We start from the raw sequence: 57,671 nt of genomic DNA, 5'->3' as shown, positions 1-57,671 counted from the left end.
CCGTCAGCCAGTACCAGTTTTCGGTACCCCGTTTGCGAAATCTTAATACTCCCCCGAAAACATTCTTATTCTCTTTGAACGACTGTTGGGCTATCACAGCCAGATCAAAGTCATCCGGATGCATGATATCTCTGAAGAAATCCAATCCCATGCTATTCATCTCCGCTATAGTATATCCTGTTACATCTTCCATATAGCGGTTACACCAGTTGATCGTCTTTGTACTATTCTGGTGTGTATAAAGCAAGGCTGGTACGTTGTTCAGAAGACTTTCCAGCGATTGGATCCGTGTCTTTAATAGTTCATTTTCTTTCTGCAAGGCGTTGAGGGAATAGTTCTGGCCCATGTCCGAATCTGTCAACATACATTAAGTTTTATACAAACAATAGCTGAAACCAATAGGTCAAGAATGGCGCAATAATCCCCACCTCCCAAACATCAGCGTAGGATTTGTATAGTATTGTAACTTTAACGTTTATACGAACAGGAATGTAATACGAAATTTGTTACAACGCTTAACGTAAATATAAAATAAAAAAGCATATATCCAACACAATTGGTATGCGAATTGGGCGGAACCACCTAGTTCGTTCCGGAACAATGATAGCAGGCAGGACCTGTTTTGATATTTATGAGATTAGGCAGTAAATTTGGAAACTCTTTTTGAGACACATATTCATTAACGTATTCATTAACGCAATAAAACATTAAGTTATGGCATTCACACTTCCGAGCTTACCGTACGCACACGACGCACTGGAACCGCATATCGACAAACTGACAATGGAAATTCACCACGGTAAGCACCATCAGGCTTATGTAGACAACCTGAATAAAGCAATTGCCGGTACTGAAAATGAAAATAAATCCCTGGAAGAGCTGGTAGCAAACGCTGGCAAAATCAGCCCTGCTGTTAGAAACAATGGTGGTGGCCACTGGAACCACAGCTTCTTCTGGAAAGTGATCGGCCCTAATGCTGGTGGTGAGCCTACAGGTAAACTGGCTGATGCTATTAAGAGCACTTTCGGTTCTTTCGCTGAATTCCAGGAGAAATTCGCGAATGCAGGTGCTACCCGTTTCGGTTCAGGCTGGGCCTGGCTGCTGGTAAAAGATGGTAAACTGGAAATCTCTTCCACTCCTAACCAGGACAATCCACTGATGGATGTTGCTGAAGTAAAAGGTACACCAGTACTGGGTATCGACGTATGGGAACATGCTTACTACCTGAAGTATCAGAACCGTCGTCCTGAATACCTGAAAGCTTTCTGGAACGTTGTAAACTGGGATGCAGTTGCTAAGAACTACGAAGCTGCTATCTAATTCATAACACATTGCTGTAAAGCCAGAGGCCGTATCATGCGTATGATACGGCCTCTTTCATATAGACTACTTATGTAAGTAAATGCAATCTGCTTACAACTGTTTGATCTTTACGTTTTTGAACCATACTTCACTGCCATGGTCCTGCAGGTCGATGTGGCCTTTCTTTGTTTCTCCATACTTCTTCGCATCCTTCCATTTTCCTTCTGCTTTCGCTTTTTTCCACTTAGGAGAACCGATCTGGTAGTCTGCCGTTTTCTGGCCATTCAGCCAATGCTCTACATGTCCTTTGTTCACTACAATACGTGTATGATTCCATTCACCTACTGGTTTTGCAGCCTTTACCAACGGTGCGCCCATTGCATAGTTAGCACCTGTTTTCTGCCACTCTTCCAGTTTCTCAGGAAAATTCTCATCATCTATTAACTGATACTCCGGACCACTCAGGTAAGCTGCATCTTCATCTTCAGAAGCCAGATAAATGATACCGCTATTACCCTTAGGCGCTATTTTCCAGTCTGTCCTGAACTCAAAGTTCTCATATGTATCATTGCTTGTCAGGTCAGCACGTTTATCACTCTTGTCTTTCTCGCTACCCAGGCAATGTAATGTTCCATTTTCGGCTGTCCAGCTGTTAGACGTTTTGCCTTTGTAGATATGCCATCCGTCCAGGTTCTGGCCATTGAAGAGCAGTGCCCAACCTTCTGATTTTTCTGTGTCTGACAATACATTCTGCGCAGTATCTGTTACAGGTGCTGCTTGTGCAGTTGTATCTTCTTTTACAGTAGCAGAATCTTTACTGGTGGAACCGGTGCCGCCACCACATGACATTACACTGATTGCCATTACTGACATTACGGGAACAAATAATTTCTTCATCATGATTGCTTTTTTATTTGTTTATCAATTTGAGGGCCTTAGGATCCCACTGAATAATACGGTTTTGAAAATAACTATCGTTGCACAACAATGCAGGCGCAGCGGCGCGATAACCAAACAGTGCATCTTCACTTACTTTACCGCCTGTACGCATAGCATTGAACAGGTTGTAAAAATGATCGAAGTGCGCCCCTTTATATCCTTCTTCCGCCATGTATTCCTGTTTCTCAGGTGGCAGCATATCCTTACGGTGATAGACATATTGCTTGCCCGGATCCGCATCCTTTTTCCCCTGTGTTAAAGGATCAGAGGCATCTGCATTGTTTTTGTTTTTGTACAATGTCACCTTATCCCATTCCACGGTCATAGAGCCTTCGCTGCCTACCATACGCAGATAGTTAGTGCCACCGGTACCATCTACAAAGTTTACACGCAGTGAGAGATTGAATGCAGGATGTATTTCTGTTTCGGGATAGTCAAACATACCCAGCATAATATCGGGTACTTCACGTCCGTCTTTCCAGTAACGCAATCCACCAGTCGCCATTACTTTCTCCGGACCGATAGCGCCCGTTACAAAGTGAAGGCTGGAGAACAGGTGTACAAACAGATCGCCGGATACGCCTGTTCCATAGTCTCTGTAATTACGCCAGCGGAAAAAACGTAAAGGGTCAAAATCCCGCTTCGGCGCATGTTCCAGGTACGTAGTCCAGTCAACCGTTTTCGGAGATGCATCAGCCGGAATAGGGTATTGCCAGGCGCCAAACGGAGACATACGGGCCCAGAAACCCTCTGCATAGTTGAGCTTACCAATGGCGCCTTCCTTTAATAATTGTTTTGCCTTTTCATTCCCCAAGGAACTCATACCCTGACTACCCACCTGGTATACCACCTTGCCGTTCCGCTGTTGTGCTTCTACAACCGCAGGACCTTCCGTGATATCATGTACCATGGGTTTCTCACAATACACAGATTTGCCTTTATTCATAGCTGCTACGGAGATGTCCTTGTGCCAGAAGTCGGGCGTAGCAATAATGACAGCATCCACATCCTTCCGCTCCAGGATCTCCCGGTAATCGCGTGTAGTGGCAATATCATTACCCCATTTCTTCTTTGCATCTGCCAGGCGGCCGTCATACAGATCGCAGGCGGCAATCAGTTTAACGCCCGGTACTGTAATCGCCGTGTTGGTATCTGCTGTACCCATACCGCCTGCACCGATCAGCGCAATCTGTATCTGATCATTGGCGCTATACTTTTCGTTGACGCGATAAAGTGACTGCATATTTCGCTGCCTGTCAGCAGCCGTGATGATGTTGGGCAACAAAGATGCGCCTACGACACTCTTAGCCAGTTTGGTAATAAAGCCCCGGCGTGAGTTGTTGTTAGAATTTTCAGGCATGTGTTTTCATTTAGTTTTACAATAACGTGTGTTGGAGCATAAGAGAAGTATAATTTATAATTAAAAAGCGGGAAATCATAATTTTCCGCAGGAATAATGGCGTACCTATAAATGAGAATAGTCCATAGACGAGCGCCTGTAGCGGCTGTCCATGGACTATTCAAATATTATTTACAGATTGATCTTGTTACTTCAATAACTGCTGATAACGCTCTGGTTTATGTAATACAGCAATAGCTTCATTCACTTCATTGTCGCTGGACAATGATTTTTCTATACGTCCGCGCTGCATATAATAGCGGTTCACGATCTCTTCTTCCAGCAGGCGTTTGATTTCCTGTTTATTTTTAAGCAGGTCCTGTTTCTTATCATGTTTCATTTTTACCTGCAATGCCTCAAACTCTTTCGCTACTGCATCATAGTACTTTTCTTTTTTTGCGGTAGACTGGAAACTTTCCAACGCCTCTTCACTACGTGTTTTGTAGCTATAATTCCGGCCATCGAGGTATTTCAGAAAATCTGCAAAGTCATCTTCGCTGAGCGTAAAGGTACTGGCCTGTGGTGCCTTCGGATGGCTGTAATAATACTGGGTAGCGTAGTCAAAAATGTATTGTTTGCGCAACAGGGTGATAGCCACCTGGCTGAGCAGGGTAGGCTCTACGGCATCATCCGGCTCAACACCACCTCCGTCTCTTACTTTACGACCCGCCAGGGTATTGAATGAACGGCGGAGCGAATCCGGCATGGATTCCACTTCCCCATCACTGTTGCGATGGGAATAGTCGATAGCCTGTATACAACGACCGCTGGGGGTATAGTATTTGGCAGTGGTTACCTTTAGTTTCGCATTATAAGGCAGCGGACGGGTAGTTTGCACCAATCCCTTACCAAAAGAACGCTGGCCGATAATAACCCCTCTATCGAGGTCCTGGATAGCACCTGCCACAATCTCGGAAGCTGATGCAGAAGAGCGGTTGGTCAGTACTACCAGCGGAATATGTGCATCTACGGCAGGTTCTTCTGTTTTGTACTCCCTGTCCCAGCTTTTCACCTTTCCTTTGGTGCTGACGATCAGTTTATTTTTGTCTACAAAGATATTGGCCACAGATACCGCTTCATCCAGCAAACCACCGGGATTACCTCTCAGGTCGAGGATTAAACCCTTCATAGTCGGATACTGTTTTTTCAGTTCTTCAAAAGCACTCTGTACCAGCTGTCCGCTGTTCTCTGTGAACTGGGTCATCCGGATGTATCCAACATCGCTGCCTGTAATACCGGAGAAGCTCACTGCTCTTACATTTATTTCTTCCCTGATGATCTTTTTATTGCTTTCAGCGCCTGTTACAGGATGTTTGGTCACCATTGCCAGGGCGGAGCCGGGCGCGCCTTTCAGCATACGGCTGATCTCTTCCTGTTCCATGCCTTTGGTAGATTTACCATCCAGGGACAGAATAATGTCTCCTGGCTTTACGCCCGCTTTATCCATCGGGCTGCCTTCGTATACGTCCGTAATGACGGTGCGGTCACTATCAGTGTTAACAGATACCCCTACCCCTCCGTATCTGCCGGTGGCCATAAATTTCAGCTCATCCAGGTTCTCTTCAGGCACAAAGTCCGTATAAGGGTCTGTTTCTTCCAGCATGGCGTCAATGCCCTTATACATGAGTTTTTCGGGTGGCAGATCATCCACGTAATAGGTATTTAGCTCCCGGTAAAAGGCGGCGAATATGTCGAGGTTCTTGGCTATTTCAAAGTATTTGTCCTTATCATTATAATAGCCCATGATACTCATACCGCCACCTATCAGCAGCACCAATACCAGCACAATATTTCTTTTTCTGCGAAAAAATGCACGCATAGGTCATTCAGTTAGAGTGAGAATAATCTTCCGGTGTGAAATTTACTTAATCTATTACACATAAACTGTTAAACATTGGGATCTGTTCTGATATATGACAATCTTCCAACCGGTATCCGGTGTGCAGCCTCCTTTTGGGAAGGACCTGTTCAGGGTACGGGATCATGTCCATGTCCGCCCCAGGGGTGGCAGGACAATATGCGTTTAATGGTCAGGTAGCCGCCTTTCATGAGCCCATACTTCCGCAGGGCTTCCACACCATATTGCGAGCAGGTGGGGGTATAACGGCATTTAGCACCCAGTAAAGGGGATATTCCCCATTGGTAGATCCTGATCAGCCATATAAACGGGTAACTTAAATATTGGAAGACTTTCATTGCGCCACAACCTCTTTTTCCAGTTTCTTTAAAATTACCGAAATTTTGTGGTGCAGGGTGGCGTAGGGCGCTATTTTCTTGTCTGTATAAATGAAGAAGAGGGCCAGTTGCTTGGACTGGCCGGAGAGTGCGTCATATAATTCCTGCTTTTGCAGGCGCCAGCATTCGCGTGTAAGACGTTTTACACGGTTCCGGTCCACTGCATGGGGGAACTTCCTGGTGGATGCGCTAAAACCAACCTGGACGGGATATTTATTCGCAGGTTGATCTACCGGCATATAAATTACCCGGTAGGGAAAAACAGAAAACGCTTTTCCTTCCCGAAAAAGCGTTTCAATGAGTTTTCTGCTTTTTAACCTTTCTTCCTTGTTAAAAGAATAAGTTTTTATGGCAAGTCTGATTTATCATCCCAATAGCGATACATTCTGTTCTATCAAGAACCAGCCTTAAAACCTGCAAGCACTGGGCTATGCAGTTACGCAGCGGCTCTCTCTTATTTCAGCTTCCGCTCGTCAGAAACAGTTAATTTCTTACGGCCTTTGGCTCTGCGGGAAGCTAATACTTTACGGCCGTTAGCAGTTTCCATTCTCTTTCTGAAGCCATGAACGCTCTTTCTGCGTCTGTTATGCGGTTGAAAAGTACGTTTCATTTTAATATTTTGTTTTTACCTGTACTATACTAAACACTATCCCGGATTGCGGAATCCTGTTTTTAAAACGGAAGGCAAAGGTAGGGAAAAATATCAAATAGTAAAGTGTTTTCTAAAAAAATCTGCCCCGGATACCGGGGCAGACATATTTTTAAGTAATAACCTGATATATCGGATTACTTGATACCCAGTTTGGTTTTCACCATTGGAGCCAGGTCATCGCTTGCAGGAGATACCAGCAGGATACCAGCTGAGCTATCCAGTACATAAGCGTAACCTTTTTCTTTAGCCACATCTTCGATTGCCTTACGTGCTTTATCGTAGATTGGTTTCAGGATTTCGGAACGTTTTGCTTCAATCTTCTGCTGTGCGCTTTCCTGATAGTCCTGGATATTTTTCTGTGCAGTCTGGATCTCTTTAGTTTTGATCTCCTTGATGTTATCAGTCATTGTTGCTGCACTTTTATCGAATTCGGTCAGTTTCTTCTGGTATTCTTCAATCAGCCCTTTACCATCTTTATCCAGTTCCTCAGCATACTGCTGCAGTGTTTTCTGTGCAGTCTGCGCTTCTGGCATAGCCTCAATCAGCGCTTGTGCATTAATATGTCCAACTTTGGACTGAGCCATTGCATTTACGCTGAACAATCCTGAAACTGCCACGAAAGCAATAATTACATACTTCTTCATGATGTTGTCTGTGTTTAAAAAACTTTTAATACTAAAACTAAGGTTATAAAATGGTTTAAAAGATTTACTCGCCTGTTGTGCCCTTCTTTATACCCAGAGAACGTAAAATGTCATCACTCTTATCCAGTTTAGGATCAGAGAAAATTACCGTAATACCTCCCGATTTATCCAGCACGAAATCATACATTCTTGATGCAGCCAGTTTTTGTACTGCATTGTAGACTTTATCCTGAATGGGTTTCACCAGTTCCTCTCTTTTCTTGAAAAGATCTCCTTCATATCCGAACCGCTTTTTCTGCAGATCTTTTGCTTCTTTCTCCTTCGCTACTATTTCGTCTTCACGTTTGTGCTTCAGTTCTTCTGTCAGCATCACCTGTTCCGCCTGGTAAGACTTGTACATCTTATCCACTTCCAGGAACTTGGCATCTATTTCTTTCTGCCATTGTTCTGCTACTGCATCCAGTTTAGTCTGGGCGTCCTTGTAGTCAGGCACATTGTCCAGAATGTATTTCGTATCGATCACACAGTAACGCTGTGCAAAAGCCGTAATTGTACTACAGAACAGAACGACGGCTATGAGGGATATTTTTTTCATATGTCTCTTTTTCAAATTACCTGCCAATTTGGAACCAATGTTCGAAATTGCAATATATAATTTAAAATTTATTCAAACACTATTCCCGTCTACTACTTTATGTCCATATCTCTGCATCTATCTTCCTTCTCTTATATACTGATATTCAACATACAGCAGTAACCCGGCCTATCAGGCATCTATTATTCCGGTTCGAAGCCCAGCATGAAGGTGAACTTAGCTGCATCTTTCAGACCACTGCCATTCTTGATACGGTCGAAACCGATACCGTAGTCAAATCCAAGCAGACCAAACATCGGCAGGTAGAAACGCATACCCAGACCGGCAGAACGACGTAACCTGAACGGATTGTAGTCTTTCACATCCCTGTAACCGTTTGCCGCTTCCAGGAACGCCAGACCGAAGATCGTAGAGCTTGGGTTCAGACTGAACGGATAACGTAACTCCATCACATACTTGTTGAAAACGGTGAAACCTTCATAACCACTTGGCTGACCGTTTTCCTGGTTCTGCTTAGGATCGGATGTATAATATACCGGGTAACCTCTCTGGGAGATGATATCACGGTCATAGATAGCAAAGTTACTCAGACCATCGCCACCCAACTCGAAGCGGCCGAACGGTGATAAGGTGGTACGGTTGTCGTAGCGGCCGATATAACCGAATTTAGCTGCCACCTTCATTACAAATACCTTGTTGTCTGATCCTTTCGGTCTGCTCAATGGCACATACCATTCTGCATTGAAGCGGTATTTCTGGTATTCGATGAAATTGAACTGGTTGCTGATAGCTTCCAGTTTGTAATCCCTTGAAGGATTGAATATGGAGTAAGGAGGTGTGAACTGTCCGGACACCATAAAGTTGGAACCACTGCTCGGATAGATCTGCTGGTTTACAGATGAACGGGCCAGTGTCAACTTCACGTTGATGTTGTTGGAAGTACCGTTGTTGAAACCAGGAATATTGAAGTAGTTATAGTTCTTCAGCTTATACTGCTGATAGTTCAAAGAGTAGATCAGGGTGAAATAGTCATCCGGCCATTTCAGCTGTTTACCCAGTGATACGGATCCACCCAATACTTTAAAGTAAGCACTGTTGGAAAGGGTGCTACCATATATATATGCTGAATAAGCGTTCGGGTTCTGATAGCTGCTATAGAAGCTAACGGAGAACTGGTTACGCTTTTTACCACCCAGCCATGGTTCCGTGAAAGAGAAGTTGTAAGAGCGGTATGCTTTACCATTGGAAGACACACGCACAGATAATTTCTGACCATCACCACTTGGTAACGGATCCCATGTTTCCTTCCTGAAAATGTTACGCAGGGAGAAGTTGTTAAAGGTTACACCCAGTGTACCAGTCAGACCGATATAACCACCCCAGCCAGCAGACAGTTCCAGCTGGTCGTTTGCTTTTTCTTCTACGGTATAGTTAATGTCCACAGTACCATCCTGAATGTTAGGCACCGGGTCCATACCAATTTTTTCCGGGTTAAAGAAACCGAGGTTCGCGATCTCCCTGTTGGAACGGATCAGGTCTGTACGACTGAACTTCTCACCAGGCAGGGTACGCAGCTCACGACGAATTACGTGCTCGTTGGTTTTTTCGTTACCTGCAATGCGTACTTCCTTGATAGTCGCCTGCGGACCTTCAGAGATCCTGATCTCGTAGTCGATGGTATCACCATGAATACCGATCTCCACAGGGTCAGCACGGAAGAACAGGTAACCGAAGTCCATATACATACCACCGATGTCGCCACCTTCGGAAGATAATAAACGTTTTGACAGCATCTCCTGGTTGTACACATCCCCTTTCTTGATACCCAGTACGCGGGTCAGCAGGGAGTCGTTATAACGGGAGTTACCTTTCCAGGTAATGTTACCGAAGTAGTATTTTTTACCTTCATTGATCTCCATGCTCACGTTCACACCACCATTATGGGAAGTATAGGTAGTATCACGTACCATCACGGCATCACGATAACCTTGTGTATTATAGTAAGCAATTACTTTCTCTTTGTCTTCTGTATACTTTCCTTCATTGAATTTCGCAGAAGAGAACAGTTTGAAACGGAAATAAGGATCTAACTGATCCAGCGTACGGGAAGGATACAGGAAGCCGAAGGTTTTCCAGTAATTCTCCTGTACTTCGTTTGAATCACTCCATACCGGTTCAGAATCAGGGTAAAGGGTAAAGCGGGTACGTTCCTTTGTACCTTTCATCTTTTTCTTCACTCTGGAATCATCAATATTATTATTACCGATGATGAAGATATCGTTCACTTTTGCCTTACCGCCTTTCACCACGGTTATTACCAGGTCAGCAGCGTTTACCTGTGAAGTATCCACTCTTTCGGTAATGGTCACTACAGCAGTGCGGAAACCTTTATCAGCATAATGTTTGGAGATGATGCCGATCGCATTCTGCTTCATGCTTTCAGTTACAACGGAACCTTTACGCAGGGAAGCTTTTTTGATCAGCTCTTCTGTTTCGGATTTCTTAACACCTCTGAAGACGAAGTTATTCAGACGGGGACGTTCCTGCAGGTCTATTTCCAGCCAGATCTTTCCGTCTTCTATTTTAGTAACATAAATGGCTACGTTAGCAAACAAACGCTGGCCCCAGAGCGCCTGGATGGCCTTTGCAAACTGGTCACCACCGGGATAGACGATCTTGTCACCTACGTTCAGGCCAGACAGAGACACCAGTAGCGATTTATCCAGGTATTGGGTACCGGTGATGGTGATGTCAGCTATTTCATATGGCTGTGGTTGCGAATTTCCCAATGGTAAACTTAATCCCGCCGCCGGTTGCTGGTCAGGAGCAGGAGCAATGGTGTCCTTATTTTGAGCGGACACACGAATGCCGGCACTGCAACATAATACTATGGCCAGTAGGCTCTTAGGAAATAATTTCTTCATTCTGCTGTATTTGTTCGCTTGTTTTGCCAAAGCGCCTTTCTCTGTTCTGATAATTTAGGATGGCTTCGTAAAGATGTTCTTTGCGGAAATCCGGCCAACGGGTGTCCGTAAAATAGAGCTCCGCATATGCCAGCTGGTATAATAAGAAGTTGCTGATCCTGCATTCTCCGCTGGTCCTGATCATTAATTCCGGGTCAGGCAGTGCGGCAGTACACAGATATTGCTGCCACATTTCAGGGGTAACTGCCTCCGGTGCAAGTTTTCCGTCTTTTACATCCTGCGCAATATTCTTTGCGGCATTCACTATCTCCCAGCGGGCACTGTAACTAAGCGCCATGACAAGATTCAACCCTGTATTCTGGGCTGTCATGGTCATTGCCTCCTCCATTTCTGTCTTACAGTTACCCGGCAGCATGTTCATGTCCCCGATCACATGCAGCCTGATATTATTCTTCATGAGGGTAGCTACCTCATTGCGAATGGTATTTACGAGTAATTCCATGATCCCGTTCACTTCGTAAACAGGTCTATCCCAGTTCTCTGTAGAAAAAGCATACAAGGTAAGATACCCAATACCTAATTCAGCACAGGCCTCGGTAATATTACGGACACTTTCGACGCCCTCATGGTGTCCGAAAAGTCTGTCCTGGCCACGCTCTTTCGCCCACCGGCCATTTCCATCCATAATGATGGCAATATGTCGTGGTAACCGTTGCAAGTCTAATTTATCCTTCAAACTCATGAGTATCTCCGGCGGATTATATATCGATACAGATTTTTAGTAAAGTTTGCAAAGATACAAAAATAGAATTATGCCTTTCCCGGCCAAGGGGGATGGGGGGTTTTAACGTAGTTTTAACAGCGAAATCCTTTACTGATCGCAGTTTGACGCCAAAAACCTGTTATAGAAAATTCACAAAATAGGCAAATTGCCTTTATTAAACTGCAAACAGGCTGTCCATGACTGCGAAACTAGAATTTACATCTGTAAGAGGTAAATAAAATAGCGATAGTTAACTCTGCGGTAACAAACTGGTCTTTATCACGGCTGTTTCCCCGCTGACGTCCCGCCACCCCGATACGGTCGCCGGTAGCATAAGAACGGTCCTGTAAGAGGTAGGCCACCGTATTATGTCCCTGAGCATCAGGCGGAAAGACCGCGGTACCAGCATAAGTGGTACTCACGTCGTCCAGGTAGTCCGTCTGTGTAAACCGGTACAGCACTTCCAGGCCAAGGTTCACCTTGCGGGACAGATTGTACTTAAAACCACCTCCCAGCATAAAGGCAAAAGAAGTCAGGCTGTAAGGCTTCCTGTCCGGATACATGGCACTCCCCTGTCCTTCTGTACGAAGCGGTTGTAAACGGTATTTGTGGCCGTTCAGATAAGCGTAAGGGTTAAAGTAGAAGAGAGACCCTCCGCCCGTGAAGTAAGGTGTAAAACGATAATATTGAGAGCCCGGTTCAAACCGGAAGAAGTTGAAATCCCCCTGTACTCCCAGCTCAAACAGGTTGGTATTAAAACTCAGGTTCCTTCTGTGCTGAAAGTCGTTTTTATTGTAAATATCAGAATACCCCAGTTGCATGAAACGGCCATGGACCCTCATGCCCACATAATCGTTCATGTACTTCCGGTAATAGACGCCAATTGAAGGCTTCGGAGCATTCAGAGCGCCCCTCGTATTGAGATCGCCGAAATAATGAGCTGCGCCTACTGAAAAACCCAGTTCCCCGGTATATGTCAGCTCATTCTGTGCAAAGGCGGGCGTCAGGAACAGGGATATCACTGCTACGAGGCCGGACTTTAAGAAACACTTGAAAAAAAAGTAAGGTTTGCCCATAGATCGGTACTGCTTAACGCGACGATAATTCCTTAAACGCGATTATCCCTGCTTTTGGTATTAAATAAATCAAACAAATGTAATGAAAAAACTTAATGTGCTAATTAACAATCATCTGAGTATGATTATTTTGATCTATTCCTCGTATCGATACCCCAGAGTAACTTGTTCCGCAAGGTATGTAGAAAATTGTTATCATCAAGACGTAAGAGGCTGATTTTGAAATCTTCTTTCTTGATTGCCAGCTGCACCGTATTATCAATTGTTTCCATCCTGGAGTCGAGGGTACACAGGAACTGGTCACTGCGGCCTTCCACTTCGAACGAGATCACATGATTGTCGGGCACGATGATAGGCCTTACATTGAGGTTATGAGGTGCTACAGGGGTGATCACAAAACTACCTGCATCCGGGAATACGACTGGTCCGCCACAGCTGAGGGAATACCCCGTAGAGCCGGTGGGTGTAGCTACTATCAGGCCATCTGCCCAGTAAGTATTCAGGAATTCCCCGTTCAGGTAAGTATGGATCTTCACCATGTTGGAAGTATCCTTTTTGTGGATGGTAAAGTCATTGAGCGCATAAGGCACTTCTCCGAAAAGCCCAACATTGGAGTCCAGGTGCAGCAAAGTACGTTTATCCACCACATAGGTGCGTTGTTTTAACGTCTGCACCACAGCATTGATCGCGTCCTTCCCGATGCTGGCCAGGAATCCCAGCCTTCCGAAATTGATGCCCAGTACTGGTACATTCGTATCCCGCACATAACATACGGTGTCCAGCAGGGTACCGTCACCTCCCAGGCTTACCAGGATATCTGCCTGTCCATGCAGGTCCTCCGCACAACAAAATGTAGCTGGAGGTTTGCTGTACCGGATATGCGGTTGCAGCGCTTCGCAGAAAGGTTGATAAATAACGGCTTCCATTTCCTCCCGTGCTAACTCGTCCAGCAATAACTGAATGATAGGAAGGTCTTCAGGTACAAATCCTCGGCTGTAAATGGCAATTTGCATAATCGTTCTCAATAGCGCTGCAGGTAAAGCAGCTATTACATGTCCAGTTTAGTGTGTAAAAATAGCCCTTTTTGCCCTAACTGATTTATACTGTATTCTACGCGCAGACAGGCATCATAAAAAGAAGCAATGTCCAGCCCCAGTCCTCCCGTATATAAAAAGCGGTTGTTCAGCATACCGTACCCATATTGCTTACTATAGGAATAACCGGCATCCGTATACACTTTCAGCATGACACGAAAGGGCACTGAACTGAATTTGGCAGGCACCAGGGGCAGATACACATTAAAATTCATGACCTCCCTTTTCATAGTAGACCTGACGATGAGAAAGCTGGTGCCGTCTACCACAAAATACTCCAATCCCCTGAGATAATCTTCCTGGTATCCCATCGCTCTCTGATCCAGATAGGGCTGATCAGCCGGCAGCTTGGTCTGCGCCCGGAGTCCCAATACACCATATGTCTTATGGAAAAGCGGCCAGTAGCGGGCTACTCTAAGCCTTAGCCGCACATGATCGATATCGTTCAGCGGACCAATTCCCATTTTCTCCAGCTCTGCCAGCAGCAATACGCCTTTCAGGGGATAGGTCCAGCTGTCTGCCTTTGAATATCTCAACCGGTACATCAGGTTGAGGTATCTTATCTCCTTCCGCCCGCCGCCCAGGTATCCGGGATGCAGGATGGCAATGGAATCGCCTATCTTCTCTGCTGTATAAGTCAGGAATACCTGGTGCCGGGTATGGATTGCCTTGCGGTAGCTGTAGCTTAACCCGGCCGTATAGACCTGTCTCAGGAATTCATCCTTCCGGAAAAAATGCTGTTTATTCCCGGCTGTGCTATCATTGATTTCACGATTACGACTATAGGAAAAGATCAGTCCCATACCATGCCGGAAAGACTTATCTATATAGGGCAGATCATAGTTCAGCGATACCCGCTGGGTATATCCAATCTGGAATTCTGCACGCACGTCGTCATTGCGGCCGGTCAGATTACTCTGATACAGACTGACACCCACATTCACCCGGTTCAGGCTACGCTTCTGCTCTACCCACCACTGATTGAAGTTCCTGTCTGCCAGTTCAAAGATAGGAATGGGAAAAGTGTACCAGCGTTCCGATACGGTGACCACAATATCTGCGTAATCGGCCTCCCAGTTCATTACGTTCACATGTACATTCAGGAAAAGTGAGGTATTTATCAGTTGCTTGCGTCTGGCCTCCAGTTCTACGGATAGATGCCTGAGCCGGATCGTATCTCCCGGCGCCAAACCCAGTTCACGCAGGATGACATTGGTACGGGTTTTCTTATTCCCCTTCACCGCCACCTGGCGGATCACCATATATGCATTTTCCGGCGAACTTATGACAGTTGCAGACTCCTGCGCCACACAGCAGTGTGTGATAGTCAGGCATAGGACAAATAACACCCAATAGCGGATAGGCTTCATTAAAAACAGCAGAAACAGTTGTTGGTTACGGGAAGTTAAAGTAGTGGTAATATGTGACAGATCAAAATAGGGAAGATGAAGATTCCGTCAATTATTACATGCTGATATAGTTCATCAGCAGATCGTAATTCTTCTTCAGCAAGTCTTCTTCCTGCTCTTCAGTAATGGTATATTTAATATTATAATTAAAGCGCTCGAAAGTGGCTAACAATCCATGTAATTCCTGCCGGTTTGTTTTCAGGAGTACTTCCAGCCTGCCGGACGCGGGGTTTGTGATAGTACTCACGCTCAGCAGTGTTACATCGTTCGATTCTGCAATACGGGCGATCTCACTGAGGCTGTAGTCACGCGGATCAAGGTCCAGCGCCAGTATACCGCCATGTTCCTTCACACCATTATATTGTGCCAGCGCAGACAGCAGGCTGTCTTTGGTGAGAACACCGATATATTCTTTTTCCTGGCTGATAACAGGCAGTACGGCAAGTTTCATTTCATGGAAGAGACGTATTGCTTCAAAGAAATGCGCATTCTCTGCAATAGCCGGTTTAGGACCGTTGTATTCCATGTTCTCCAGCGCTATTTCGGGGTCTTCCAGGTCCAGTATATCATCTTCCTCTACCAGTGCCAGGTACTTGTTTTCCAATACCAGCGGCAGTTGCGTCAGATGATATTCATTCATCAGGCGCAACGCCCTAGATCCTGGATCCAGCGGATGCAGAATAGGAACAACTGTTGATATCAGATCTCTTGCCAGCATTGTGTTATTGCGCTATTATGATACAATAATAAGAAAAGAATCGCGAACAGTACCTTTATGCGAAAGATTTATGATAAGCGGGTACACTGTTTATATATACGAAACGCCGGTTTATTATGGTTTGTTACATGAGAGACCGGGAATCTTTTTCTCATAGAAAGAGGCTGCTCCCTGTAGGAAACAGCCTCTCGTAAAATCTTTATTCGCCAAGGTTTATAGCATCAGTATTAGTTGTCCGCTTACTTATTATTTTTTCAACTTGTCAAGAAACGGATGCAGGATTTTGTTGAATTCTTCGGGCTGCTCCATCATCGGTGCATGGCCGCATTTGTCGATGAAATACAGCTCTGAGTTGGGTATGAGCTTCTTGAACTCCTCGCCTACCATTGGTGGCGTTACAGTATCGTTCAGTCCCCAAACGAGCAGTGTAGGTATTTTAATCTCACGCAGTTCTTCGCCCAGGTTGTGGCGGATAGCGGATTTTGCCAGGGTGATGATCTTGATCACCTTGAGGCGGTTGGTGGTAATATCGAACACTTCGTCTACCAGTTCTTTGGTAGCCATAGTGGGATCATAGAAAGTCAGTTCCGTTTTCTTACGGATGTATTCATAGTCTCCACGTTTAGGGTAAGTTTCTCCCATTCCATTTTCAAACAAACCGGAACTACCTGTGAGTATCAATGATTTAACAGGTGCTTCAGGATGTTTGAGCAGGTATACGAGTCCCACGTGTCCTCCCAGGGAGTTTCCCAGCAGGTGCACGTTGGTATATCCCATCGTCTCAATAAACTTATGTACATATTTTGCCAGTCCTGCTACAGACGTATCCAGAATATTCAGATCAAACAGAGGTAAAATCGGAACCACCACTTTGTTATAGTGACGGAAATAATCAATCAAACCAGAGAAGTTGCTCATCGCACCGAATAAACCATGCAGCAGTACTAATGGCTCCCCCTCTCCTTCCTCAATGAATTTAAACTTTCCCTGTGTTTTAATTTCGTAAACCATTGCCAAAGCTTGAAAGTCAATTTTGCGCTAAAATAATTCTTTTTATTAATTCAAATAATCTTTGAAGCGAGCTAGGTAGATTGTATTTCCTTCGCTGCGTTGTCAAAAAATGACTGTAGATTTTCAAACATATCCTTAAAAACAGGAACGATTTTGCCCCACAAATTCATCACCACCGGTCCGAGATGTTCTATGTAGGGATAGACTACCGACTGCATCTTGAGTTCCGGGCTTAGCCAGTACAGTTGATTAGCAATCCACAAAAGGATGCTGTATACCGTGATAAAGATAGCACTATATAATATAATTCCACCTAATTTGTTTAACCAGCCCAGCATTGCCACTTCCACCATCTTCTGGATAAGGGTAGCTCCGAACCTGACAGCAAACACCACTCCTACGAAAAGCGCAATAAAAGATAAAACCGGTAACCAACGGGTATGGATCCCCCAATGTTCCTGTGCATACAGGGCTGTCACTGTGGATAGTTTCAACGCGGCTGCGAGTCCCAGGGTGACTGCAATAAAAGAGAAAACGGCTACGATAAGCCCCCTGCTGTATCCTTTATATATGGCTAATACCATCAGGATGGCGAAAACTATATCTATGCCCATGATTTCAATAGGATAAAAAGGGAGATACCGGATAACCGGCGAATACGGATCGATCGGTCATCCGGTACCTGATTATTTGGCCAACAGTTCTTTTACCAGTGCAGAGATAGCCTTACCATCAGCCTTTCCGGCCAGTTGTTTGGTGGCTACGCCCATTACCTTACCCATATCGGCAGGTGAACTGGCGCCTGTTGAAGCAATGATCTCAGTAATAGCAGTTCTCAGTTCCGCCTCATCCATCTGTTTGGGCAGGTATCTTTCGATCACCACCAGTTCTTCTTCTTCTTTTACGGCGAGGTCTTCACGGTTCTGCTGACGGAATATCTCCAGGGAGTCTTTCCTTTGTTTAGCCAGCTTCTGCAGGAGTTTTATTTCATCATCTCCCGTCATCTCAGCGCCACCACCTTCTGCTGTTTTGGCCAGCAATACAGCAGCTTTGATAGCGCGCAGCGCCCGCAGTTCAGCTTCGTTTTTTGCCAGCATCGCTGCCTTAATAGCGGCGTTAACATTTAATTCTAATGACATATGTGGATGTTTAAAAGGTTATGGCTTATTGTTCCTGCTTCTGCTTTTCTTCGAATTTCTTGTAGAAATCTTTCGCGAAAGCACGCAGATCATCGGCCTGGTCCTTGTATGGCGTAGCACGCTGATAAGTATCAGCCATGGTCATTAATGTCTGGAAAAAGAAATCGGCCATTTCATCCACCATCATTTGTTTTGTCCATAAGTCTATACGCAGCGCAGTTTTGTCTCCACCATCCCAGAAGGCGATCATCATTGCCTTTGCCTGCTGGAAACGATCTGACTCAGAGCTGTCAGTTGCCCTCCATTCTATCTTCTCAGGTATCCTGTCATTGTCCAGGCCCACCTGAATCTGTATGGTAGATGTCTTTCCCATGATATTAGTTGTTCCCAAATTTTAAGAACCGCAAATTTAGTATTAATTGGCTAATCTATAATCAGTGCGTCAAATGCCGCCGTTCCGCCTGCTTTCTTTGCCTTACTCAGCAAGCGGCTTCTCAATTCCTCATCTTTATACAGCAGGCACATTTTATCTGCCAGATCTTCCAGGTTTTCCGGATCGGTATACAATACCGCCTCTCCTCCCGCTTCCCTGGCGGCAGCGCCTTCCAACGCTATAACCGGTACTTCGCACTGCATTGCAGCATATACCGGCGTGGCTACTCCTGCAAAACGGGCGGTATATACCAGCGCATAAGCGCCTGCCACTATCCCGGCCAGGGTTGCCTGGTCGGCATCCGGTATTAACACCACATCATTCCGGTATTTATAGGATGGTAAAGACCCGGTGATTTCCGCACCAGCGGCTGTTTCCGACCCCACCAGCAATAGTTTCATATTGGAATGCAACCTGCGCTTCAATGCAGAAAATGCCTTGAGCAGGGGCATCAGGTTATTTTTTGGATGAATACTGCCTACTGCTACGAAATACTCCACACTGCCGGCATAAGTGCTCTTCACCTCTTCCCTTTCCTCCCATTGCAACGGCTGATAACTACTGTCAATAGCAGGCAGCAATACACGCAGTTTAGCGGCGGCAGCAGGTGCGTAATGCAATACCTCCTGCTCCAGTGTATGCGACAGCACAATGACCTTTTTCGCCTGCCCGATATACCTGCCCAGGTTCTTTTTCTGCCAACGTTGCCTGGCAACCGGAATACCAGCTACTCCACGCAAAAAGCCCATATCGCTGATCAACAGGTGAGCGGGTACCTTACTACGTAAAGGTATTTGTCCATCCATACCCAGGAAAAGATCTACCTGCTGTTTCTTAATGGCGCTCACCAGCTTCCATTCCAGCCACAGGTATTGCTGCCAGTTACGCTGCCCATTACCGGGCACCACAACGATTGTTACATTCTGCGGCCATTGTAAGGTGGCCGGCGGAGCCTGATCAAAAAAGAAAATGAAATGGTGTTCCGGGTATGACCGGCATAATCCTGACAGTAGATCCCTGATGATATTACCTGTATCCGCAGGCGTATCCTGCAATACACAGGAAGCGTTCACTCCTATACGCATAGTTTAGCTGCTTAATCTGCAGGTGCAAAGCTAGGCAGAAATACGAATTACCAAGGATGATTTACCGGAATGCAAGGTTAAAATACTATTAAGAAAGCCTATTTCTCAGGCGAATGCTCCTTCGAAGCATCTTCGTTGCTTCTTCTCTGCTTGTTCTATGCTTCTTCTCTCCTACCCCTATAAAAAAAGCCAGATCTTTACTAGCAAAGGATCTGGCTCGAAAATATGATTTCAAACAGCATCACAAGGTGATACTATTTTACCTTTATTCGTCTGATTTATTTGTGATCCAGAAAGTCTTGGTAATCGTGTTATTCCCGTTACCAGCAGACGTAATAGTAATTGTCACCTTTACCGTACGCAGCGCTTCCAGTCCTACCAGGGTAACGTTGATAACACTGTCTTTAGAAGGTGCTACCGGGTTCTGGGGGAATACAATGCCACCGGGATCAGTAATAGCGTCTACTTTTATGTTCACGCCCTGCGCAGGCATTACAGAATTGATCTTTACCTGGAATGTGTAGCTGCTACCGGGAGAGGCGGTATACTGTCCTTCCGCTACATTTTCTAAAGTTACCTTCAGGCCTTCCTCTTCAGGCTTAGGTTCAATGGGACCTTTCTTCTTGCAGGCGGAAAATATGAGTGCGAAAATGGCTAAGGTTGTAAAAAGATATGATTTCAAAGGCATAGTAAAGAATTATGGATAAGAGTAAAATTAGTCGTTTTTTTAATGCGATCCAAGTGTTTACTGCCGTACATCCATGGCGTCCCGCAGCCCGTTCCCTAACAGATTAAAGGCCAATACCATCACCATGATAGCTAGCCCCGGAATTAACGCCAACATAGGATTATGGGTGATGATAAAATTATAGTTCTCCTTGATCATCAGGCCCCAGGAAGGCTGCGGCGGCTGTACCCCTACCCCCAGGAAACTAAGACCTGCTTCTACCACAATAGCGGTGGCAAAATTGCCTGCCGCTACCACCATTACCGGCCCAAGGATATTCGGCAGTATATGCCGGCCTATCGTCCGCGCATGACCAAAGCCCAGCGCCCTTGTAGCCTCTATGAAAGGCAGTTCCCGTAGTGCCATTACCTGCCCCCTGATGATCCTGGCCACATTCACCCACATCGTCAGTCCAACGGCTATGAATATCTGCCAGAAACCTTTTCCCAGCGCAAGCGTAATAGCAAACACTAACAATAATGTTGGTACCGCCCATATCACATTCACCAACCACATCACCACTTCGTCGGTCACCCCCCGGAAATAACCGGCTACTGCCCCCAGCAGAATGCCAATAGTCAGGGAAATGATCACGGCAATACAGCCCACACTCAGACTTACCCTCGTTCCGACCAACAGGCGGCTTAAAATGTCTCTTCCAAATTTATCCGTTCCCAGCCAATAGGTGCGTTCTTTAATCCTGTTGTTGGCAATTTCCTGCTGCCATTGCTTCAACCTGTTGCCAGGGGCTATTTCCTTTGCAAACAGTACCTCACTCAAACTATACCGCTCTGTCACTGATTCTTCTTCATCCAGATATTTCGTTACAATGATGTCATTACCTGCAAAACGCCAGTCACGGACAGGGATATAGGTAACAGAATCAGGTTGTCCATTTATCAACCGGGAGAAAAAGCCGTTCCTGCTTACCTGCCGATCCTGCTGTAAGGCCAGTACATGAATACGGAATCCTGGCTTTTGTCCGCCGGTCTCCAGCATCATCCTGTTGGCATAGGGTGTACTGTCCGGCGACAGCTGATAGGCCAGTATACTGACTATCACCGCTGCAATGATCAACAGCATGCCAGCTACAGCGCCTATATTGCGCCGCAACCTTTTCCAGGCATTACTACCAAACGAGGACCTGCTGTTGCTATCAGACATAACATTTATTTAACTTTCCGACCTTTCCACTGGTATGAACCAAACTTACCTAACCAACCCGCTACTACAATGTAAGGAATATGGAAGAACTGTCCGGGAATAAACCTTGATAATAAAGCCGTTTTATCAAAGAACCGCGCTACAGGTACCATAAAATAAAACTCCACCAGGATCTTATAGATCAGCAATCCCAGGAACCACATACGCCATGCCGGCAGGAAGAGCGCTGCAATACCCGCCAGTAACATGCCCGCATTCCAGAAATACACCAATGCCAGTACCCAGGTCAGTCGTTTATCGTCATACTTATCTGCTTTGGACGACCAACGTATCCGCTGGTGCATAAACTGCTTAAAGGTATCTACCGGCAAAGTACGTACAATGGCTTCTTCACTCTTCATGTACAACACTCCCGTGGGATAAGCACTGTAGATCTTAAACATCAGCAACATATCATCGCCGGAGGCGATATTATCTATCCCCTTAAAACCACCTACTTCATAAAACACCTTACGTTCATAAGCCAGGTTGGCGCCATTACACATCGTACCCGATTTCAAGGCGGCCAGTGCGCCTGTAATACCTTGCATCGTCATAAAGTCCAGCGACTGCAGCACTTTGAAGAAGTTATGCTCCTGGTAAAAACTAACAGGTGCGGCAATGAATTTCGGCTGATAGGTTTCATAGAACTGCACCATCCTTGTGATCCATTCAGGCCCCATCACACAATCGGCATCAGTGGTCATGATGATATCGCCGGTAGCACGTTCTACTGCCATTTCTATCGCTTTCTTTTTGTAGGAGTTCAGTCGCTGTTCTGCGCTCAGGTGTTGACTCAGCTGTAACAGCTGCACATTAGATGCAGGAAAATGCCTTACTACATCAGCAGTAGCATCCGTAGAAAAATCATCGATCACGATCACCTCAAACAAATGAGCAGGATAGGTCTGTGCCTTTAATGCCTGTAAAAGAGGAGGCAGATTTGCTTCCTCATCCCTGGCGGGAATGATCACTGTTACTTTTGTATGGCCACTTACCGGATGCACAGGTTTGAAAGCCGGCAAACTTTTCCAACCCTGTCCATAGCGTAACATCAAATAACCGTAAACAAAACCTAAAAGGAACAGGATCGATAGAATAATATACATAGCTGAGACGATAGTCTGCAGATACTAATTCCGCAGATGATTGTATGTTGTTGTTAATGTTTTAAAAACTATGGTCTTTAATCACTTCTGCAGCATCCTCACCAATCAGGTGATGCCCCTTTTCCATCACCACCATTTCACAGGAGAAGGTACCATCCATAAAACGTACGCCTAACACGGGAGGTATGACGCGGTCATATTTTCCAAACAGCAGCAGTGTCTGTATCCTGTATTTCTTCAGTAGCTGTTTGCACAGTTTTCTGTCAGGCATCATCTTACTCATGCAGGTCCACACGAAATACACCCTTTCCCGCTTGTCTAAAGTGTTCATACTATTGAAAGTGAACTTATGCAGTCCTCTGCTGATAAAACGCAGTCCCCTCCAGGTGTGCAGCAATCCGAAGAATAACTGCGGATGGTAAGTGCAATATTTGAATAGTTTATTACCGATGCGCGTCTGTGTGGCAAACATATGCCAGCCATTGTCTTTCAGGCCATCCGGCGCCAGCAGGTACAGTCGGTCTATCTTCTCTGCCAGCAGCTGCACAATGCATAAAGCGACCCTGCCTCCCATGCTGTACCCCATGATGGAAAAAGTAGAAAACCCGTAATGCTCCAGAATGAGTAATATTACTGCTTGCAGATCTTCCATTTCAAATGGCCGTTCCTCTTTCCACGCTGTCAGTCCGTGCAGGGGCAGATCCAGCGCTACAATCGTAAAGTGTTGTCCCAGTGTGTAATGCAGGCGGCCAAAGCTGCTGGCATTTTCACCAAAACCGTGCAGGCAGATGAGCAATTCCTCTCCTGTTCCATCGCTGATAGCGTGGAAAAGGCTTTTCCGATATGGGAAAAAGAAGGAGGACATGACACAAATGTATCAACTTTTGCCGTTTGGCCTAAACTAAGTAAATTACAATAGGACCAAAAAAAATTCAGGATGGATGCCACAGTTGATAACAAACACGCCTTGAAAGGCGTGGAATTCCTCGTCAAAGAAACCCCTGCCAACGAAGTCTTTACACCCGAAGATTTCAACGAAGAGCAACGCATGATCAGAGAAATGGCGGAGCAGTTTGTAGCCAAAGAAGTTACTCCCGTACTTGACCGTATTGATAAACTGGAAGAAGGCCTGATGCCCTCCCTGCTGGACAAGGCAGGTGAACTGGGACTGCTGGGTGCTGCATTTCCGGAAGAATACGGCGGACTGGGAAAAGATTTCGTTACCGCAACCCTGATCAATGAAGCGCTTGGTGCCGGCCACTCTTTCTCTGTTGCCATGGCCGCACATACCGGTATCGGTTCCTTACCTATCCTGTACTTCGGTACGGAAGCGCAAAAACAGAAATATATCCCTTCTCTTGCCAGCGGCGTGATGAAAGGTGCTTATGCCCTGACAGAACCCAACTCCGGCTCAGATGCACTGAGTGCGAAGACCACAGCCAAGCTGTCGGACGATGGTAAGTTCTACCTGCTGAACGGACAGAAATGCTGGATCACCAATTCCGGCTTTGCGGATGTATTTACGGTATTCGCAAAAATTGACGGTGAGCATTTCACAGCATTCATCGTAGATAAAGACACTCCGGGATTCACGCTCGGTGCCGAAGAACATAAAATGGGCATCAAAGGATCGTCCACCAGGCAGATCTATTTCCAGGATGCGAAAGTACCTGTGGAAAATGTGCTGGGAGAGATCGGCAAAGGTCATCTCATTGCCTTCAACATCCTCAATATTGGCCGTCTGAAACTGTGTGCAGCTGCTATTGGTGCAGCTAAGCAGGTCACTACCATCACCGTACAGTATGCCAATACCCGCGAACAATTCAAACAACCTATCGCCAATTTCGGCGCTATTAAACATAAACTGGGTGAAATGGTGATCCGGAACTGGGTATGTGAATCAGCCCTGTATCGTACCGCCCAACTCATTGACGAGAAAGAAAAAGAACTGGTGGCAGCCGGCAAACCATTCGCAGAAGCCCTGCTGGGTGCTGCGGAAGAATACGCGGTGGAATGCGCCATCCTGAAAGTGAACGGCTCCGAAGCACTGGACTTCTCCGTAGATGAAGGTGTGCAGATACATGGTGGTAACGGCTTCAGTGATGAATATGTCATCTCTAAATCTTACCGCGACAGCCGTATCAACCGCATATTCGAAGGTACCAATGAGATCAACCGGCTGCTGGCCCTGGATATGACACTGAAACGTGCATTAAAAGGCCGCCTGGACCTCATGACGCCTGCTATGAATGTGATGAAAGAGCTGATGAGCATTCCTGAATTCGGCAATGACGATGAAACCCCTTTCTCGGCAGAGAAAAAAGCGATCGGTAACTTCAAGAAAGCGATCCTCCTGGTAGCAGGTGGCGCTGTGCAAAAACTGATGCAGGACCTGCAGAATGAGCAGGAAATACTTATGAATATCGCTGATATGGCCATCGAGACATTCACCGCAGAAAGTGCGCTCCTCCGCCTGCTGAAGAGAGTAGAACTGGAAGGCGAAAGCAGCAATGTTATTCAGGCGGATATTGTCCGTACTTATATCAACGATACGGCTGACCGTATCAACAAGTACGCGAAAGATGCCATCAATTCATTTGCCAGCGGTGATGAACAACGTATGATGCTACTCGGTATCAAACGCTTCACGAAAACCGCACCTTTTAACACAAGGGATGCACGCAGGCGCATCGCTGATAAACTGATTGCAGAAAATAAATACGCCTGGTAAGCATCACCATCGCAATTTTTCAATACTTTCGAGTGCCATCCGTAAGAGCGGGTGGCATTTTTTTTGTTTATTTTGTCGTGGGACTATGAGGAGATTCGCACTATTACTACTGATACAAACAGCGTATACAGGTCTACAACTGCATGCACAGGCTTTCCTGAAGATGGCACAACCGCTCAGGACAGAGATCAATACCAGCAGCGCCAGACAATACTTTTCAGGCCGCACCTGTGAGGGCTGTAAGGTATTGCTGAACAATGACAGCATTTACGTATACCCCAACGGTGTATTTGCACTGAAGCGTGACCTGAAACCAGGGAAAACAACGATGGTGCTTTCGGCTACCGATAGCACGGGAAAATTTGTATCGCGCACTTATCATTTCTACTACAATCCGCCACCACCATTGCGGGTGACGCCTTCTTTCCGTATCGACTATGTAACAATATCGCCTAAATCAAACGCTACCCTTTCGGCTGGTGATACCCTACGTGTACGTATGAAGGGTTATCCCGGCGGACAGGCCACCTGGTTTAATGGCACACCTATCCCGGAACTACCCGCAGCACAGACAAGTGGGATTGCCGGCTTCTATAGCGGTTACTATGTACTGACAGAAGCAGATTCCCTACTGGATGGCAAGGTCAATGTATTTCTGAAATATAAGGGACAATCGGCGGTATTGCCCGGCACCTTCCGGTATTCCTTTCAGCGCAACACACAACTGACAGCCCGCACCATTGATGATCAGACCTACCTGACCATCTCCCCCGACGGAGACAGGTTAGGTCCCGAGAAAATGGGCTACCTGGACGGGGATGTACTGCTGCATATCACCGGCAGGGAAGGCAATCATTATAGGGTGAAACTCAGCGCCAATCAGTTTGCCTATATTCCTGAAAGCCTGGTAGACACAATGACCGTAACAGAACCAGCGCCCCAGAGTATAGTAAACGAGGCCCGGGTATGGAGTGATAAACAATTCGACTATATCTCCGTTGGCCTGGCAGACAAACTGCCTTATCTGTCCACTCAGGAGGTCAATCCAGGTAAGCTCGTCGTAGACATCCACGGTGCAATGTCAGAGCCAGGCTTTCTGCCGGAAACACAAACTACCGGAGAGATTAGCCGGATAGACTGGAAACAGGTAAGCCCCGACGTATTCCGTATAGCAGTGTCACTGGCACATAACCAGCCCTGGGGCTACAAGATATTTTACAGCGACAGTAACCGCCTCACCATCCGGATCAAACACCAGCCCGCCAGCCTGCAGCTGAAAGACCTGACTATCGCAGTAGATGCTGGTCATGGAGGTGGTAATATCGGCACTGCCGGCGCCATGGGTGTAGCGGAAAAACAGCTGACCCTGATCATGGCCATGCTGGTAAAGGTGGCCCTCGAGAAAGAAGGCGCCCATGTCATCACAACAAGGGTAAGCGACGTCTTTGTGGACAACCAGGCCCGTTTGTACAATTACCGGCAACTGGCGCCTGACTTACTGCTGAGCATTCACATGAACTCCTCCATCAACCCGGTAGATGTGAAAGGCACTGCCAACTACTACAAATACCCCTTCTGTGAACCGCTGAACCGGTATATCCACAACCGGCTCCTGGAAACAGGACTGGCCGATTTTAAGAACAATTCCAATTTTAACTTCATCCTGAACATGCCTACGGAGATGCCTACAGCACTCATAGAAACACTTTTCCTCAGCTATCCGGAAGATGAGATCCGTATACTGGACGAGAACTTCCGGCTGGTACTGGCAGACAAGATCGTGCAGGGTATCAAGGACTTTCTGCAGGAAGCCGGAAAGTAGCCACACCTTAGTTTTTCCCTTTTGAGTAAAAACTTTTCCGGATGCGACATGATAACTAAGGCTGACTACGTCAAATTTGCGCCTGATTTTAACTACGCAACATATGATGAAGTTTACAGGCCATTATCTGAGAGCAACTTTACTATTTCTTGTCGTTCTGCTTTCTTGTTTCACCGCAGTCCATGCGGCTTCTTTTAATGAAGACAACAACGGTATTATAAAAGGGAAGGTAAAAACTTCAGATGGGAAACCAGCTGCAGACGTACCCGTGATCCTACAGGGAACTACCCAGGCCACCACTACAGACGGGGCAGGTAGCTTCGCTTTCCGTGGTGTTCCGGCTGGTAACTACCAGATCATCATTTCACAACCCGGCTTCGCCAATATTATAAAAGAGGTTACAATAACATCCGGACAGACCGTTACACTGGATTTCCAGCTGGATATCTCCCGTAAGGAACTGAATGAGGTGGTGATCACGGGTACACAGAATAAACTGGTGAAACGCAGCAGTGAGTACGTCTCCAAACTGCCACTGGCTAATATCGAAAACCCACAGATATATACAACCATTACAAAAGACCTCATGGCTAATCAGCTGGTGTATTCTGTCGATGATGCGATGAGGAATGCTCCCGGTATTGCCAGACTGTGGGAATCCACCGGCCGTAGTGGTGATGGTGGTTCTTATTACAGCTCCCGTGGTTTTATCGTACAGAGCCAGCTGCGCAATGGTGTAGCAGGTAATGTGGCTACCAAGGTCGATGCTGCCAACCTGGAAAGACTTGAGGTGATCAAAGGCCCTTCCGCTACACTCTTCGGCAGCACGCTCACTTCCTATGGTGGTTTGATCAACCGTGTTACTAAAAAGCCTTATGATCATTTCGGTGGAGAAATCACTTATGCAGGTGGTAGCTTTGCCTACAATCGTCTGCAGGCAGATATCAACACGCCTCTCGACTCCACCGGCAAAGTAGCCCTGCGCCTCAATACCGCATATACTTATGAAAACAGCTGGCAAGACAATGGTTTCAATAAGACCCTTGCATTTGCGCCAAGCGTTTCCTATAAAGTAAGTGACAGACTCTCTTTCCAATTTGACGCCGAATACTATAGCGGAGAAGGAACCGGTAACACCATCTTCTTCTTCCCTTACGGCGTGAACATGTCCAGACTGAGTGCACAGCGCGCCGATAAGCTGAACATCGACTATAAACGCTCTTTCTTCAATGAAGATCTTATACAAAAGTCAAGGAATATGAACTTCTTTGCTACCATGAACTATAAGATCTCCGATCAGTGGACATCCCAGACAATCTTCACCAATACCAACAGTTACTCCGATGGTGCAGGTCCTTATTTCTACCTGCTGCCAGGCGATTCCATTTCCCGCAATGACCAGTTCACCGACAACAGTAAAGTTGGTGTTACCGAAATACAGCAGAACTTCAGCGGCGACTTCAGACTCGGTAAAATGAGAAACCGTTTTGTAGGTGGCCTGGACTTCTTCTTCCTGAACGAAGACGAATACTATTCCGGCGGCACTTATGACATCGTTCCTTCTCATGGTGTTATCCCTACATACAATGATTTCAACCGCGCCAATATGGACAAGATCTATCAGAATGGCGGTTACACCTTTACATATCCTGTTATCTACAAGGCTTATACTTACAGTGCTTATGCCTCTGATGTACTGAACATCACAGATAAACTGGCCGTACAGGCAGCATTACGTATCGATTATTTCGATCGTAAGGGTACTTATGATAATACTTCAGGTAAGACAGGAAATGACGGTTATACACAGACGGCTTTATCTCCGAAATTTGGTGTCGTTTACCAGATCATCAAAGACAAGTTCTCTGTATTCGGTAACTATCAGAACGGCTTCAAAAACGTAGCAGGATATGATTCCAGCAAGGGCAAGGCATTTACGCCTGAACAGGCTAATCAGATTGAAGGTGGTGTAAAAATGGACCTCTTCGATGGCCGACTGACCGGTACATTCAGCTACTATGACATCAAGGTAAAAGATATCGTACGTACAGATCCTGAACACCCTCTCCGCAGTATCCAGGATGGTACACAGCTCAGCAAAGGATTTGAAGCGCAGATCATTGCCAATCCTATCCAGGGACTGAACATCATAGCCGGCTTCGCGTATAATGATTCCAAATATGAAAAGTCATCCTCTGATGTGGAAGGCCGTCGTCCGACTACTGCAGGATCTCCGGTTCTTGCAAATCTATGGTTGAGCTATCACCTGCCTATCAGCGCTACCCGTGGTCTGAACTTCGGCTTCGGTGGTAACTACGCCAGCGAAACCAAAGTAGTGAATTCAGCCTCTACTGGTATCTTCACACTGCCTGAATATACCGTGCTGAATGCAAGCATCTCTTATGATACTAAAAAATTCCGTATCGGTGCTAAGATGGATAACCTGACAGACAAACATTACTGGATCGGTTACTCTACTATGAATCCTCAGAAGACAAGGAGCATCACAGGAAGCATTGCTTTCAAGTTCTAATACCCTCACTAGGTATAAAAAGAAACGCCGTCTCAATCTGATTGAGGCGGCGTTTTGTTTTTTTGGCCATCCCCATTTTGTTCAATAAATTTGATTGTTCATGATTCATGAACAAGGAAGAAATATGAACAAACCATTGGAATCTGACATATTAAAGGATACTATCTCCAATTTCAGCAAGCTGACCGGAGGAAAGATAAAGCCCAGGCTTTCTCCTAAGCCAGCTGTAGATGCATATGTTCAAATTACTCTTGGCAATCAGACCAGTGACTTCCTGGTAGAGATTAAAAATGAGATCCGTCAGACTCATATTCCTGCAATTATTCAGCAATTTGGCCGCGAGACAGAAAAATGGTTACTGGTAGCGAGATATATCCCCGCTCCCCAGAAGGAACGCCTGAAAGCTGCGTCCATCAATTATCTTGAGACGGCAGGCAACTGTTATATCAATGTAACAGGTATGTTTATTTATATAAACGATAGGGAGGTATCCTCAAGCAGACAAACAGATAGCGGGAGATTATGGAGTGCTACGGGGTTGAAATTTCTGTTTGCAATATTATCTAAAAATGCATTGCTAACGTCCCCATACAGACAAATTGCACAGGCGGCAGGTATTGCTTTAGGCAGCATAGGTCCCTTGTTAGAGGAATTAAAAGAGGGCGGTCACATCGAGAGTATAGAAGGATCAACGCGGTTGCTTGATAAAGAAAAACTAATTCGCCGCTGGATAGAACTTTTTCATGTAACGCTAAGGCCTAAACTCATGAAAGGCAGATTCCGCTTTTTCGATAAACAACAACAGGATAAATGGAAAAGCCTTCAGGCCACGACATTCTACTGGAGTGGAGAGGCAGGTGCAGACCTGCTTACAAACTATCTTGAACCAGAGACATTCACTATATATTCATCCGGCACGACCAATGAATTAATAAAACAATTAAAATTAATTCCAGATATCGAGGGTAACATAGAAGTACTTGAACAGTATTGGGACGACTCATTGCTGAAAGATCACAATCTTCCTGAAGGCATCGCTCCTCCATTAATTATCTATGCAGAATTAATGGCAGGCACAGATAGCCGCACATGGGAGACTGCAGAAAAAATTAAAAACAAATACTTATATGGCAACTGATGTTATACTCCCTGCAGTATTGGAAGTACTAGCCACTACAGAGAAAATATTTAAGCAATTTGGTATTGACTTTTATCTGGTAGGAGCATTAGCAAGAGATCTCCATTTATCAGTAAATCCCACCTTTACGCCACGCCGAAAAACAAGGGATATAGATATTGCGATATTAATTGCAGATGAAAGTCTTTTCTATGCAATTAAAGAGGCAATGATAAACAGTGGTGATTTTTCTGCTCATGAAACCGAAACAATAAAACTCATTTATAAGCATAGCATTGAAATAGATCTTCTGCCCTTCGGCGGTATTGAGAACGAGTTAAGAGAAACGCATCTACATAAACCCAGACTGTTTATAATGGATGTACCAGGGCTTCAGGAAGCCTATGTAGATATTGAAGAAATTCAATTGGAAAACAATATCAAGCTGAAGGTCTGTTCGCTGGAAGCACTCGTTTTACTTAAAATCATTGCCAATGATGATAATCCTGCACGTACTAAAGACCTCACCGATATTGAACATATTATCTCTGTGTATTTTGAGCTTAATGCTGATAAAATCTACACTGATCAATTGGAGATCATGGACCTCTATGACACAGATGACAATGACTATTTGAAACTGGTGAGTGCACGAGCCATCGGACGTCACATTGGAGAACTGTTGCTCAACTCTGTTGATCTGCGTAAACGTGTTGTTAACATTCTCAGAAGGAAAACGTCCGCCCCTTTTTATCATGCAATAGAAGAGGGTATAATCGACGTTACTGGCGATACTCTTACTTAGTATATGTTATAAGCAAAGAGCCGCCTCAATCACTTGAGACGGCTCACCATTCTATATTTCCCCCAGTCTATTTCTTCTCTATCTTCCCGGCTATATCTTCCCAGGAATAATAATGGAACACCTTCCCATTACTCATGGCCACAAACAATCCCTTTGAAAACTTATTCCCCAGCGGTACTGCTGTCACATCTGAGCCATCACTTTCCAGTGTAGATACCGGTACCTCAGCGATAAGCTTGTGTTCATTTGCATGACCATTCTCTCCTTCTCTCCTGTACACCATAAAGGAATTATTCTGCTGATTGGACACCAGTATATAACCAGTAGTATCCGTAGAAGGATAAATAGAAATGCCTTCATGATCTGATGCAAATCCATCCTTTGCAAACAAGGCCAGTTCTATATTATTCCATTTTGAAGGATCAGCTACATATTTGCGTACACCTACTGTCTCATCAGAATAATAGATATATCCCAGCTGATTATCCACTGCAATAGATTCTATTTCTTTCTTACCGCTGTACGCGCCAAACTTACGCACAAGACGACCTTTCACTACACCACCTTCATCTACCAGCCGGTATTGCCAGAGATAACCATCTGCAGGACCGCTTTTACGGCCTACGATCGCGAAGATGGCAGCATCTCGCCGACGGGTGTACAAAGCGATGCCCATAAGTGACTGTTCCTTTTCTCCCAGGAAGACGGGTATACCGCCATTATCCAGTGGTGTAAGATCCGGAAGACGGAACACACGTATGCTATTTGTTTCCCGTTCTGTCAGCACTGCAATATCTACAGACTGGCCATTCAATTTAAATCCATAAGCGATGTCCACATTATTCGGGCGTTTCAAACCCATTACTTTGTTGACAATCTTTCCTTCCAGATCAAAGGCATACAGCCCTCCTTCACTATTCTTATCCGTACCAATGATCAGGCTTTTTAAGGTATCTGCCTTATTGATCCAGATGGCAGGATCATCAGTGTCATGGCCTGTTTCCTGTGTAACGATCACTGGCTTTATGCCATCCTGCCTTACTGCGGTCTTTGCCAAATTCACCTGACAGGCTCCGAACAACACCAAACCACTTAAAGGCGCCAATATATTCTTTAACATGTCTCTATCCTTTTATAAACAACAAACCACCAACAATTACAGATCGAACTTCAGACCGAAGTTATACCTTGGACGATAGTATTCTGCCTGCATTGTTCTCGAAGAAATACCCTGATAATAACGCAGCGGCTGATTAGTCAGGTTATTGGCTTCACCGAATACCCTTAACTGTTTTGTCAGTTTGAAAGATGCGTTCAGATCGAGGAAGAATTGTTTGTCATAAAAACGATCATCGAAATCATCCCCACCGAGTTCGTCGAGGTAAGACGCGGTATAGTTACCGGACAGTCTTGCAGTGAAGCGGTTGCTCTCATAAGAAAGAGATGCGTTGAACATGTGCGGTGCTGTTCCCGGTAAAGTTACATCGGTACGTTTATCGCCATCAGCATTGTAAATGCCGTCTGCTTTGGATTTTGTATAAGTGTAGTTCAGGTATACGCCGAAACCTTTCAGCGCGCCAGGCAGGAAATCCAGCTGACGTTGCAGGGCTACTTCAAAGCCATACACTTTTACGTTATCACCGTTACGTGCCTGTTTGTAAGTCCACTTTTCTCCGGCTGGGATAGGATTGGCAGATACATCTTTGTAGTCTGCTGCGAATTTCTCTGTAGTATAGGCGTTATCTCTGTAAGTGTAGATAAAGTCGCTGATGCTTTTATAGAAAACACCACCAGACAGAATACCTACTGACTTAAAATACTGCTCTGCCATCAGGTCGAAGTTCAGTGCACGTGCGGCTTTCAGATCCGGATTACCAGCGCTCAGTTCTGCATCATCCGCAATGCTGCTCACAAATGGAGCAATGTCGTAGTAGTTCGGACGGGCAATAGAAGTAGTCACTGCAGCACGCAGTACCAGGTCATTATTCACGTTGTATTTGAAAGTGATACCTGGCAATACATTGGTATAACTGTTCTGTACTTTACGCTTTCCTTCCAGCTCTTCCTCTTCTGCTACAATGTTACCTTCATAATCGATATGTGTATTCTCAATGCGCACACCGGCAATTACTGACAACTGCTTTGTCAGATCCTGATCCCAGCGGATATAACCGGCAGTGATCCTTTCCTTTGCATTGAAGTTTACAGCCAGGTATTCGGCAGGATTGTCGCTCTTTTCAAATTTGCTGGCATCATCCAACTGCTGTGCACCCAGGAAAGTGTTGATCGCGAAAGTGCCAGGCGTATATTTTTCACCGGGCTGATAACCTTTTCCGCTGATCTTGATATTAGAGATCTCTGCCAGGCTGCCGAATTCGTTGATCGGTTCATATTCGAAGAAGTTGTTCTCCCTCTTTTTATCTTTCAGACGCAGTCTTCCACCTACACGCAGACGGCCTTTCTGACCGGGTACTACGCTGAAAGGGAAACGCAGGTTCAGTTTCAGGCCCAGTTCATTCTCGCGTGTATAGTCATGATTCTCTGACAGCGATTTGAAGCTGAAATCCTGGTCAGTCAGTGAATTGGCAGTTACCAACGGAAAACGGGTATCTGACAGGTCCAGGCTTACCGGACCATCGTCCGCTCTATATTCTATATAGCGCTCATTTGGCCTGTCTTCGCTGGCGGTAGAGAAGCTCGCTGCCCAGTCCAGGTCTACTTTACTGCCCAACAGGTGTTCACCACGCAGAGAGTAGTTTTGTACACGCTGATCTTCCAGCCTGCGGTTCTTGTTACGGCCATTGTCAATACCGCCTTTTGTTTCGCGGCGTACGGAACCAACATAACCATTGATCACATCATTATCAACATACTCAGGCTCTATATCTGCAATGCGCAGGCGGTAACGGTTTTCCCGGTCATCACGCCAGTTGTACATAGCATTCGCGTAGATGGTGTTTTTTGCATTGATCTTATAATCTAGTGCAGCAGATGCACTTCTGCGGATACGCTGTACATTATATTTACGTACTTCAGACTCCGAAACAAAGATATCTCCGAAATCATCTTTGCTCCAGGTAGCTTCCATATCATCGGAACCGTAGTCGTTATTATTATAGGAAGCACTCAGTACTGCCCCCAGTTTGCTATCAAAGAAACGGTTACCGAGTACGAGACCACCGGTATACAATGCTTTATTACGGATAGGATTTACACCACCGGAGAGAGTAGCAGAAACACGGGGGCCATTGGGAGCGGCACGTGTTACCAGGTTTACAGAACCACCGATAGCGTCAGCGTCCATATCGGGTGTCAGGGTTTTATTCACTTCGATGGTCTGCACCATATCCGAAGGAATGAGGTCCATCTGTACACGACGGTTGTCGCCTTCTGCAGAAGGGATACGATCGCCGTTCAGGCTTACCGAGTTCAGCTCAGGGGCCAGACCACGGATAATGATATTACGGGCTTCACCCTGGTCATTCTGCATGGTGATACCAGGTATACGTTTGATCGCGTCTCCCACGTTCGCATCCGGGAAACGGCCTATCTGGTCGGCCGACACGATATTGGTAATATTAGGATTGTTCTTCTGCTGGTTCAGCGCTTTCGCTTGTCCGCGGAGACGATCTCCGATTATCAGCACTTCTTTTCCGGCAATGCCACCGGCTTCCATTTTCAGTTTCAGATCAGTTGCCTTACCCGCTGCAACGGTCACCTCCTGGCTGAAGGTCTGGTAACCGATATAAGTTACCTCCAGGGTATATGTACCGGCGGGTACACTCAGAAACTCGAACTTACCTTGTTGGTTAGAGACAGTGTAATGGTTGCCTGGCTTTAATTTAAGTGTCGCACCAGGCAGCGATAATTGCTGATTCCTGTCCACGATGTTACCGGTCACCAGTCCGGGAGCCTGTCCAAAACATAGGATGCTCAGCCAGGAAAATAATACAGTGAATAACAGTGTTCGCATATTGGTTGAGAGTTAATCTGTTTGTTTGGCAAAGGTGCATTGGGGAGTTCCCGAAGCCAAATGAAGGGGGTATACAAAAAGGATACACCATTACAGCAGGCGTGAACAACAAGGCAACAAGCGAAACAAATAGCACATAACAAAATGATTATCAACTGCAACAAGCGTAACAAAACGTCCGTTAAGAAAATATTACTGCAACATTAAGGGAATGTTAAGCCCGAACCGTTTGCCGTTTCAGGTAACACAAAGCGGGCTGTACCTGTTTGGCGGCAATCGCTATTCGACTTTATCAAGCGTATAGACTTTGAGAATATTATTTGGCGACATCAAGCGTGAACCAAACAGCTAAGGCCCTTTTTTGTGTTCCTGAAACGCTTACGGTTCTGTTCTCCCAATGATTTGTAAGGGCCCTTTTTTTACAAGCAATTTTTATTGGCTCTTCAATTGGAATTAAACTGAATGTTTTTTATGCTACTTGTGATCTAACGTTCTCTAACCCAATTTTTTAATCTCTGACTTAGTCAACCTCTTAGTTGACATAGTCATTTTATATAATATATCTATCAGAATATCAACAGCTAGCACTAATAATGCTTAGCTACAAGCTCTGAATGAAGGCAGTCAGACTTTCTCCCTGCTGGAGGTTCAGTTTCTTTCGAAGACGGTACCTCACCACCCGCAAACTATCCTGGGAGATCCCTAAAAGGGTCGCTATGTCCTGAGATTCCATATTCATTTTGAGGAGGGCCACTACCCGGAGGTCGTTGGAGGTAAGTGTGTCACAGTACTTTTTAAGGTTGTCGAAGAATGTCTGGTGTACCTGTTCGAAGATATTACGGAAATCGACCCAGTACTGGTCATGGTTGAAACTATGATTGATCTGACCCAGTAGCTGCTTTAGTTGTTTCTTCTGATCGCGTTTATCCTCCTTCACCATTTCATCCAGGCGGAGACGCAATTCCTCTAATAGTTGATTCTTCTGTATAAGATGGAGGGTATGGGTTGTCAGTTCGCGGGAGCGGACCTCTAGTTCTTCTTTCAGCTTTCCCTCCTGCAGTTGCTTATTCTGTAAGGCTGCCTCCATGAGTTCCTTTTCGGTCTGAAATTTCTGATGGTGCTGTTGCCGGAGGATCTGTTCATTCCGTAGCTTCAGGCGTTGGCGACTGATGATCAGAATACTCATGGCCACCAATAACAGGATGACAATAATGATAGCGACCGTAATAATCCGGTTTGTTTTACGGGCATTCTGCAGCCGCTCTATCTCGTTGTTCTTCTTTTCAATATCGTAGACCGTCTGTAATAAGGCCACCTGTTTGCTGTTCTCATCGGAGTATGTGCCCAGCAGGTATTGCCGGCTCATTTCCAGGTAATAAAAGGCGCTGTCATTGTCCCCGGCCAGGTGATGCGCCTTTGCCAGATCACGGTAAGCGCCACTTAACTGCCGCTGTTCACGGAGTTCCAATGCCAGTAGCAGGGCCCTGCGGGTCTGGAATAAGGCTTCGGGGTACTGCCCGGTTTTACGGTACACATCGCCCAGGTTGTTCAGGATCTCAATCCGGTTGAGTTTCTCTCCTCCCTGGATACTCAGGTCCAGTGCCCGGTTGAAATAGTAAGAAGCTGAATCATAGCGGGCGAGGTCTTCATAAATACTGCCGATATTCTCATAGATCTTGGACATGCCGGGTTTGTCATCGGCGGACAGATAGGCCGCCAGTGCGCGGCGCTGGTAGAGGAAGGCGCTGTCGTATCGTTGTTGCTTTTCATAGAGATGGCCGATCTTTCCATAGGTCAGTGCTATGCCTGTTTTGTCGTTCAGCTGCCGGAAGATGGCGAGCGCCTCTTCATATTGCTGGCGGGACAGTTCGGGCTGTTTGTTATAATAATACAACATCCCAATATCATTCAAATTAGCCGCCAGTGGCTGCTGTGCTCCTTCTTTCCGGAAAATATCACTGGCCTGGAGATGGTAGTCCAGTGCCTGGGGAAAATGTCCCAGGTGCAGACAGATCTGTCCCATTTGGGCGAGGCATCTGGCAGCTGCAAGGGGTTGTTTCTTTTCTATCGCCCGGTTATAGGCATCCTTTAACTCCAGGAATGTAGAATCCGGCTTTACCTGTTTATAATCATCCAGATCGGAGAGCTGTAGTTTAGAGAGCTTGTCGTTTTGCGCAAACAGACCACCGGACATTAGCCCACTTAATAACAGCAGTAAAAGGAAACGCATCACAAACATAATCAGCAAGTAAAGCGCAAAGGAAAGGGTTTAATATTATCTTATTGTTAACCAGGGCCGGCAATTCCAATGTCCTGGCAGGCGCTGAAATGCTTGTCCAGCTCCACGATTCTTATCACTTCTTGTTATGAGCAATAACCTGTGGTTATTCCAGTCCACATAACTCATTAATATACAGCAGTTATATAATTTAACACTTTCACCTCCCGGAGGCATAGTCTACCGAACAAGTAGATTGATTTATATTTGGGAATCCTTTCATAGCTTTAAGGTGTGTAAACAAACTATAAAATGGCAGACGAGATAAAAGCTTTTAATGATTACCGGGGCAAAATGAACGAGGTAATCCTGGGTAAACAGAATAAAGTCATTAACCGTTTATTTAATCTTGATACAAACACCTATGCTGAAGGCGCATTAAGTACCAAAGTAAAGGAAATGCTGGGATTGGTCTCGTCGATGGTACTCCGTTGCGACGACTGTATCAAATACCACCTGGGAAAATGCTACGAACAGGGTATTACCACGGAGGAAATGTATGAGATCTTTGCTGTAGCCAACATTGTTGGCGGTACGATAGTGATCCCGCACACCAGAAGGGCTGCCGAATATTGGGAGGCGTTACTGCAGCAGGAACAGGCATAAAAGGAAACAGTTAAAGTATTCCTTATTGCGTAAACCGCAGAGGACAAACAATTCGTAACTTTGCCAACCGTTTTTCACTTTTTCTTTAAAACATTCAGATGTCAACAGCTACTATAGCTCCGCAGGCGTTAACGGCGAAGGATTTTGCAACGGACCAGGAAGTACGCTGGTGCCCGGGTTGCGGAGATTATTCGATCTTAAAACAGGTACAGACTATCATGCCCGGTCTGGGCATTCCAAAGGAAAATATCGTGATCGTATCCGGTATCGGTTGCTCTTCGCGTTTTCCTTACTATATGAACACATACGGTATGCACTCCATCCACGGCCGTGCTACCGCTATTGCTTCCGGTTTAAAGGCGGTACGCCCTGAACTCAGCGTTTGGGTGGTGACCGGTGATGGTGATGGCCTCTCCATAGGTGGTAACCATACCATCCACCTGCTGCGCCGTAACTTCGACATCAATGTCATGCTCTTCAATAACCAGATCTATGGTTTGACGAAAGGCCAGTACTCTCCTACTTCAGAAGAGAATAAGGTGACTAAGTCCACTCCTTTCGGCAGCATTGACCATCCGTTCAATCCGCTGGCGCTGGCATTAGGTGCAGATGCGACCTTCATTGCGCGCAGTATGGACCGCGACCCGAAACACCTGCAGGAACTGCTGAAACGCAGCCATGCACACAAAGGCGCTTCCTTCCTCGAAATATACCAGAACTGTAACATCTTCAACGATGGCGCGTTTGAGATCTTTACCGAGAAAGGCAGCAAAATGGAAGAAACCCTGTTCCTGGAACAAGGCCAGCCATTGATATTCGGCGCTCAGAAGAATAAAGGTATCCGCCTGGACGGCTTAAGGCCGGTAGTGGTGGAACTGGGTGGAGAATACAGCGCCAGCGACCTCTGGATCCACGATGAGAAAGACTTCTATAAGGCACAGCTCCTGACCCGCATGTTCGACGATCCTCGTATTGAAGGTCACCTGCCTCGTCCTTTCGGCGTGTTCTACCAGGCTTTCCGCCCCACTTACGAAGAGCAGCTGAACGCACAGGTAGAAGGCGCTATCTCCCAGAAAGGTACCGGCGATCTGGATAAACTGCTGGCAGGTAAAGAAACCTGGACTATCAAATAGAAATTTATCACCACCAATAAAAGCAAAAGCCATTCGTTAGGAATGGCTTTTCTTTTTATTGATAATAGTTTTGTTAGTGTGCGAGGCCACCCGGGTCGAACAGCACTTTATATAACAGGATGACACCAAACAGGATCAGGCTTACACCCGCAATCTTGTTCAGCCATACCACATTACTCAAGGTCAGCTTATGCCTGATCTTATCTGCCACAAATACTTTCAGAATATCCGTAGATAATACCCATACTAAAGCAGTACCATACATCATGACACGATGCCCTACCGAAGTGGAACTGGAAGAGACGCATACGCCCAGCCAGAAAATGATCACACCGGGGTTCAGGGTATTCATCAGGAAACCGGCCAGCCAGATCTTCAGATAGTCATGGGTGCGGAACATCTCCGGACGTTCATCTCCGGTGCTGATCATTACCTTCTTGAAGAGCAGCCCATATATACCCATACATATGAGCATAATACCACCAATGATGCCGATGTACTTTTTATATTCTTCCAGGCCGGTAATGAAAGACGTGGCAAGGTTGCCCGTCATTACAAAAAATATATCACTGAAAGACACTCCTAAAGCGAAGCTGACGCCTGCCTTGAAGCCATTGTTAATGCTGTACTTTATGATGGCGAAGATAACGGGACCTACAGAAATAGATAGAAATAAGCCCAACGCCATACCCTGTGCCAGTGCTGTTATCATGCGCTACAAAATTCCACGCCGTTACTGCTACGGCTATATTGATGTAAAAATAAAGGGGTAACCCTGGTTCTGAAGTTACCCCTCTTTTTATTTATAGAATCGTTAAATTTCTCAGACTGATTTCACACTGAGGAATTGCTCCCAATCTTTTAGCTTGTCGCCTTTTAATACACGTGGGAATTTGTTCATAGCCCCTTCTTTTCCTTTCGCCCTCATATAGTCAATGAATACTTCATTAGGCACTACTTCCACAAATAATTCCTTCAGGGCCGACGTCCGCTCTACCGCATAGTCATCATTCACTTCAGCCAATGTCTGGTCAATGATCTCACGGATACGGTTAGCGTCTACATTCATATCGTCAGTACCAATATACCAGCGGTGCGCAAACAGGCTTTGATAAGGGAAACCTGCTACGGTAAATTCCTTGATGGTGATGCCCATTTTCCTCTGCACCATGTCGATAGCCTTGTTCATGTTATCAACACTCATGTGCTCACCACACAGGCTCAGGAACTGCTTGGTACGGCCTACGATCACGATCTCGTGTTCCTTTACGGAAGTGAATTTTACGACGTCCCCGATCAGGTAACGCCATGCACCGGCACACGTGGAAAGCAGTACGGCATATTCCACATCTTCCACCACTTCGTGGATCATATAGGCCTTGGGATTAGGCTTTATTTCACCATCGGCAGTAAAGTTATCTTCGTTGAACGGCACGAACTCATAAAAGATACCGGTGTTCAGCACCAGCTTGATGCCCTTTACGCCAGGCCTTGCCTGGAAACCGAAAGAGCCTTCGGAGGCCATGTACGTTTCAATGAAATTGATCGGTTTGCCCAGTAATTTCTGGAAGCTTTCCCGGTAAGGCTCGAAAGATACCCCACCATGGATATATACAGCCAGGTTCGGCCAGATTTCATGAATATTCTTAACGCCGTGGTATTTGATGATCTCGGCTAATACGATCTGCACCCAGGCAGGCACACCACATACGGTACCCACGTCCCACTGCGGCGCCTTACGCACGATCAGCCTGATACGTTGTTCCCAGTTTGGTTTTTTGGAGATATTACCGCCCGGCTTGTAGAAACGTCTAAACCAGCGGGGAATGTTCTTTGCCTGGATACCACTCATGTCACCTTCATAATAATCTCCTTTCTCATACAGGGCAGTAGTGCCACCCAGCATCAGGATCCCTTTGGTAAAGGACTTGGGAGGAATATTGAAGTTCGCCATAGAATACAGCTGTTTCACGCCCACTTTCTTGACGTTTCTCAGCATATCCCGGGTAACAGGTATATGTTTACTGGCTGACTCCGAGGTACCGGAGCTAAGCGCGAAGTACTTTATTTTTTCAGGCCAGCTGACATTAGCCTGTCCTTCCAGACACTTATGCCACCACTCCGCATGCATCTTGTTGTAGTTATGCACAGGTACGGTAGACCGGTACTGTGCCATTACATTCGGACTGTTCAGCAGTTCCTGAAATTTATAATGTTGTCCGAACTGAGTGTCCTTGGCCTTTACCAGCAGTCTGTGAAGTGTCTGTAACTGGTATTGGCGAGGCGTCCCTAACTTAAATGTAAATTTCTTCCTGATGCGCAGTGACCTGGATATAAGATTTCCTAAAATGGCCATTAATTTACCTTCTCATTTATTAACTGCAAAAATACGCCGAATTTCGGATTGCTACGGTTTGATTTTGGATTACAGGTACCTTACCTCTGGCAATCTTATACAAACATATTACTAAAAACGATATGGGCAGAAAAAAAATTCCCGCGTACCTTTGCCCCATGTTAAAAGCTACCCTACTCAAAGCAACGAAGGCCGGCGGAGATGTTCTACAGCAATACTTTAACGGCCCTTTCGAGATATCCAGCAAAAGTACGGTGAACGATCTGGTCACTGAAGCTGATAAGAATGCAGAGACTGCCATTTTCAGTGTGATCAGGGAAACCTTCCCCCACCACTTTATACTCAGTGAAGAATCTGGCGAGATCACCTCAGATTCTAATATCAAGTGGATCATTGATCCCCTGGATGGTACGGTGAACTTCGCACATGGCATTCCGATCTGTTGTGTTTCCATCGGCGTTGAGCAGGATGGAGAGATGATCATGGGAGCTGTATACAACCCTTTCCTGAATGAATTCTTCTTTGCTGAAAAAGGACAGGGCGCTACACTTAATGACAAGCGCATTCGTGTATCCACCAAAGATGACATGAAAAAAGCCTGTATGGTAACCGGCTTCCCTTATACCTGGAAGGAATATGCTCACAGTCCTATTGAAGTGTTTGAGTACTTCGTAAAACAGGGACAACCGGTACGCAGGCTCGGGTCCGCTGCTATCGATCTTTGCTGGGTAGCTGCCGGCCGCTTTGACGGATATTATGAGCATAGCCTCAACGCATGGGATGCTGCCGCAGGATTCCTGATCGTAGAGGAGGCCGGAGGAAAGGTAACCGACTTCAAAGGTCACCGCTACTCTCCCTACCAACGCACGCTGATTGCTACCAATGGCCTTATTCATGAGCCACTGGTGAATATTGTAAATGGAAAATACTGATCTAATATCATACACCATGAGTGAAGAAAGAACAGAGATAAACTCCCTCGGGGAGTTCGGACTTATAGAATTGCTTACCAAGAATATAGAGATCCAACAGGCCAGTACTATCCTGGGTGTAGGTGATGATGCTGCTGTTATCGATCATTTCGGTCGCCAGACAGTTATATCTACTGATATGCTGGTAGAAGGCATCCACTTCGATTTGATGTATACGCCCCTGAAACACCTGGGCTATAAATCAGTCGTAGTAAACCTTTCCGACATATATGCCATGAACGCCACTCCTACTCAGATCACCATGAGTATTGCGTTTAGCAACCGCTTCTCCGTAGATGCGCTCAACGAATTTTATGAAGGCGTATATGCTGCCTGTGAGAAATATGGCGTAGACCTGATCGGTGGAGATACCACCTCTTCCCAGAAAGGCTTCGTGATCAGCGTAACAGCCATCGGCGAGGTAGCTCCTGATAAATTCGTAAAACGCTCTACCGCCGAAAAAGGCGATCTGCTCTGTGTATCCGGCGACCTGGGTGCGGCTTACCTCGGACTGACACTCCTCGAAAGAGAGAAGCAGATCTACCTGGAAAGTCCGCAGCTGCAGCCTGACCTGGAAAACCAGACTTACATTATCGGGCGTCAGCTGAAACCGGAGGCCCGTCGTGATATCATTGAGTTCCTGCAGGAACAGGACATCCAGCCTACCGCCATGATGGATGTAAGCGATGGCCTTAGCTCTGAGATCCTGCATATCTGTAAGCAGAGTAACCTTGGGGTAGTACTATATGAAGAGAAGATCCCTATCGCAAACGAGACAAAGGAAATGGCACTGAAGTTCTCCCTGGACCCTACAGCGGCAGCGCTAAGCGGTGGAGAGGACTATGAGCTGCTCTTTACTATGAAACAGGCCGATTATGATAAGATCGTGCTATCCGAGCAGATCAGTGTGATCGGGTATATGACAGATATCAGTGAAGGCGCTCATATCCTGACCAAAGGCGGCAATAAATTCAAACTGGTAGCACAAGGCTGGAATGCCTTCCAGCAGTAAGGAATAAACAGAAAAGGAAAAGGGATTGTATGAACGTCATACAATCCCTTTTCCTTTTCTTATAGTCTTATTCTACCACTACGGTTACTGTCTGACTATTATGTGTTGGGAAGAAGATCCCGGCAAATACACAGAACTTCAATTGATAGGTGCCCGGCTTATCCGGCACGATCACCTCCATACGAATGATACGTCGCTCAATGGCCCTGCTTAACGACAGGTCTGATTTCACGCCGCCCAATGCTTCTTCCTTCTTTGCAAACGCATATCCGATTACTGCCTCATGTTCCTTATCTATCGGCACTGGCATATGGTAGCCATTCTTTAACTGCAGGATGAAGGGCATGTGCTGACCCGGTTTCACCTTTACATATTTCATGGCAGGCACCAGCGTGATCAGCGAGTAGGAATAATAATGATCTTCGTCGTAAGCACTCCAGGGCCCTTTGACCGTATTGAAGCTGTCTGTTACCGGCAGCTTATTATCAGGTGTAAAAACAATCATCGCAGGTTTACCCCACAACTGTTTTTCAGTATCCCAATAGTTATACTGGTTCCGGCGGGTGTAACGGTTGTTGACCACATAGGCTAGCTCACCACTGTAGAACATATACTTTGAAGGCCATTGATAGCTGTTGATAAACACTACCGGACGACCGGCTGCATGCTGTTTGATCTCTTCTGCCCAGGGTTTATTGTGATGGATCTCCGGACGTATTTCGACCCCTGGCATAAAATCCCATACCATGTAAATGCGGGTAGCCATTACAAGTATCAGTGTGATTACCGCAAAGTAGGGCAATATCCTGAGTGACCATTTCAGCGAGCGTTTACGGCGTACTGACTGATGCGCCAATACCATGGTTGGTGTAAGCAACATGACCGTCCAGTTCGACTCTACCCTGCCCTTGAACGTACTTAACAGGAAGAAACCCAGCACACCTATCAGACAAAACTTCAGAGCTCTTTCAAAAGCACTCTGGATAGGGCAAACAAAGGCGTAGTATAACACCAGCCATCCGGCAACAGGACCAAATAAAGCCAACTGCCCCAGGATATACTCAAGTGTAAAACCAAACTGGTAAGTACTGGCATTCCGTTCGACCAGGTGGTATTGCAGCGAAGGGAAATCGTGCATATACTGCCAGTAAAGGTGCGGCAGGAACAGTATTGTGGTAATAACAACGGCTACATAAAACTTAAATACCCGCAGCAGGTTCAGATTGGAGATCACCGTAAAGGCTACCAGCAAAATACCGTGATACTTGCTGTAGAACATCAGGGCCATACTCAAACCGAGCAGCAAGGTATTCTTCCAGCTCTGTTGTTCGAGAAAGTTGCGGTATACCAGGAAGTATAGCGCTGCAAAGAAGATCAATGGTACATCCGGCACCGCCAGCATACCGCCTAACTGCATAGCCGCCATGACGCAGAGCAAGAGGTAGAACAAGCGGTTGTCCCTTCGCGGTATTAACTTATCGGTGATGACCAGCGTCAGAACATTGAGGATCACCATGCATAAACGAACACCGAACTCATTATGAAACAATCCATAGCCTATTTTGATCAGCAACGCCACCATCGGTGGATGATCAAAGTAGCCCCAGTCAAGGTGGCGGGAGTATACCCAGTAATAGGCTTCATCATCCATCAACTCCGTAAACCCGGCCTGTAGCAGCGCTAGTAAAAACCATACCAGGAGAAACAAATTCTTGTACTGGTCTTTCTTAAAGTAATGTATGATGCCCATGAAAATTACAGGTTGAAACTGCTAATATAACCCAATTAACTGTTTCAACTCCCAATCAGTATCCAATACTACCATAGTATCCAGATAACCAGGCGCTATCTTACCCAGTTCATGAGACAATCCGGCCACAATAGCCGGGTAGGTAGAAGCCATACGCAGGGCTTCTTCAGGTAAGACGCCTACTTTGGTGATACAGTTCTTTACCGCCTTATGCATCGTTAATTTTGAACCAGCCAGTACGCCCTGGGCGTTCACATAACGGTCTGGCTCTTCAACGTATATATAGTCCCCTTCATTGCTGGCTACTACGGCATCTGTGATCAGGAACAGGCGTTCACCCATCACCTTTTTACTGATACGCACTGCGTTAAAGTCCACATGAATACCATCTGCCACGATACTTGCATGTACGGCAGGGTGGTCATAAATAGCGCCGACCATCCCAGGAGCACGACTCTGTAAAGGAGACATGGCATTGAACAAATGTGTAGTGGTCGTAATGCCGTCCTCAAATGACTGATAGGCGGTAGCATAATCCGCGTTACTGTGTCCGGCGGAAACTACTATGCCAGCTGCCTGTAATCGCTTTACCAGGGCCGGATCACAGCGCTCAGGTGCGAGGGTCATCATCTTAATGATACCTTCCCCAAGCGCGAGCAATTCATCAATATCGGCAGCAGTAGGTTGTTTGATATATTGGGTAAGGTGTGCTCCTTTTTTCTCGGGATTAATGAACGGCCCTTCCAGGTGTAGGCCTAATACGCCTTTGCCACCTTCTTCCCAGTATTTCCGTACGGCTTCGATAGAACTCCGTATGACTTCAGGGGAGTGTGTAGGAATGGTGGGCATAAAAAAAGCGGCGCCACCGGCGCTGCTGTATTCATATGTAGCTTTTAAGGTAGCACTATCGGGAGTAAAAGGGAACAGTTTGCCGTTGCCACCATAGATCTGCAGATCAATGAAAGCCGGCGCCAGAATAGCTCCTTTCAGATCGGTCAGGGCTGCATCTGCGGGCAACTGCGCCTGTGGCAATACCTGCTGTATGCGCCCCTGGTCCGTAACAACGGCATAGCCGTCCAGCCATAAATCTCCTGTGAAAATCCGCGTGTTAATGTAAGCCCTAAGCATTGACAATGTTTTTAGTATCTATGATAACAGTCATAGTCAATACCAGCCGGCAAGTCCTACGAACTGCGTTACACTTGATATAATTCCAGAGGTAAACCGTCAGGGTCGGTAAAAAAGGTGAACCGCCTACCGGTGTAGGGATCTGTGCGTATAGGCTCGGGAGTTACATTATGGGTTTTAAGATGGGCTACCACCTGTTCAATGTTGCTCACTGAAAAGGCCAGGTGCCGCAATCCAACGGCTTCCGGCCCGCTTACTCTTGCCGGCGGGTCAGGAAAGGAAAACAACTCTATCACGTAGTGCCCGTTTAGCGCCAGGTCCAGTTTGTATGACCGGCGTTCCAGCCGGTATACTTCACGGATGATCTTCAGCCCGAGCACTTCTGTATAAAAACGCTTACTTCGTTCATAGTCAGCGCAAATGATAGCTATATGATGTATACCGTTCAACATTAATTAAAATACCTGGAATTTATCTGCATCCTTCAGGAAAGGAAAATTCTTCCTTACCTCGTCCAGGCGGGAGCGTTCTAGTGTAGTAGTAAAAATATCCTCATCGTGCGATTTCCTGTACAGGATCTCTCCCAGAGGATCAATCAGGCTGGAATCGCCGCTGTGGTAAATATTGTTGCCGTCATTACCTACCCTGTTCACACCAATGGCATAACATTGATTCTCAATGGCGCGGGCATGGATCAGCGTTTTCCATGGGGTACTTCTCCGCTCTGGCCAGTTGGCCACATTGATCAGTACATCGTAAGCAGGTTCGCCTGTTTCAGGCAAGATCGCATTCCTGGACCAAACCGGGAAGCGCAGGTCATAACAAACAGTCAGGCAGATCTTCCAGCCTTTTACCTGTGCGATCAGACGTTTGTCGCCCGGCTGGTAATGCTCATGTTCTCCACCAAAGCCGAACAGATGACGTTTATCGTAGGTACCGTATACACCGTTAGGTTGCATCCAGAGGAGGCGGTTCCAATAATTGCCATTCTCTTCAATGATCAGGCTTCCGGTCAGGATGATATTCTTCTCGGCAGCCTTCTTCTTCATCCACTGTACAGCACTGCCATCCATGGTTTGTGCCAGTCTTTCAGGGGCCATACTAAAGCCTGTGCTGAACATTTCCGGCAATACCACGATCTCCGTCCGTTCCTGAATAGCATTGATCTTTTCATCGAACATGCGAAGATTGTCCTCTATATTTTCCCAGTGCAGGTTGGTCTGTATAAGCGTTACCTTCAGATCTGACATAATTTTTCTGTTAAATTCCTTCTTGCAAATTACGATGACTTCGTTTAAAAACTATGAAAATTATCCGCTATCTATCCGGGTTCTTTTGCGATTTGTTCAACGACGTCCTGTATCAGCTCGGGTTCATACCCTTTCTGGAGCAGGTATTGCATGGTTTTGTACTTCCTTTTGAGGTACTGCTCTCCTTTCAGAGAGGCATATTTCTTAGCTGCCAGACTGTTTAAGGTCTTGTCATAATCGTCACCATCAATCTCCTCCATCCCCTTTCTGATACAGTAGTCAGACACCTGCCGCTGCTTTAGCTCGATCTTGATCTTCTTCCGCCCCCACTGCTTTGTACGGAATTTTCCACCGGCAAAAGCGCGGGCAAAGCGTTCCTCATTCAGGAAGTTCTCCGAGATCAGGTCAGCAATAGCCGCATCGATCTCCTCGCCACGCAGTCCCAGCTCAATGCACTTATATTTTACCTCGCTGTGACAGCGCTCCTGGTAAGCACAGTAATGACGCAGTTTGAGTATGGCGGAGGTCATATCGGTATAAATAAAAGCTGCAAGAGACGGGTATTCCTTCTCTTGCAGCTAGTTATAGTACGGTTATTTTTTAACGATCATCAGGCGGGCGTAGTTCAGCATGATCTTTTTTTCGCCACCGCCCTTAGGGAAGTTTACCGTGGCAATACGGTTGTTCATCGGCCCTTCCAGGGTCTGAATGGTACCGAAACCAAACTTCTGGTGTTCCACTTCCATGCCTGGCTCCATAATAGCCGGATCATCCGGGGTAAAGTTAGGAGAAGGTACATGGTTGCTCGGAGCCGCATTGGGAACAGGTCTTGCCGCGGGACGGGGACCGGCCGGTTGCTGAGGCGCTGTTGGCGACTTCTTCTGCATACGGTCAAACATGTTGTTACCATTACCGCCGAATAGACCACCACCATTGTTGATAGGGCTACGGTTCACATTACCGCCACCGGCATAGCTGCGGTCAATGTATTTTTCAGGCATCTCTTCCAGGAAACGGCTGGATTCATTGTTCACCAGCTGTCCGAAGCGATACCGGCTATTGGCGTAAGTCAGGAACAGGCGTGATTTCGCACGGGTGATCACCACATAGAACAGGCGGCGTTCTTCCTCCAGTTCCTCTCTTGAGTTGATGGACAGACCGCTTGGGAAGAGGTTCTCTTCCAGTCCTACTGAGAATACCACGGGGAACTCCAATCCTTTCGCGGCGTGGATGGTCATCAGTTTCACTACATCGCTGTCCTCATCGTTCCCTTTATCCGCATCCGTCAGCAAGGTGATCTGCTGCAGGTAGGTACCCAGGGATTTCTCTGACTCTACCAGCTCGCCATCTTCTGTAGGCGTTTCGGTAAACTCTTTGATGGAGTTCAGCAATTCCTGGATGTTCTCGTAACGGGCCAGGCCTTCCGTTGTTTTATCGTTGAACAGTTCCTTTACAATGTTGGTGGATTTACCGACCTGTAAGGCAATGTCGTAAGCATTGTGTTTGCCCAGCATGGCCTGGAAGCTGCGGATCATTATCACGAAGTTCTCGATCGCTTCAAGGGTACCGGATTTAAATCCGAACTCATTCGCTCTTTCAAGTACGTTCCAGAAAGTGATATTCTGTTCGTTGGCGATCACAGATACCTTGTCAATGGTAGTCTTACCGATACCACGCACCGGGTAATTGATGATACGTTTCAGGCTCTCTTCTTCCTGCGGGTTGGTAACGATACGCAGGTAAGCAATGAAGTCTTTGATCTCCTTACGCTGATAGAAGGACAAGCCTCCGAAGATGCGGTAAGGTATCGCTTTACGGCGCAGGTTTTCCTCAAAGGCACGGCTCTGGGCATTTGTACGGTACAGGATGGCAAAGTCCCTGTTAGCGTAATGGTTGCGCAGTTTCTGCTCGGCGATGGTATCGGCCACGAACTTACCTTCCTCATTATCCGTCATGGTACGCACCAGTTTGATCTTCTCCCCGTCGGCATTATCCGTCCAGAGGTTCTTTTCAATCTGGCCCTTGTTATTGGCGATCACCTCGTTGGCGACGTTAAGGATGGATTTGGTACTACGGTAGTTCTGTTCCAGTTTTACCACCTTCGCATCTTCATAGTCCTTTTCGAACTGGAGGATATTCTGGATGGTAGCACCGCGGAAGGAATAGATACTCTGGGCATCGTCTCCCACCACACAGATATTTTCATGGGCAGCACCCAACAACTTGATGATCTCGTACTGGGCAGGGTTGGTATCCTGGTACTCATCGATCATGATATATTTAAACTTGTGCTGGTACTTGTGCAGTACTTCCGGGAAGCTTTTCAGCAACACGTACATTTTGAACAGGAGGTCATCAAAGTCCATGGCCCCGTTCTTAAAGCAGCGTTTGGCATACATGTCGTACAGCTTTCCGTTCAGCGGTCTGTTGGCCCGCATATCTTCCTGCTGAATAGCATAGTCATGCTGATATTCCTCAGGCCCTATAAGGCTGTTTTTAGCCGCAGAAATGCGGTTATATACTAGGGCAGGCTTATAGTGCTTATCGTCCAGGTTCTGCTCATTTATGATGGTTTTAAGCACGCTTTTGGCATCATCTGAGTCGTAGATGGTAAAGTCGTTCGGGTAACCGAGACGATGTGCTTCCGCTCTCAGCAGTCGTGCAAATACAGAGTGGAAGGTACCGATGTAGAGGTTACGGGCTTCGGTACCACCCAGGATCTTTTCCACACGCTCTTTCATTTCGCGGGCGGCCTTATTCGTAAATGTAAGCGACAGGATATTAAACGCATCCACCCCGTTGCGCAACAGGTGTGCGATACGGGTAGTCAGCACTTTGGTTTTACCAGAGCCGGCGCCAGCCACGATCATCAGCGGTCCATTGATATGTTCTGCTGCGACGCGTTGCTGTTCATTCAATTCATCTAAATAATTTGCCTTCATTCGATTTATTAAAGATCCCAGTCTTTCACCCGGGAAATGATGTTTGAATATTTAAAAGGGAAGGCATAAAATTACGAAAGAATGCATAAAGGGAGAAAAGGAAAAAGGAGAAAGGACACAGATCTGCCGCTACGCGTGGTTTCCGCGTGCATATCCTTTCCCCCGTTTCCGGAAGGGGTCAATATCTTGCAATACGAGATTTCAGCATTTTACGGGCAAAATGAATGCGGCTTTTTACTGTTCCCAGAGGCTCATTTAACATAGCTGCTATTTCATAATACTTATACCCTTCAAAATAAAGCATGAAAGGTTGTTTAAATATTATGGGGAGGTTATACACCGCCATATGTACATCTTTGATGCGCAGATTTGTTTCCGCAGAGTTACCGATGCAGGGTTGTTGCTGATGCAGCAGATATTCTCCTGCTGAATTATCCAGCAAGCGGAACTGCCTGTTACCACGCCGGTAATTGTTGATGAAGATATTGCGCATAATTGTATACAGCCACGCCCTGATATTGGTACCTGCCAGGTATTTATCGCGATTGGCCAGCGCCCGGAACAGCGTTTCCTGATAAAGGTCTTTCGCTGATTCCGAATCTTTTGTCAAGGTAACTGCATACGGCCTGAGGAAATCGGCATTTCCCAGAAGCAACGTATTAAATTCTGTGGATGACATAATGGTGATAGTTTAAGCATCTGAAATAATTGTTGATTCAGCTGATAAACCTGCTTTAAGGGAAACAGTTGTTGTTGTAAATGTCGATTATCATATGTAAGGGTATTAAGTAGTACAAACAGTTATATCAATTCATGTACGCAGAAATGAACATTCGAATGATACTTGGGGAATAAATAATGACGGCTGCTTTCTCAAACTAATAGTACACTTTGCAACATTGTTCACCTGTTATGTAATGTAAAAACTAAACTGTGTCTGTGATCCCTTTCGAACATGGCTCGCCTCTGACTTTTTGGAAAAGCCAGCACTCCGCCACCTGATTGCTAGAGGTGCTTCCATAAATTTCCTTTTTTTGGTTAGTGTAACTGGGGGACGATCTGTGACTCTCTCTTACGGTTCCTGAATTGTTTTCTTATTTCCTACTTCTTTGATTGAATTTTTTCTTTTTGACTTTCAAGTATCTGATCTGATATTACTGAAATGGTTTCTTCGTCTTACTTTATTGGGTATATCAAATACTTAAACACACACATTAATAAGCAAAAATGCAATACGAACTAAACATCCAACTGACTGAACATCCAACTGACTGACTCTTAACGAATTTAACAAAAGCAATTGTATTTACCAAAAAAAGACGGGGGTATAACATATAAATAATAAACGCTGATTATCGCTTTTTCTATATAGCGACAATCAGCGTTTATTTTTATGTAAGGCTGACCCTGTTATGTTTATAAACAGGCTATTTTCCTTACCCTGTTTTCATGACGGCCACCTTCAAATGGCGTATCTACGAATACATCTACTATTTGCTTTGCCACACTATCATCTACAAAACGCGCTGGTATACACAGTATGTTAGCATTGTTATGCGCGCGCGCCAGGCGCGACAACTCTTCTCCCCAGCAGATGGCAGCCCGGATGCCCTGGTGTTTGTTTGCCGTGATGGCAACACCATTACCGCTACCACATACCAGGATCCCAAAAGCTGCCTGCTCTCTTTCTACCAGCGTAGCTACCGGATGCGCAAAATCAGGATAATCTGCCGCATCACTTGAATGCGCTCCTACATCTTTTACTTTCAGCCCCTTTCCTTCGAGGTAAGAGATAATCTCTTCTTTATATTCAAACCCCGCATGGTCAGAGCCTATGGCTACCGGCAGCGTAAGATTAAATAAAGGTTGTGATGACATAAAACAAAAATTTAAAAAGTGAAGCAAGAGTTCAGAAAGCCAAAACGCGGAATATCCTATGTGGTATCTATCACAAGGGACATTCCGCGTTATGCTTATTTACACGCGTCAGATTAAGACCATTCTTCTACTTCGTTCTCTGCCTTCTCCATTCCTTTCAACGCTCTGCCCGAAATATAAATACTAATTTCGTATAAAAGATACAAAGGCGTAAATACAATCAGCTGATCTATCACATCCGGAGGCGTAATAACAGCTGCCAGCACCAGTATCACCACTATCGCATGCCTCCTGTAGGTACGCAGGAATTTAGGTGTGATGAAACCGATCTTTGTCAGGAAGAAAACCAGAATCGGCAACTCAAACAAAACACCCATCCCCAATACGATCTGGGTCATCAATCCGAAATAATCGTCAATGAAAAACTGGTTGACTGCTTTATCTGTAACAGTATATCCTGCCAGGAAGTTGATGGTAAAAGGCGCCATCAGGAAATAACTGAAGGCAATACCCAGGAAGAACTGGAATGATACCCAGAAAATGATACCCCGGGCACCTCTCAATTCTTTCTCTTTCAGTGCAGGTTTAATGAAGCTCCAGAACTCCCAGAAAATATAAGGGAATGCCACTACCAGGCCGAATATAAACGCCAGTTTGAACTGTAACATCACCTGCCCTACCAGTATGTGGTTCTGAAACACGATAGGCACAGGTTTGATACACAATTTATCACCTAATCCAACAAGGTTACCCAGTTTACACAAGGCTACATATGAAGGGAAATTGGCGTTTGTTGGGCCAAAGATCACATCATCCAGTATTTCTTTGGTATACACAAATCCGAAAATGCTCACTACTATCAGCGCAATGATCGAACGCACTATATGCCAACGCAGGTCTTCCAGGTGGTCAAAGAAAGACATCTCTGCCTTCTCCTCATTATTTGCAAAAATTTTCTTGAACATATCTTAAGTCGGGCTGTGAATGTTTTATCCTAAGGAGCACAAATATAGCTGTTGCCGCCAATAAATCAGAGCAACTACCCCTATTAGTACAAAGTTTTAAGGGAAATTAAAGGTAAGCGGTGCTTTAGGCAGATCAGTGATAAGATAAAGGTGCTAAAGGGTCTTGAAAACCGGGGAGAATCTATGTAGATCAACTCCGTAGGAGTTGCTTTGTTTGTAGCGCAGGGTGCAACCCCGGGGAAAAAAAATGCCCATTCGTTCTGAATGTGGCTAAAAAAAGAGCCAGCCCGAGAAGAATCAAGAGCCGGCCTTTCATCCATTGTTTGTTAACCCCAAAAAAGTTGAATTCGAGAATGTCTTTGTTTCCAGATTCACATTGCATCCGATTGATGGCAAGCTTTCAAGATGTTTGTGTTTCTGGTTACTTTTAATTTTCTATCACAAAAATAGAAAGAAATATGTTATTATCAATGTTGTAACAATTTTTTTTACATCCTTTTAACAAAAATCAAATCATTGTGTTACATCATCTGCAGCAAATGTATAAAATTCGTGTTAATTACCTACTACTTTTTTTAAATCGTTTTAGCAGGCGCGATGTTTAACGACATTGCAAATATATTAAAAAAAATATAACAATATCAATTCTTGATTTCATTTCTTTTATAAAAAAGTAGTAAGTTCTCCTAAATAATTGACATTTAAGCAACTAAAAATATTCATCCAAAGATAAAAAAAGTCAGTCTGCCCGGAATTCCTTAGAGAACCTTCATTTTTACCATTTCTATCCTCGTTTCCGTCACATTCAGCACATCAAACTCGTAATCGTCGATAATGATCCTCTCCTTCAGACGGGGAATTTTTTCATGGTGATTGATGATATAACCGGATAAGGTTTCGCTCTCATCCTCCGGGAAATCAAAACCATATTTTTCATTCAGGTAATCCAGCTCAAGCCTTCCGGAGAAAATATATTCCTTCTCTGCGATCTGTTTTTCCACGAATTCCTCCACATCATGCTCATCCTTAATCTCACCGAAGATCTCCTCCAATACGTCCTCTATTGTCACAATACCCGCTGTTCCACCAAATTCATCCACTACCCAGGCAATGCTCCTCCGCTCCTTGTTGAATTTGCTCAGCAGGTCGATGGCACTCATCGTTTCAGGTACTGCCAGGATCGGGTGAAGAATAGCGGAGATCTCCGCCGGACTTTTAAACATATCCAGCTGATGAATATATCCGAGGATATTGTCGATCGTTTCTTCGTAGATAATGATCTTGGAGAGTTTGGTCTCCATAAATTTCCGCTGTGCGTCTGAGATAGGACTGCCAATTTCCAGCGCTTCAATTTCCTTGCGAGGTATCAGGCAACCACGGATCTTCACATGTGCAAGTGACAACGCATTTTCAAACAACTCTGTGTTCAGCTCCTGATTTTCTGTTACATGCTGTTGCGACTGACGGATGAAGTGTTCCACATCCACCCTTGGAAAAGTAGTAGCGGTTTCCACTATACGTACGTTGAACAGGTATTTCAGTATCCATTCAGAAATTGACACCAGCAGGCTACCTATCACATACAGTGGTTTGGAGATCACGGAAATGGGTAAGGCAAAAAAACTGAGCAATGCTTCCGGACGGGAACGGAAAATAGCACGGGGAATAAAAAAACCAAAGGTCAACAGGATCAGCGTACCGAATATCACGTCAATAAACAGAAATATCGGTTGCTGGATGGTGTTCTGCTGGGGCGGTAACATGAGGTTCCATATGGGCTGCAGGAAGCTATGGAACATGATTCCATATATCACCACAACAATGGTTAATCCCAACAGACTGGTAGCCAGAAAGCGGGAGGGGTTGTCGTTAAAGCTGGCCAGTATTTTACCGGTAGCCCGCCCCTGTTTCTTTTTCAGCTCAATGCTCAACTTGTTCACATTGGCGAAAGCCGTTTCCAATCCGGCAAAGAAACCTGCCAGCAGTACCAGTATAGCCAGGAACAGGAGTGTAGAAGTATCCATAATGTAATTCAAAAGTAAGGAATTATCGATTCCACATAATAAGTACGGTCATTCCATATACAAAGATTGCACCGGAACACTATACGATCATTGCAGAAAGGTGGTCACCAGCTTTTTTACAGCTGTATATGCCGTTTCAAGGTCATCGTTCACTACAATTTCATCAAATTCATGGGAGAAAGACATTTCATACCTGGCCTTTCCCAGCCTTTCCTCAAGGGAGGCCTGCGTTTCCGTACCACGTTCACTGAGGCGTACCCGTAGGGTATCCAACGTTGGCGGAGCAATGAAAATAGTCAATACGCCGCTATGGTATTTCTCTTTGATGGACAGGGCGCCTTTCACATCGATATCGACCATCGGCACTTTTTCAGCGTCCCATATACGTTGTAACTCACTTTTCAGCGTACCATAGTATTTTCCAGCATACACCATTTCATATTCCGCGAAAGCGTTATCGTCTATTTTCTGATGGAAATCGTCCAGCGACAGGAAATAATAATCTTTTCCATGCACCTCTGTTTCTCTCGCTGTACGGGTAGTAGCCGAAATAGAAAATGCAAGCTGCGGCATTTCCGACAACAGCTTTTTTACAATGGTGGTTTTGCCTGCTCCGGAAGGGGCTGTGATAATGATGATCTTATTGGTCATGTTCTACTGCTAATTATCCTGGTTCCGCTATAAATCACAAGCTGCAAGCGACTGGTGCGGGCATCGTACCATATGAAATATGATCGTTCGCGCCAATCTCTTGCAGCTTGCAGTATTCCTAAAAATGTCAGACTCTTTTGATATCTGCACCGAGTTTTCTCAATCGTTCATCAATATATTGATAACCGCGGTCTATCTGTTCAATGTTCTGAATAGTGCTCTTTCCTTCTGCGCTCAATGCTGCGATCAGGAGAGATACACCTGCACGGATATCTGGTGAAGACATGGAGATACCTCTCAGGGCATGTTGTCTTCCCAGACCGATCACTACTGCGCGATGTGGATCACACAATACGATCTGAGCGCCCATATCTATCAGTTTGTCCACGAAGAACAACCTGCTTTCAAACATCTTCTGGTGGATCATCACACTGCCTTTTGCCTGTGTGGCCACTACCAGTACTATACTCAGCAGGTCTGGTGTGAATCCCGGCCATGGATGGTCAGATATAGTGAGAATGGATCCATCCAGGAAAGTCTGGATCTCGTATTGGTCCTGTGCAGGGATGTAGATATCATTATCCCTGATCTCCAGCTGAATACCGAGCTGGCGGAACTTTTCAGGAATGATACCCAGGTGTTGCACACCGGCGTTCTTGATGGTGATCTCAGACTGCGTCATAGCTGCCAGTCCAATGAAGGAACCAATCTCGATCATATCCGGCAGCATAGCATGACTGCATCCTTTCAGGGAAGACACCCCCTGGATGGTCAGCAGATTGGAACCTACTCCGTCGATGTTGGCACCCATGCTGTTCAGCATTTTGCACAACTGTTGCAGGTAAGGTTCACATGCTGCATTATAAATGGTGGTTACTCCGCTGGCCATCACTGCCGCCATTACGATATTGGCAGTTCCGGTCACTGAAGGTTCGTCCAGAAGCATATAGGCTCCTTTCAAGCCACCGTCTCCGGCTTCCAGGCGGAAGTAATTATCATCATTATCGTATACAAATTTGACACCCAGCTTCTCAAAACCGATAATATGGGTATCCAGCCTGCGACGACCGATCTTATCACCACCCGGCTTAGGGATATATGCTTTCCCAAAACGCGCCAACAAAGGACCGGCAATCATTACCGAACCTCTCAGCCTACCCGATTTCTTCTTGAATTCTGCACTCTCCAGGTAAGGAAGATTGATCTGGTCAGCCTGGAATTCACAGGTATCACGGCTGATCCTGTTGGTTTTCACTCCCATATCTCCCAACAGCTCGATGAGCAGATTC

At 45.8% G+C, this 57,671-nt stretch carries 51 protein-coding genes (2 of these 51 cut by a window edge); 10 read left to right on the top strand and 41 right to left on the bottom strand.

The genetic code is table 11. The features are described 5' to 3' along the window. A protein-coding gene (locus CLV42_RS34125; RefSeq protein ID WP_106600390.1) for a LuxR C-terminal-related transcriptional regulator crosses the window boundary here: on the bottom strand, positions 1-364 show its 5' portion. Its footprint begins 341 nt before the window's first position; 364 of the gene's 705 nt are visible here — the first part of the coding sequence; its start codon is at positions 362-364; the stop codon falls past the left edge of the window. A gap of 350 nt (positions 365-714) precedes the next feature. Here CLV42_RS34125 and CLV42_RS02945 point away from each other — a divergent pair, with 350 nt between their 5' ends. Then, the gene (locus tag CLV42_RS02945) at positions 715-1,320 is read left to right on the top strand and encodes a superoxide dismutase (protein WP_106600389.1); all 606 of its coding nucleotides are present in this window, start codon (positions 715-717) and stop codon (positions 1,318-1,320) included. 93 nt (positions 1,321-1,413) lie between these two features. Here the strand turns inward: CLV42_RS02945 and CLV42_RS02940 are convergent, their stop codons facing one another. From CLV42_RS02940 to CLV42_RS02830, 23 genes are all read right to left on the bottom strand, one after another. Beyond that, positions 1,414-2,202 carry a 3-keto-disaccharide hydrolase gene (locus tag CLV42_RS02940; protein WP_245901428.1) on the bottom strand — a complete coding sequence of 263 codons (789 nt, stop codon included), beginning with the start codon at positions 2,200-2,202 and terminating at the stop codon, positions 1,414-1,416. A 10-nt stretch (positions 2,203-2,212) separates the two neighbouring features. Further along, complete coding sequence (locus tag CLV42_RS02935; RefSeq protein WP_106600388.1) at positions 2,213-3,601, bottom strand: Gfo/Idh/MocA family protein; 1,389 nt, start codon at positions 3,599-3,601, stop codon at positions 2,213-2,215. Positions 3,602-3,788: 187 nt separating this feature from the next. Beyond that, entirely contained in the window at positions 3,789-5,459 is a 1,671-nt protein-coding gene (locus tag CLV42_RS02930; protein WP_106600387.1) for a S41 family peptidase, read from the bottom strand. A 149-nt stretch (positions 5,460-5,608) separates the two neighbouring features. Beyond that, on the bottom strand, positions 5,609-5,836 hold the full coding sequence (gene yidD / locus CLV42_RS02925; RefSeq protein WP_106600386.1) for a membrane protein insertion efficiency factor YidD: 228 nt from the start codon (positions 5,834-5,836) through the stop codon (positions 5,609-5,611). Beyond that, on the bottom strand, positions 5,833-6,225 hold the full coding sequence (locus CLV42_RS02920) for a ribonuclease P protein component (protein WP_106600385.1): 393 nt from the start codon (positions 6,223-6,225) through the stop codon (positions 5,833-5,835). The genes yidD and CLV42_RS02920 overlap by 4 nt, the downstream gene beginning before the upstream one ends. A gap of 104 nt (positions 6,226-6,329) precedes the next feature. Beyond that, a complete protein-coding gene (gene rpmH, locus CLV42_RS02915) occupies positions 6,330-6,485 on the bottom strand; it encodes a 50S ribosomal protein L34 (RefSeq protein WP_012788729.1) in 156 nt (51 codons plus the stop codon). Positions 6,486-6,661: 176 nt separating this feature from the next. Continuing rightward, entirely contained in the window at positions 6,662-7,171 is a 510-nt protein-coding gene (locus CLV42_RS02910; RefSeq protein ID WP_106600384.1) for an OmpH family outer membrane protein, read from the bottom strand. A gap of 64 nt (positions 7,172-7,235) precedes the next feature. Next, positions 7,236-7,766 carry an OmpH family outer membrane protein gene (locus CLV42_RS02905; RefSeq protein WP_106600383.1) on the bottom strand — a complete coding sequence of 177 codons (531 nt, stop codon included), beginning with the start codon at positions 7,764-7,766 and terminating at the stop codon, positions 7,236-7,238. A 182-nt stretch (positions 7,767-7,948) separates the two neighbouring features. Next, positions 7,949-10,690, bottom strand: coding sequence for a BamA/OMP85 family outer membrane protein (locus CLV42_RS02900; RefSeq protein WP_106600382.1), 2,742 nt, complete (start codon positions 10,688-10,690; stop codon positions 7,949-7,951). Further along, the gene (locus CLV42_RS02895) at positions 10,671-11,432 is read right to left on the bottom strand and encodes an isoprenyl transferase (RefSeq protein ID WP_211303376.1); all 762 of its coding nucleotides are present in this window, start codon (positions 11,430-11,432) and stop codon (positions 10,671-10,673) included. Before CLV42_RS02895 ends, CLV42_RS02900 begins: the two co-directional genes overlap by 20 nt. A gap of 230 nt (positions 11,433-11,662) precedes the next feature. Then, the gene (porG, locus tag CLV42_RS02890) at positions 11,663-12,529 is read right to left on the bottom strand and encodes a type IX secretion system protein PorG (RefSeq protein WP_106600381.1); all 867 of its coding nucleotides are present in this window, start codon (positions 12,527-12,529) and stop codon (positions 11,663-11,665) included. Between the two features lie 125 nt (positions 12,530-12,654). Next, entirely contained in the window at positions 12,655-13,542 is an 888-nt protein-coding gene (locus CLV42_RS02885; RefSeq protein WP_106600380.1) for an NAD kinase, read from the bottom strand. A 35-nt stretch (positions 13,543-13,577) separates the two neighbouring features. Continuing rightward, a complete protein-coding gene (locus CLV42_RS02880; protein WP_106600379.1) occupies positions 13,578-14,993 on the bottom strand; it encodes a BamA/TamA family outer membrane protein in 1,416 nt (471 codons plus the stop codon). A gap of 94 nt (positions 14,994-15,087) precedes the next feature. Further along, on the bottom strand, positions 15,088-15,750 hold the full coding sequence (locus CLV42_RS02875; protein ID WP_106600378.1) for a CBS domain-containing protein: 663 nt from the start codon (positions 15,748-15,750) through the stop codon (positions 15,088-15,090). A gap of 246 nt (positions 15,751-15,996) precedes the next feature. Further along, positions 15,997-16,761 (bottom strand): alpha/beta fold hydrolase, encoded by a 765-nt coding sequence (locus CLV42_RS02870; RefSeq protein WP_106600377.1) that lies wholly within the window; start codon positions 16,759-16,761, stop codon positions 15,997-15,999. Positions 16,762-16,832: 71 nt separating this feature from the next. Beyond that, positions 16,833-17,375 carry a CvpA family protein gene (locus CLV42_RS02865; RefSeq protein ID WP_106600376.1) on the bottom strand — a complete coding sequence of 181 codons (543 nt, stop codon included), beginning with the start codon at positions 17,373-17,375 and terminating at the stop codon, positions 16,833-16,835. Between the two features lie 72 nt (positions 17,376-17,447). Continuing rightward, on the bottom strand, positions 17,448-17,900 hold the full coding sequence (locus CLV42_RS02860; RefSeq protein WP_106600375.1) for a GatB/YqeY domain-containing protein: 453 nt from the start codon (positions 17,898-17,900) through the stop codon (positions 17,448-17,450). Between the two features lie 25 nt (positions 17,901-17,925). Next, positions 17,926-18,273 (bottom strand): gliding motility protein GldC, encoded by a 348-nt coding sequence (gene gldC, locus CLV42_RS02855; protein WP_106600374.1) that lies wholly within the window; start codon positions 18,271-18,273, stop codon positions 17,926-17,928. Positions 18,274-18,323: 50 nt separating this feature from the next. Beyond that, positions 18,324-19,418: a glycosyltransferase gene (locus tag CLV42_RS02850; RefSeq protein ID WP_106600373.1), complete on the bottom strand. Its 1,095-nt coding sequence runs from the start codon at positions 19,416-19,418 to the stop codon at positions 18,324-18,326. Between the two features lie 265 nt (positions 19,419-19,683). Beyond that, positions 19,684-20,106: a hypothetical protein gene (locus CLV42_RS02845; protein WP_106600372.1), complete on the bottom strand. Its 423-nt coding sequence runs from the start codon at positions 20,104-20,106 to the stop codon at positions 19,684-19,686. Positions 20,107-20,163: 57 nt separating this feature from the next. Beyond that, positions 20,164-21,309: an ABC transporter permease gene (locus tag CLV42_RS02840; protein WP_106600371.1), complete on the bottom strand. Its 1,146-nt coding sequence runs from the start codon at positions 21,307-21,309 to the stop codon at positions 20,164-20,166. 5 nt (positions 21,310-21,314) lie between these two features. Beyond that, on the bottom strand, positions 21,315-22,457 hold the full coding sequence (locus CLV42_RS02835) for a glycosyltransferase (RefSeq protein ID WP_106600370.1): 1,143 nt from the start codon (positions 22,455-22,457) through the stop codon (positions 21,315-21,317). A 61-nt stretch (positions 22,458-22,518) separates the two neighbouring features. Next, on the bottom strand, positions 22,519-23,322 hold the full coding sequence (locus tag CLV42_RS02830) for an alpha/beta fold hydrolase (RefSeq protein ID WP_106600369.1): 804 nt from the start codon (positions 23,320-23,322) through the stop codon (positions 22,519-22,521). Between the two features lie 72 nt (positions 23,323-23,394). Here CLV42_RS02830 and CLV42_RS02825 point away from each other — a divergent pair, with 72 nt between their 5' ends. The 5 genes from CLV42_RS02825 (at position 23,395) to CLV42_RS02805 (ending at position 31,465) form a co-directional block, all read left to right on the top strand. Further along, complete coding sequence (locus CLV42_RS02825) at positions 23,395-25,188, top strand: acyl-CoA dehydrogenase family protein (RefSeq protein WP_106600368.1); 1,794 nt, start codon at positions 23,395-23,397, stop codon at positions 25,186-25,188. 85 nt (positions 25,189-25,273) lie between these two features. Further along, positions 25,274-27,010: an N-acetylmuramoyl-L-alanine amidase family protein gene (locus tag CLV42_RS02820; RefSeq protein ID WP_106600367.1), complete on the top strand. Its 1,737-nt coding sequence runs from the start codon at positions 25,274-25,276 to the stop codon at positions 27,008-27,010. Positions 27,011-27,113: 103 nt separating this feature from the next. Continuing rightward, positions 27,114-29,543: a TonB-dependent receptor gene (locus CLV42_RS02815; RefSeq protein ID WP_146154299.1), complete on the top strand. Its 2,430-nt coding sequence runs from the start codon at positions 27,114-27,116 to the stop codon at positions 29,541-29,543. A gap of 100 nt (positions 29,544-29,643) precedes the next feature. Then, entirely contained in the window at positions 29,644-30,681 is a 1,038-nt protein-coding gene (locus tag CLV42_RS02810) for a type IV toxin-antitoxin system AbiEi family antitoxin (protein ID WP_106600366.1), read from the top strand. Further along, positions 30,671-31,465, top strand: coding sequence for a nucleotidyl transferase AbiEii/AbiGii toxin family protein (locus CLV42_RS02805; RefSeq protein ID WP_106600365.1), 795 nt, complete (start codon positions 30,671-30,673; stop codon positions 31,463-31,465). The genes CLV42_RS02810 and CLV42_RS02805 overlap by 11 nt, the downstream gene beginning before the upstream one ends. Positions 31,466-31,532: 67 nt before the next feature. Here the strand turns inward: CLV42_RS02805 and CLV42_RS02800 are convergent, their stop codons facing one another. The 3 genes from CLV42_RS02800 to CLV42_RS02790 form a co-directional block, all read right to left on the bottom strand. Next, the gene (locus tag CLV42_RS02800; protein ID WP_106600364.1) at positions 31,533-32,585 is read right to left on the bottom strand and encodes a phytase; all 1,053 of its coding nucleotides are present in this window, start codon (positions 32,583-32,585) and stop codon (positions 31,533-31,535) included. Positions 32,586-32,621: 36 nt separating this feature from the next. Beyond that, positions 32,622-35,438, bottom strand: coding sequence for a TonB-dependent receptor (locus CLV42_RS02795; RefSeq protein ID WP_106600363.1), 2,817 nt, complete (start codon positions 35,436-35,438; stop codon positions 32,622-32,624). A gap of 601 nt (positions 35,439-36,039) precedes the next feature. Further along, positions 36,040-37,677 carry a tetratricopeptide repeat protein gene (locus tag CLV42_RS02790; RefSeq protein WP_106600362.1) on the bottom strand — a complete coding sequence of 546 codons (1,638 nt, stop codon included), beginning with the start codon at positions 37,675-37,677 and terminating at the stop codon, positions 36,040-36,042. A gap of 291 nt (positions 37,678-37,968) precedes the next feature. Here CLV42_RS02790 and CLV42_RS02785 point away from each other — a divergent pair, with 291 nt between their 5' ends. Continuing rightward, positions 37,969-38,322, top strand: coding sequence for a carboxymuconolactone decarboxylase family protein (locus tag CLV42_RS02785; protein ID WP_106600361.1), 354 nt, complete (start codon positions 37,969-37,971; stop codon positions 38,320-38,322). A 98-nt stretch (positions 38,323-38,420) separates the two neighbouring features. Next, the gene (locus CLV42_RS02780; RefSeq protein WP_106600360.1) at positions 38,421-39,455 is read left to right on the top strand and encodes a 2-oxoacid:ferredoxin oxidoreductase subunit beta; all 1,035 of its coding nucleotides are present in this window, start codon (positions 38,421-38,423) and stop codon (positions 39,453-39,455) included. 73 nt (positions 39,456-39,528) lie between these two features. Here the strand turns inward: CLV42_RS02780 and CLV42_RS02775 are convergent, their stop codons facing one another. Together CLV42_RS02775 and CLV42_RS02770 are read right to left on the bottom strand one after the other, a co-directional pair. Further along, positions 39,529-40,167, bottom strand: coding sequence for a LysE family translocator (locus CLV42_RS02775; RefSeq protein WP_106600359.1), 639 nt, complete (start codon positions 40,165-40,167; stop codon positions 39,529-39,531). A gap of 111 nt (positions 40,168-40,278) precedes the next feature. Further along, positions 40,279-41,811 carry a GH3 family domain-containing protein gene (locus CLV42_RS02770; protein WP_106600358.1) on the bottom strand — a complete coding sequence of 511 codons (1,533 nt, stop codon included), beginning with the start codon at positions 41,809-41,811 and terminating at the stop codon, positions 40,279-40,281. Between the two features lie 158 nt (positions 41,812-41,969). On the opposite strand from CLV42_RS02770, the gene CLV42_RS02765 reads away from it, so the two are divergent. After that, positions 41,970-42,743: an inositol monophosphatase family protein gene (locus CLV42_RS02765; protein ID WP_170117367.1), complete on the top strand. Its 774-nt coding sequence runs from the start codon at positions 41,970-41,972 to the stop codon at positions 42,741-42,743. A 16-nt stretch (positions 42,744-42,759) separates the two neighbouring features. Then, positions 42,760-43,794: a thiamine-phosphate kinase gene (gene thiL / locus CLV42_RS02760; protein WP_106600356.1), complete on the top strand. Its 1,035-nt coding sequence runs from the start codon at positions 42,760-42,762 to the stop codon at positions 43,792-43,794. Positions 43,795-43,861: 67 nt separating this feature from the next. On the opposite strand, the gene CLV42_RS02755 is transcribed toward thiL, so the two are convergent. The 12 genes from CLV42_RS02755 to murA all read right to left on the bottom strand — a co-directional run. Continuing rightward, complete coding sequence (locus CLV42_RS02755) at positions 43,862-45,544, bottom strand: ArnT family glycosyltransferase (protein ID WP_106600355.1); 1,683 nt, start codon at positions 45,542-45,544, stop codon at positions 43,862-43,864. 21 nt (positions 45,545-45,565) lie between these two features. Further along, entirely contained in the window at positions 45,566-46,672 is a 1,107-nt protein-coding gene (nagA, locus tag CLV42_RS02750; RefSeq protein ID WP_106600354.1) for an N-acetylglucosamine-6-phosphate deacetylase, read from the bottom strand. Positions 46,673-46,740: 68 nt separating this feature from the next. Next, positions 46,741-47,124: an SMU1112c/YaeR family gloxylase I-like metalloprotein gene (gloA2, locus tag CLV42_RS02745; RefSeq protein WP_106600353.1), complete on the bottom strand. Its 384-nt coding sequence runs from the start codon at positions 47,122-47,124 to the stop codon at positions 46,741-46,743. Positions 47,125-47,127: 3 nt separating this feature from the next. Then, entirely contained in the window at positions 47,128-47,922 is a 795-nt protein-coding gene (locus CLV42_RS02740) for an amidohydrolase (RefSeq protein WP_106600352.1), read from the bottom strand. Positions 47,923-47,993: 71 nt separating this feature from the next. Continuing rightward, positions 47,994-48,452, bottom strand: a complete 459-nt coding sequence (locus CLV42_RS02735; RefSeq protein WP_106600351.1) for a regulatory protein RecX — start codon at positions 48,450-48,452, stop codon at positions 47,994-47,996. A gap of 63 nt (positions 48,453-48,515) precedes the next feature. Beyond that, complete coding sequence (locus tag CLV42_RS02730) at positions 48,516-50,864, bottom strand: ATP-dependent helicase (RefSeq protein ID WP_106600350.1); 2,349 nt, start codon at positions 50,862-50,864, stop codon at positions 48,516-48,518. A 178-nt stretch (positions 50,865-51,042) separates the two neighbouring features. Next, on the bottom strand, positions 51,043-51,543 hold the full coding sequence (locus tag CLV42_RS02725) for an RNA polymerase sigma factor (protein ID WP_106600349.1): 501 nt from the start codon (positions 51,541-51,543) through the stop codon (positions 51,043-51,045). A 737-nt stretch (positions 51,544-52,280) separates the two neighbouring features. Beyond that, on the bottom strand, positions 52,281-52,742 hold the full coding sequence (rpiB, locus tag CLV42_RS02720; protein WP_106600348.1) for a ribose 5-phosphate isomerase B: 462 nt from the start codon (positions 52,740-52,742) through the stop codon (positions 52,281-52,283). Positions 52,743-52,855: 113 nt separating this feature from the next. Next, on the bottom strand, positions 52,856-53,707 hold the full coding sequence (tatC, locus tag CLV42_RS02715) for a twin-arginine translocase subunit TatC (protein ID WP_106600347.1): 852 nt from the start codon (positions 53,705-53,707) through the stop codon (positions 52,856-52,858). 758 nt (positions 53,708-54,465) lie between these two features. Next, positions 54,466-55,743: a hemolysin family protein gene (locus CLV42_RS02705; protein ID WP_245901426.1), complete on the bottom strand. Its 1,278-nt coding sequence runs from the start codon at positions 55,741-55,743 to the stop codon at positions 54,466-54,468. Between the two features lie 75 nt (positions 55,744-55,818). Next, complete coding sequence (gene gmk, locus CLV42_RS02700; protein WP_106600344.1) at positions 55,819-56,382, bottom strand: guanylate kinase; 564 nt, start codon at positions 56,380-56,382, stop codon at positions 55,819-55,821. A gap of 127 nt (positions 56,383-56,509) precedes the next feature. Beyond that, positions 56,510-57,671 carry the 3' portion of a UDP-N-acetylglucosamine 1-carboxyvinyltransferase gene (gene murA, locus CLV42_RS02695; RefSeq protein ID WP_106600343.1) on the bottom strand. Its footprint extends 152 nt past the window's final position, so only the last 1,162 of its 1,314 coding nucleotides appear in the window; the start codon falls outside the window, past its right edge; the stop codon is at positions 56,510-56,512.

This window comes from Chitinophaga ginsengisoli (assembly GCF_003014595.1).
Classification (GTDB): domain Bacteria; phylum Bacteroidota; class Bacteroidia; order Chitinophagales; family Chitinophagaceae; genus Chitinophaga; species Chitinophaga ginsengisoli.
The sequence above is the reverse complement of the archived record's forward strand: the minus strand, read 5'-3'. Positions and strand labels throughout refer to the sequence as shown.

Coding starts and splice junctions, on each gene's coding strand:
- CLV42_RS02945 (WP_106600389.1), top strand. CDS start 715: ATGGCATTCACACTTCCGAGCTTACCGTACGCACACGACGCACTGGAA.
- CLV42_RS02940 (WP_245901428.1), bottom strand. CDS start 2,202: ATGATGAAGAAATTATTTGTTCCCGTAATGTCAGTAATGGCAATCAGT.
- CLV42_RS02935 (WP_106600388.1), bottom strand. CDS start 3,601: ATGCCTGAAAATTCTAACAACAACTCACGCCGGGGCTTTATTACCAAA.
- CLV42_RS02930 (WP_106600387.1), bottom strand. CDS start 5,459: ATGCGTGCATTTTTTCGCAGAAAAAGAAATATTGTGCTGGTATTGGTG.
- yidD (WP_106600386.1), bottom strand. CDS start 5,836: ATGAAAGTCTTCCAATATTTAAGTTACCCGTTTATATGGCTGATCAGG.
- rpmH (WP_012788729.1), bottom strand. CDS start 6,485: ATGAAACGTACTTTTCAACCGCATAACAGACGCAGAAAGAGCGTTCAT.
- CLV42_RS02910 (WP_106600384.1), bottom strand. CDS start 7,171: ATGAAGAAGTATGTAATTATTGCTTTCGTGGCAGTTTCAGGATTGTTC.
- CLV42_RS02905 (WP_106600383.1), bottom strand. CDS start 7,766: ATGAAAAAAATATCCCTCATAGCCGTCGTTCTGTTCTGTAGTACAATT.
- CLV42_RS02900 (WP_106600382.1), bottom strand. CDS start 10,690: ATGAAGAAATTATTTCCTAAGAGCCTACTGGCCATAGTATTATGTTGC.
- CLV42_RS02895 (WP_211303376.1), bottom strand. CDS start 11,432: ATGAGTTTGAAGGATAAATTAGACTTGCAACGGTTACCACGACATATT.
- porG (WP_106600381.1), bottom strand. CDS start 12,529: ATGGGCAAACCTTACTTTTTTTTCAAGTGTTTCTTAAAGTCCGGCCTC.
- CLV42_RS02885 (WP_106600380.1), bottom strand. CDS start 13,542: ATGCAAATTGCCATTTACAGCCGAGGATTTGTACCTGAAGACCTTCCT.
- CLV42_RS02880 (WP_106600379.1), bottom strand. CDS start 14,993: ATGAAGCCTATCCGCTATTGGGTGTTATTTGTCCTATGCCTGACTATC.
- CLV42_RS02875 (WP_106600378.1), bottom strand. CDS start 15,750: ATGCTGGCAAGAGATCTGATATCAACAGTTGTTCCTATTCTGCATCCG.
- CLV42_RS02870 (WP_106600377.1), bottom strand. CDS start 16,761: ATGGTTTACGAAATTAAAACACAGGGAAAGTTTAAATTCATTGAGGAA.
- CLV42_RS02865 (WP_106600376.1), bottom strand. CDS start 17,375: ATGGGCATAGATATAGTTTTCGCCATCCTGATGGTATTAGCCATATAT.
- CLV42_RS02860 (WP_106600375.1), bottom strand. CDS start 17,900: ATGTCATTAGAATTAAATGTTAACGCCGCTATTAAGGCAGCGATGCTG.
- gldC (WP_106600374.1), bottom strand. CDS start 18,273: ATGGGAAAGACATCTACCATACAGATTCAGGTGGGCCTGGACAATGAC.
- CLV42_RS02850 (WP_106600373.1), bottom strand. CDS start 19,418: ATGCGTATAGGAGTGAACGCTTCCTGTGTATTGCAGGATACGCCTGCG.
- CLV42_RS02845 (WP_106600372.1), bottom strand. CDS start 20,106: ATGCCTTTGAAATCATATCTTTTTACAACCTTAGCCATTTTCGCACTC.
- CLV42_RS02840 (WP_106600371.1), bottom strand. CDS start 21,309: ATGTCTGATAGCAACAGCAGGTCCTCGTTTGGTAGTAATGCCTGGAAA.
- CLV42_RS02835 (WP_106600370.1), bottom strand. CDS start 22,457: ATGTATATTATTCTATCGATCCTGTTCCTTTTAGGTTTTGTTTACGGT.
- CLV42_RS02830 (WP_106600369.1), bottom strand. CDS start 23,322: ATGTCCTCCTTCTTTTTCCCATATCGGAAAAGCCTTTTCCACGCTATC.
- CLV42_RS02825 (WP_106600368.1), top strand. CDS start 23,395: ATGGATGCCACAGTTGATAACAAACACGCCTTGAAAGGCGTGGAATTC.
- CLV42_RS02820 (WP_106600367.1), top strand. CDS start 25,274: ATGAGGAGATTCGCACTATTACTACTGATACAAACAGCGTATACAGGT.
- CLV42_RS02815 (WP_146154299.1), top strand. CDS start 27,114: ATGATGAAGTTTACAGGCCATTATCTGAGAGCAACTTTACTATTTCTT.
- CLV42_RS02810 (WP_106600366.1), top strand. CDS start 29,644: ATGATTCATGAACAAGGAAGAAATATGAACAAACCATTGGAATCTGAC.
- CLV42_RS02805 (WP_106600365.1), top strand. CDS start 30,671: ATGGCAACTGATGTTATACTCCCTGCAGTATTGGAAGTACTAGCCACT.
- CLV42_RS02800 (WP_106600364.1), bottom strand. CDS start 32,585: ATGTTAAAGAATATATTGGCGCCTTTAAGTGGTTTGGTGTTGTTCGGA.
- CLV42_RS02795 (WP_106600363.1), bottom strand. CDS start 35,438: ATGCGAACACTGTTATTCACTGTATTATTTTCCTGGCTGAGCATCCTA.
- CLV42_RS02790 (WP_106600362.1), bottom strand. CDS start 37,677: ATGTTTGTGATGCGTTTCCTTTTACTGCTGTTATTAAGTGGGCTAATG.
- CLV42_RS02785 (WP_106600361.1), top strand. CDS start 37,969: ATGGCAGACGAGATAAAAGCTTTTAATGATTACCGGGGCAAAATGAAC.
- CLV42_RS02780 (WP_106600360.1), top strand. CDS start 38,421: ATGTCAACAGCTACTATAGCTCCGCAGGCGTTAACGGCGAAGGATTTT.
- CLV42_RS02775 (WP_106600359.1), bottom strand. CDS start 40,167: ATGATAACAGCACTGGCACAGGGTATGGCGTTGGGCTTATTTCTATCT.
- CLV42_RS02770 (WP_106600358.1), bottom strand. CDS start 41,811: ATGGCCATTTTAGGAAATCTTATATCCAGGTCACTGCGCATCAGGAAG.
- CLV42_RS02765 (WP_170117367.1), top strand. CDS start 41,970: ATGTTAAAAGCTACCCTACTCAAAGCAACGAAGGCCGGCGGAGATGTT.
- thiL (WP_106600356.1), top strand. CDS start 42,760: ATGAGTGAAGAAAGAACAGAGATAAACTCCCTCGGGGAGTTCGGACTT.
- CLV42_RS02755 (WP_106600355.1), bottom strand. CDS start 45,544: ATGGGCATCATACATTACTTTAAGAAAGACCAGTACAAGAATTTGTTT.
- nagA (WP_106600354.1), bottom strand. CDS start 46,672: ATGCTTAGGGCTTACATTAACACGCGGATTTTCACAGGAGATTTATGG.
- gloA2 (WP_106600353.1), bottom strand. CDS start 47,124: ATGTTGAACGGTATACATCATATAGCTATCATTTGCGCTGACTATGAA.
- CLV42_RS02740 (WP_106600352.1), bottom strand. CDS start 47,922: ATGTCAGATCTGAAGGTAACGCTTATACAGACCAACCTGCACTGGGAA.
- CLV42_RS02735 (WP_106600351.1), bottom strand. CDS start 48,452: ATGACCTCCGCCATACTCAAACTGCGTCATTACTGTGCTTACCAGGAG.
- CLV42_RS02730 (WP_106600350.1), bottom strand. CDS start 50,864: ATGAAGGCAAATTATTTAGATGAATTGAATGAACAGCAACGCGTCGCA.
- CLV42_RS02725 (WP_106600349.1), bottom strand. CDS start 51,543: ATGTCATCCACAGAATTTAATACGTTGCTTCTGGGAAATGCCGATTTC.
- rpiB (WP_106600348.1), bottom strand. CDS start 52,742: ATGTCATCACAACCTTTATTTAATCTTACGCTGCCGGTAGCCATAGGC.
- tatC (WP_106600347.1), bottom strand. CDS start 53,707: ATGTTCAAGAAAATTTTTGCAAATAATGAGGAGAAGGCAGAGATGTCT.
- gmk (WP_106600344.1), bottom strand. CDS start 56,382: ATGACCAATAAGATCATCATTATCACAGCCCCTTCCGGAGCAGGCAAA.